The 57144-nt window shown below is 67.9% G+C and carries 48 protein-coding genes (2 of these 48 only partly in view); 28 read left to right on the top strand and 20 right to left on the bottom strand.

The window, feature by feature from the left end; translation table 11 throughout:
• The 4 genes from cydB to GNT67_RS00965 form a co-directional block, all read left to right on the top strand.
• Nucleotides 1–719: the 3' portion of a cytochrome d ubiquinol oxidase subunit II gene (cydB, locus tag GNT67_RS00980; protein ID WP_159627747.1), read on the top strand. It extends 439 nt beyond the left edge of the window; 719 of the gene's 1158 nt are visible here — the last part of the coding sequence; its start codon lies beyond the left edge, outside the window; its stop codon occupies nt 717–719.
• A 21-nt stretch (nt 720–740) separates the two neighbouring features.
• Nucleotides 741–911 (top strand): cytochrome bd-I oxidase subunit CydX, encoded by a 171-nt coding sequence (cydX, locus tag GNT67_RS00975; protein ID WP_159627745.1) that lies wholly within the window; start codon nt 741–743, stop codon nt 909–911.
• A 136-nt stretch (nt 912–1047) separates the two neighbouring features.
• Entirely contained in the window at nt 1048–1368 is a 321-nt protein-coding gene (locus tag GNT67_RS00970; RefSeq protein ID WP_159627743.1) for an ArsR/SmtB family transcription factor, read from the top strand.
• Nucleotides 1369–1415: 47 nt separating this feature from the next.
• Nucleotides 1416–1745, top strand: a complete 330-nt coding sequence (locus tag GNT67_RS00965) for a DUF4326 domain-containing protein (RefSeq protein ID WP_159627741.1) — start codon at nt 1416–1418, stop codon at nt 1743–1745.
• A gap of 83 nt (nt 1746–1828) precedes the next feature.
• On the opposite strand, the gene GNT67_RS00960 is transcribed toward GNT67_RS00965, so the two are convergent.
• Both GNT67_RS00960 and GNT67_RS00955 read right to left on the bottom strand, forming a co-directional pair.
• A complete protein-coding gene (locus GNT67_RS00960) occupies nt 1829–2458 on the bottom strand; it encodes a head GIN domain-containing protein (protein WP_159627739.1) in 630 nt (209 codons plus the stop codon).
• 119 nt (nt 2459–2577) lie between these two features.
• Nucleotides 2578–3165 (bottom strand): O-methyltransferase, encoded by a 588-nt coding sequence (locus GNT67_RS00955; protein ID WP_159627737.1) that lies wholly within the window; start codon nt 3163–3165, stop codon nt 2578–2580.
• A gap of 104 nt (nt 3166–3269) precedes the next feature.
• Between GNT67_RS00955 and GNT67_RS00950 the strand changes: the two genes are divergently transcribed.
• The 3 genes from GNT67_RS00950 (at nt 3270) to GNT67_RS00940 (ending at nt 6392) form a co-directional block, all read left to right on the top strand.
• Entirely contained in the window at nt 3270–3740 is a 471-nt protein-coding gene (locus GNT67_RS00950; protein WP_159627736.1) for a GyrI-like domain-containing protein, read from the top strand.
• 255 nt (nt 3741–3995) lie between these two features.
• Nucleotides 3996–5654, top strand: coding sequence for an acid phosphatase (locus GNT67_RS00945; protein ID WP_159627734.1), 1659 nt, complete (start codon nt 3996–3998; stop codon nt 5652–5654).
• 111 nt (nt 5655–5765) lie between these two features.
• Complete coding sequence (locus tag GNT67_RS00940) at nt 5766–6392, top strand: DUF4142 domain-containing protein (protein WP_159627732.1); 627 nt, start codon at nt 5766–5768, stop codon at nt 6390–6392.
• On the opposite strand, the gene GNT67_RS00935 is transcribed toward GNT67_RS00940, so the two are convergent.
• Together GNT67_RS00935 and GNT67_RS00930 are read right to left on the bottom strand one after the other, a co-directional pair.
• Nucleotides 6389–6943 carry an FMN-binding negative transcriptional regulator gene (locus GNT67_RS00935; RefSeq protein WP_159627730.1) on the bottom strand — a complete coding sequence of 185 codons (555 nt, stop codon included), beginning with the start codon at nt 6941–6943 and terminating at the stop codon, nt 6389–6391. The genes GNT67_RS00940 and GNT67_RS00935 overlap by 4 nt on opposite strands.
• Complete coding sequence (locus tag GNT67_RS00930; protein ID WP_159627728.1) at nt 6944–7408, bottom strand: OsmC family protein; 465 nt, start codon at nt 7406–7408, stop codon at nt 6944–6946. It lies immediately after the preceding gene.
• Nucleotides 7409–7518: 110 nt separating this feature from the next.
• Here GNT67_RS00930 and pdxR point away from each other — a divergent pair, with 110 nt between their 5' ends.
• Entirely contained in the window at nt 7519–9033 is a 1515-nt protein-coding gene (gene pdxR, locus GNT67_RS00925; protein ID WP_159627726.1) for a MocR-like pyridoxine biosynthesis transcription factor PdxR, read from the top strand.
• 4 nt (nt 9034–9037) lie between these two features.
• On the opposite strand, the gene GNT67_RS00920 is transcribed toward pdxR, so the two are convergent.
• Nucleotides 9038–9637, bottom strand: coding sequence for a response regulator transcription factor (locus GNT67_RS00920; RefSeq protein WP_159627724.1), 600 nt, complete (start codon nt 9635–9637; stop codon nt 9038–9040).
• Entirely contained in the window at nt 9634–11763 is a 2130-nt protein-coding gene (locus tag GNT67_RS00915; protein WP_159627722.1) for a sensor histidine kinase, read from the bottom strand. Before GNT67_RS00915 ends, GNT67_RS00920 begins: the two co-directional genes overlap by 4 nt.
• Before the next feature lie 151 nt (nt 11764–11914).
• Here GNT67_RS00915 and GNT67_RS00910 point away from each other — a divergent pair, with 151 nt between their 5' ends.
• The 9 genes from GNT67_RS00910 to GNT67_RS00870 all read left to right on the top strand — a co-directional run bounded on the left by GNT67_RS00910 (nt 11915) and on the right by GNT67_RS00870 (nt 22978).
• Nucleotides 11915–13255 carry an MFS transporter gene (locus GNT67_RS00910; protein WP_159627720.1) on the top strand — a complete coding sequence of 447 codons (1341 nt, stop codon included), beginning with the start codon at nt 11915–11917 and terminating at the stop codon, nt 13253–13255.
• 84 nt (nt 13256–13339) lie between these two features.
• Entirely contained in the window at nt 13340–13840 is a 501-nt protein-coding gene (gene soxR, locus GNT67_RS00905) for a redox-sensitive transcriptional activator SoxR (RefSeq protein WP_159627718.1), read from the top strand.
• Complete coding sequence (locus tag GNT67_RS00900; protein ID WP_159627716.1) at nt 13837–14100, top strand: antitoxin Xre/MbcA/ParS toxin-binding domain-containing protein; 264 nt, start codon at nt 13837–13839, stop codon at nt 14098–14100. The genes soxR and GNT67_RS00900 overlap by 4 nt, the downstream gene beginning before the upstream one ends.
• Complete coding sequence (locus tag GNT67_RS00895; RefSeq protein WP_159627714.1) at nt 14097–14660, top strand: DNA-3-methyladenine glycosylase I; 564 nt, start codon at nt 14097–14099, stop codon at nt 14658–14660. The genes GNT67_RS00900 and GNT67_RS00895 overlap by 4 nt, the downstream gene beginning before the upstream one ends.
• Nucleotides 14626–16341, top strand: a complete 1716-nt coding sequence (mnmC1, locus tag GNT67_RS00890) for an FAD-dependent 5-carboxymethylaminomethyl-2-thiouridine(34) oxidoreductase MnmC1 (protein ID WP_229407872.1) — start codon at nt 14626–14628, stop codon at nt 16339–16341. The genes GNT67_RS00895 and mnmC1 overlap by 35 nt, the downstream gene beginning before the upstream one ends.
• Nucleotides 16342–16464: 123 nt before the next feature.
• The gene (locus GNT67_RS00885; protein WP_159627712.1) at nt 16465–17166 is read left to right on the top strand and encodes a sensor histidine kinase; all 702 of its coding nucleotides are present in this window, start codon (nt 16465–16467) and stop codon (nt 17164–17166) included.
• Nucleotides 17163–18926 carry a response regulator gene (locus GNT67_RS00880; protein ID WP_159627710.1) on the top strand — a complete coding sequence of 588 codons (1764 nt, stop codon included), beginning with the start codon at nt 17163–17165 and terminating at the stop codon, nt 18924–18926. The genes GNT67_RS00885 and GNT67_RS00880 overlap by 4 nt, the downstream gene beginning before the upstream one ends.
• Nucleotides 18927–19131: 205 nt before the next feature.
• Nucleotides 19132–20373 carry a glycoside hydrolase family 88 protein gene (locus GNT67_RS00875; protein ID WP_159627708.1) on the top strand — a complete coding sequence of 414 codons (1242 nt, stop codon included), beginning with the start codon at nt 19132–19134 and terminating at the stop codon, nt 20371–20373.
• Between the two features lie 79 nt (nt 20374–20452).
• On the top strand, nt 20453–22978 hold the full coding sequence (locus tag GNT67_RS00870; protein ID WP_159627706.1) for a TonB-dependent receptor: 2526 nt from the start codon (nt 20453–20455) through the stop codon (nt 22976–22978).
• A gap of 96 nt (nt 22979–23074) precedes the next feature.
• Here the strand turns inward: GNT67_RS00870 and GNT67_RS00865 are convergent, their stop codons facing one another.
• Nucleotides 23075–23899 carry an NAD-dependent epimerase/dehydratase family protein gene (locus GNT67_RS00865; protein WP_159627704.1) on the bottom strand — a complete coding sequence of 275 codons (825 nt, stop codon included), beginning with the start codon at nt 23897–23899 and terminating at the stop codon, nt 23075–23077.
• Between the two features lie 148 nt (nt 23900–24047).
• Here GNT67_RS00865 and GNT67_RS00860 point away from each other — a divergent pair, with 148 nt between their 5' ends.
• Both GNT67_RS00860 and GNT67_RS00855 read left to right on the top strand, forming a co-directional pair.
• Nucleotides 24048–25037 carry a LacI family DNA-binding transcriptional regulator gene (locus tag GNT67_RS00860; protein WP_159627702.1) on the top strand — a complete coding sequence of 330 codons (990 nt, stop codon included), beginning with the start codon at nt 24048–24050 and terminating at the stop codon, nt 25035–25037.
• Between the two features lie 99 nt (nt 25038–25136).
• A complete protein-coding gene (locus GNT67_RS00855) occupies nt 25137–26981 on the top strand; it encodes a hypothetical protein (RefSeq protein ID WP_159627700.1) in 1845 nt (614 codons plus the stop codon).
• A 75-nt stretch (nt 26982–27056) separates the two neighbouring features.
• Here the strand turns inward: GNT67_RS00855 and GNT67_RS00850 are convergent, their stop codons facing one another.
• The 6 genes from GNT67_RS00850 to GNT67_RS00825 form a co-directional block, all read right to left on the bottom strand.
• Nucleotides 27057–28268, bottom strand: coding sequence for an EAL domain-containing protein (locus GNT67_RS00850; protein WP_159627698.1), 1212 nt, complete (start codon nt 28266–28268; stop codon nt 27057–27059).
• Between the two features lie 105 nt (nt 28269–28373).
• Nucleotides 28374–29630, bottom strand: coding sequence for a DUF2264 domain-containing protein (locus GNT67_RS00845; protein ID WP_159627696.1), 1257 nt, complete (start codon nt 29628–29630; stop codon nt 28374–28376).
• 19 nt (nt 29631–29649) lie between these two features.
• Complete coding sequence (locus GNT67_RS00840; protein ID WP_159627694.1) at nt 29650–32013, bottom strand: beta-galactosidase; 2364 nt, start codon at nt 32011–32013, stop codon at nt 29650–29652.
• Nucleotides 32010–33173, bottom strand: a complete 1164-nt coding sequence (locus GNT67_RS00835; RefSeq protein ID WP_159627692.1) for a glycoside hydrolase family 88/105 protein — start codon at nt 33171–33173, stop codon at nt 32010–32012. The genes GNT67_RS00840 and GNT67_RS00835 overlap by 4 nt, the downstream gene beginning before the upstream one ends.
• Before the next feature lie 25 nt (nt 33174–33198).
• The gene (locus GNT67_RS00830; protein ID WP_159627690.1) at nt 33199–34512 is read right to left on the bottom strand and encodes a BNR repeat-containing protein; all 1314 of its coding nucleotides are present in this window, start codon (nt 34510–34512) and stop codon (nt 33199–33201) included.
• A complete protein-coding gene (locus GNT67_RS00825; protein ID WP_159627688.1) occupies nt 34512–37385 on the bottom strand; it encodes a TonB-dependent receptor in 2874 nt (957 codons plus the stop codon). Before GNT67_RS00825 ends, GNT67_RS00830 begins: the two co-directional genes overlap by 1 nt.
• A gap of 310 nt (nt 37386–37695) precedes the next feature.
• Between GNT67_RS00825 and GNT67_RS00820 the strand changes: the two genes are divergently transcribed.
• Together GNT67_RS00820 and GNT67_RS00815 are read left to right on the top strand one after the other, a co-directional pair.
• Nucleotides 37696–38709, top strand: coding sequence for a LacI family DNA-binding transcriptional regulator (locus GNT67_RS00820; RefSeq protein WP_159627686.1), 1014 nt, complete (start codon nt 37696–37698; stop codon nt 38707–38709).
• 7 nt (nt 38710–38716) lie between these two features.
• Nucleotides 38717–40081, top strand: a complete 1365-nt coding sequence (locus GNT67_RS00815) for an MFS transporter (RefSeq protein WP_159627684.1) — start codon at nt 38717–38719, stop codon at nt 40079–40081.
• Here GNT67_RS00815 and GNT67_RS00810 read toward each other — a convergent pair.
• The 3 genes from GNT67_RS00810 to GNT67_RS00800 all read right to left on the bottom strand — a co-directional run bounded on the left by GNT67_RS00810 (nt 40072) and on the right by GNT67_RS00800 (nt 44792).
• On the bottom strand, nt 40072–43251 hold the full coding sequence (locus tag GNT67_RS00810) for a patatin-like phospholipase family protein (protein ID WP_159627682.1): 3180 nt from the start codon (nt 43249–43251) through the stop codon (nt 40072–40074). The two genes, GNT67_RS00815 and GNT67_RS00810, sit on opposite strands and share 10 nt — an antisense overlap.
• A 116-nt stretch (nt 43252–43367) precedes the next feature.
• Nucleotides 43368–44063, bottom strand: coding sequence for a PhaM family polyhydroxyalkanoate granule multifunctional regulatory protein (locus tag GNT67_RS00805; protein WP_159627680.1), 696 nt, complete (start codon nt 44061–44063; stop codon nt 43368–43370).
• A 72-nt stretch (nt 44064–44135) separates the two neighbouring features.
• Nucleotides 44136–44792 (bottom strand): TetR/AcrR family transcriptional regulator, encoded by a 657-nt coding sequence (locus GNT67_RS00800; protein ID WP_159627678.1) that lies wholly within the window; start codon nt 44790–44792, stop codon nt 44136–44138.
• Nucleotides 44793–44914: 122 nt separating this feature from the next.
• On the opposite strand from GNT67_RS00800, the gene GNT67_RS00795 reads away from it, so the two are divergent.
• Entirely contained in the window at nt 44915–45655 is a 741-nt protein-coding gene (locus GNT67_RS00795; RefSeq protein WP_159627676.1) for an SDR family NAD(P)-dependent oxidoreductase, read from the top strand.
• An 18-nt stretch (nt 45656–45673) separates the two neighbouring features.
• Here the strand turns inward: GNT67_RS00795 and GNT67_RS00790 are convergent, their stop codons facing one another.
• The 4 genes from GNT67_RS00790 to GNT67_RS00775 are packed head-to-tail and all read right to left on the bottom strand — an operon-like array spanning nt 45674 to nt 50416.
• A complete protein-coding gene (locus GNT67_RS00790) occupies nt 45674–46708 on the bottom strand; it encodes an HlyD family secretion protein (RefSeq protein WP_159627674.1) in 1035 nt (344 codons plus the stop codon).
• Between the two features lie 5 nt (nt 46709–46713).
• On the bottom strand, nt 46714–48213 hold the full coding sequence (locus tag GNT67_RS00785) for an MFS transporter (RefSeq protein WP_229407871.1): 1500 nt from the start codon (nt 48211–48213) through the stop codon (nt 46714–46716).
• Nucleotides 48210–49646: an efflux transporter outer membrane subunit gene (locus GNT67_RS00780; RefSeq protein WP_159627672.1), complete on the bottom strand. Its 1437-nt coding sequence runs from the start codon at nt 49644–49646 to the stop codon at nt 48210–48212. The genes GNT67_RS00785 and GNT67_RS00780 overlap by 4 nt, the downstream gene beginning before the upstream one ends.
• Nucleotides 49643–50416: an SDR family oxidoreductase gene (locus GNT67_RS00775; protein ID WP_159627670.1), complete on the bottom strand. Its 774-nt coding sequence runs from the start codon at nt 50414–50416 to the stop codon at nt 49643–49645. Before GNT67_RS00775 ends, GNT67_RS00780 begins: the two co-directional genes overlap by 4 nt.
• A 144-nt stretch (nt 50417–50560) precedes the next feature.
• Between GNT67_RS00775 and GNT67_RS00770 the strand changes: the two genes are divergently transcribed.
• From GNT67_RS00770 to GNT67_RS00745, 6 genes are all read left to right on the top strand, one after another.
• On the top strand, nt 50561–52105 hold the full coding sequence (locus GNT67_RS00770) for a winged helix-turn-helix domain-containing tetratricopeptide repeat protein (protein WP_159627668.1): 1545 nt from the start codon (nt 50561–50563) through the stop codon (nt 52103–52105).
• A 69-nt stretch (nt 52106–52174) separates the two neighbouring features.
• Entirely contained in the window at nt 52175–53299 is a 1125-nt protein-coding gene (locus GNT67_RS00765) for a DUF3108 domain-containing protein (protein WP_159627666.1), read from the top strand.
• A 1-nt stretch (nt 53300) separates the two neighbouring features.
• Nucleotides 53301–54062: a DUF3108 domain-containing protein gene (locus GNT67_RS00760; RefSeq protein ID WP_159627664.1), complete on the top strand. Its 762-nt coding sequence runs from the start codon at nt 53301–53303 to the stop codon at nt 54060–54062.
• A gap of 188 nt (nt 54063–54250) precedes the next feature.
• A complete protein-coding gene (locus GNT67_RS00755; RefSeq protein ID WP_159627662.1) occupies nt 54251–55630 on the top strand; it encodes a hypothetical protein in 1380 nt (459 codons plus the stop codon).
• The gene (locus GNT67_RS00750) at nt 55623–56345 is read left to right on the top strand and encodes a hypothetical protein (RefSeq protein ID WP_159627660.1); all 723 of its coding nucleotides are present in this window, start codon (nt 55623–55625) and stop codon (nt 56343–56345) included. Before GNT67_RS00755 ends, GNT67_RS00750 begins: the two co-directional genes overlap by 8 nt.
• An 8-nt stretch (nt 56346–56353) precedes the next feature.
• Nucleotides 56354–57144 carry the 5' end (the start) of an ATP-binding protein gene (locus GNT67_RS00745; RefSeq protein WP_159627658.1) on the top strand. Its footprint extends 2032 nt past the window's final position, so 791 of the gene's 2823 nt are visible here — the first part of the coding sequence; its start codon is at nt 56354–56356; the stop codon falls past the right edge of the window.

Genomic DNA, 57144 nt, shown 5'->3' with positions numbered 1-57144 from the left:
TGCAGGGCGTGCCGTTTCGCATCGCACCCGATATGCAGATCTTCTACGAGGGCGGCTTCTTCGGCTTGCTCAATCCGTTCGCGCTGCTGTGCGGCCTGGTGTCGGTGGCGATGCTGGTGATGCACGGCGCCGCCTGGCTGGTGCTCAAGACCGACGGCCTGGTAGCCAGCCGCGCGCGCGCCTGGGGACTGCGCGCGGCGCTGGCCACCGTGTTGCTGTATGCCGTGGCCGGCGTGCTGTTGTGGAATGTGGTCGACGGCTACCGCATCACGGGCGAACTGGTGACGGCCGGGCCGTCGAACCCGCTGTTCAAGACCGTGCAGGCGAATGTGGCCGGCACCTGGTTCGGCAACTACGCGGCCCATCCCTGGACCCAGCTGGCGCCGGGCGCCGGCATCGTCGGTGCGCTGTCGACCTGGCTGGCGCTGGCCAGGCGCAAGGAAGGGCTGGCCATGCTCACGTCGAGCCTGTCGATCGCCGGCATCGTGCTCAGCGTGGGCGCCTCGATGTTCCCCTTCATCCTGCCGTCGTCGATCCAGCCGCAGGCCAGCCTGACGGTGTGGGATTCGTCGTCCAGCCACCTGACGCTGTTCATCATGCTGGTCTGCACCTGCGTGTTCCTGCCGCTGATCGTGATGTACACCAGCTGGGTCTACAAGGTCTTGTGGGGCAAGGTGGATGCGGACGACATCAGCGGTGGCAAGGGCCACGCCTACTAATCAAAGAGAGAGGACAGCATCATGTGGTATTTCGCCTGGTTGTTGGGACTGCCGCTGGCGGCGGCTTTCGGCGTGTTGAACGCGATGTGGTACGAGTTGATGGAGGATGCGGCGGTCGCCACCGCAGCGGTCAAGCAAGAGGAAGCGTCGGTACTGCCGGCGCCGGAACGGCAGGAACGCCAGCGCGCCTGAGGCAGGCGACGACAAGACGCGGTGCCGGTCCAAGCGCGTCTTGTCATCACCCTGTCAAAGTAATTCGACAGTATTCGAACCGTGGCCCGGCGGCGTGACCGCCGTGGCCTTCGCGTCGAAACCACTTACTGTCAGCATGCAAACCAATATCGCCATCGCAGCGCTTGCCGCGCTCGCCCAGGAATCGCGCTTCGCCGCCTTCCGCCTGCTGGTGCAGGCCGGTCCCCAGGGCCAGTCCGCCAGCAATATCGCCGCCGCGCTCGACATGCCGGCCTCGTCGCTGTCTTTCCACTTGAAGGAGCTGACCCATGCCGGGCTGGTGTCGCCGCGCCAGCAGGGGCGCTACGTGATCTATGCGGCGCGCCTGGAGACACTGCAACGCCTGATGGAGTTCCTGTCCACGACTTGCGGCAGCGCTGGTGCGCAGTCGATGCAGGATCGGCTTGCTTCGGTATGATGGATGTGCGCCGGATGAGCCGGTGCACATCCATCACGAGGAAGGCGATGACACCGCAACGCGTGCAATTGAGTCGCAAGAAGGGATGGCGCATGCCGCCCAATACGATCTCCGTGGCCCGTCCCGGCCGTTGGGGCAACCCGTACTCGGTGTTGCCCGATGTGGCACCGGGCACGTTGGTCGGCCGTTATGTGGCGATGCCGACGGTGGAAGAAGCGGTGGCCGCCTACCGCCGCTGGCTGCGCGAGGATTCCACCGGACGCCAGCTGGCGCAAGAAGCGCAGAACATCCTGCGTGGTCACCACCTGGCCTGCTGGTGTCGGCTTGACAAGCCTTGCCATGCGCAGGTGCTGCTCGATCTTGTCAACGGTGATTGAACCCAGGCGCAACCTGGCATCGTGCCCCGAGAAGCTACCCTGGACAATCGGGTAGCCATGACCAGCCAGTCACCGCCCCGTCATTACTTGGCGGCGGTCACGTTGCCAATCCCGGTCACCGAGCGGCTGACCGACTGCGGCTTGCCGTAATACGTCAGGTTGCCCAGGCCCTGCACGCTGGCATTGAGCCGTTTCTTGGCGTGCACCGACACGTCGCCGATGCCCATGAAGCTCACGTCGGCATCCTGGGCCACCAGGTCCCTGGCCACGACTTCGCCCACGCCCTGGGCGTTCAGGCGCAGGTGGCCCACGCTGCCATTCATCTGCAGGCTGCCGGCGCCGCGGTAGTTGACGTCGAAGCGCTCGCCGCGAATATTATTCAGGATCATCTGGCCGGCGCCTTCACCGCGAAAGCTCGCCAGTTCGGGCATGGTGACGATGACCCGTTCGCCGTCCTTGATATTGACGTTGCTGCTGCGCTTGTCCTCGAAGCCCAGGCGCAGTTCGCCGTCCACGACCTCGGTCGTGACGCGCTCGATGAATTTCTCGCTGCCCTCGACCCGCACCGAATGCGCCTTGCCCACGTCGACCACCAGGTTGACCGGGCCGCGCGCATCGATGGTCTTGAATGGCGTCACGCCGCGCACCTGCTCGGCGGCCTGGGTCGAGAGCGAAGCGAGGGCGAGAAGGGCGGCGATGGCTACGCGTTTCATGATGGTCTCCAGTAAGTTGATGAGACCATTCTAGGGAGCGCGTCCTTGCGCCGCGCGCCCCGTGCGATGGACTGCATAAAACCGTGCCTGAACTGCGCGGATACCGGAATCAGTCGGCATCAATGCTTGGTCGCCAGGAACTCTCCCTTGCCGACTGGTACCAGGCTGGTACTCCAGCCGGAAGCGCAGCGCAGCGCCTGCATGAAGGGCGCCAGTTCCTGGGCATGCGAGGTGGCGTTGTCGACCACCACCAGCCCACCCGGACGCAGGATGCGCTCGAGCTGCGGCAGCCAGCCGAGGTAGGCGCCGCGCTCGGAATCGAGGAAGACCAGGTCGAAGGATTCGTCGGCGCTGCTGGCCAAAAAGTCGGCCGCCTGGCCCTCGACCTGCACGATGCGCTCCTGCAGGCAGGCGCGCGCAAAGTTCTCGCGCGCCATGGCGACCTTGGCCGCCGACAACTCGACCGTCGTGACCGTGCCGTTGATGCCTTTCGCGGCATCGGCCAGCCACAAGGTCGAATAACCGTTCGAGGTGCCGATCTCGAGGACGCGGCGGGCGCCCATTGCGCGTACCAGCACGGCCAGGAACTCGCCGGTGTCGTGGGTGATGTTGAGCAGGCGGCGCGCGCGGTTGTCGGGCGATGCATCATGCGTAAGGCCGAAGGTTTCGAGTTCCTTCAACAAGGCTTTGAGTGAAGTAGGCAACATTGTTCTCCTTTTGACACGAGAAATCGATCCGCACGATTGCGCCGGTGCTAATATTGTCGAAGAGATAAGGCTATAATCTTTTCGTCTATAAGCAAGCCACTATCATGCACATCTCAACCGTTACACTACCTGAAATGAAGCTCGCCGGGCTGCCTGTCGCAGGGCCCGCCTCGGTGCTGGAAACGGAGTTGCCAGAGATCTGGAGAAACTTCCTCGCCCGCGAGGCCGAACTCGGCGAGACCGATGGACTGCACTACGGCTTTCGCATGCCCCAATATGGCGGCGTCAAGCTCGAATGCATTGCGGTCCAGGTCTCCGACCTGAACAATCTTCCGCCAGGCATGATCGGCATCCGGATCCCTGAACGCCGCTACGCGCTGATGACCCACCGCGGTCCGATGGTGCACGCGCAGGCCAGCACCGTGACCGGTATCGCCACGATGGAACAGCTGGGCATGGAAGAAGACGAGGATGGCATCCGCCTGCAGCGCTACGATCGCCGTTATACGCCGACCAGGGATGACGATGCGCGGCCTGACAATGCCTACGACATCCTGATTCCCCTGTATCGCTGAGCCGCCAAAAAAAATGCAGGCCCATGCATGGCCCTGCATCAGGAATTGGTGCCGGTATGTTTCCCGACCGCCGGCGCCGGTAGGGCGGTTTGCACCGCCGAGTGCCCTTCCCTAGGAGCACTTGCATTGTGCCTCTACAATGTGACGTCTTTTTGACGAACCACACTTTATTTGTTTCTGATTGTTTCCATTTGTAAATCGCGTGGATAATACTTCTTTTGCGGTCGCCATGGCCGTCAGCAAAAGGAGCTTCACGTGCAAGAGCAAGACCACGGACCCGCATCGTCCACCCCACCCGACAGCCCCGCGCGCCGGCGCATCTTCCAGGCTGCCGCCGCGGTCGGCGCCGCGGCGACCCTGCCCGCAATGCGCGAGGCGGCAGCGGCCCCCAAGCCTGCCGCCAAAGGGTCGCTCGACGCCAAGCTGCGCACCCACGTCAAGAACGTGGTCGTGATCTACCTGGAAAACCGCAGCTTCAACAACCTGTTCGCCGACTTCCCCGGCCTGGCCGCGCCCTTGGCCAGCGTGCCGGCGGCCAGCTTCCAGCAACGCGACCGCGACGGCTCGATCCTGCCCACCTTGCCCAAGACCTGGGGCGGCGTGGTGCCGGGCCGCCAGAACATCGGCGGCAAGGACTACATCACTACCGAAGCCCAGTCGGCCAACCTGCCCAACGCGCCTTATGAACTGACCGACCCTGAAGGCAAGCCACTGCCCGAGGGAATTATCACGCGCGACCTGGTGCACCAGTTCTATCACAACCAGATGCAGATCAATGGTGGCAAGAACGATTGCTTCGCCGCCTGGTCGGATGCCGGCGGCATGGTGATGGGCCATTATGGCGAGACGGCCAAGAACCTGGGCCTGTACCAGATCGCGCGCGAGTTCACGCTGTGCGACAACTTCTTCATGGCGGCGTTCGGTGGCTCTTACCTGAACCACCAGTTCCTGGTCAGCGGCCGCGTGCCGGAATACTTCAACGCCGCCGCGACCGCCGCCAAGACCAAGATCGCGGTGCTCGACGACGGCCCGCAGGGCGTGCGCCTGACGCTGGCCCCCGATTCGCCCAAGTCCGCGCTGGAAGGCAAGCCGAAGTTCGTGCGCAACGGCGCGATGACGCCGGACGGCTATGCCGTCAACACGATGGCGCCGCCATACCAGCCGAGCTGGGTGCGTCCGGCCTTCGATGGCGACCCGCTGCACGCCGACCCGGCCGACGCTTCCGTGTTGCCAGCGCAGACCTACGACACGATCGGCGACCTGCTGTCGAGGAAGGGCGTGAGCTGGGCCTGGTATGGCGGCGGGATGCAGGCGGCGCTCGACGGCCGCGGCGCCGGCGACAAGCCGAACTTCCAGTACCACCACCAGCCCTTCAATTACTTCAAGCAGTTCGCGCCGGGCACCAGGGAGCGCGCGCAGCACTTGCGCGACGGCGGCCTGGGCGACAGCCCGATTTCCAACAAGTTCATCGCCGATGCGGTGGCGGGCAAGCTGCCGGCGGTGGCTTTCTACAAGCCGCAGGGCAACCTGAACCTGCATGCCGGGTATTCGGACATCGAGTCAGGCGACGCCCACGTGGCCAATATCGTCGAGCACCTGAAAAAATCGCCGCAGTGGAAAGACATGGTGGTGGTGATCACCTTCGACGAAAACGGCGGCTGGTGGGACCACGTGGCGCCGCCGCAGGGCGACCGCTGGGGCCCGGGTTCGCGCATCCCGGCGATCGTGGTGTCGCCGCATGCCAAGCGCGGCGCGGTCGACCACAATTTCTACGACACGACCTCGATCCTGCGCTTCATTACGCGCTTGCACGGCCTGCCGCTGCTCGAGGGTTTGGCGTCGCGCAACGCCGCCTTCGAGGCGCGCGGCGCGCGCCCGCCGGGCGACTTGACGGCGGCGCTGAGCTTCCGCTAACGCATGACCAGGCTGGCTTTTTTTGTAAACTTGCTTGTCGGCTAACGCGCGCTAGTCTTGAACACGCAGGACTACACTTGGCTCATCCAACTAACTCAACGGAGAGTCACCATGCAAAAGAATCACATCCTCAAGCGCCTGATGGCGGTATCGGTTGCGGCAGCCATGTTCGGTGCGGTCGGCGCGCAGGCGCAGACCAGCCAGCCAGCCGGCGCCAGCGGCACCGCAGCCAGCGCCGATAGCGCCGCCAAGCTGACCGCCGCCGACCGCAAGGCGATCATGGATATGGGCATGTCGAACATGGCCGAGGTCGAAATGGGCAAGCTGGCGCAAAGCAAGAGCCAGAACGCAGAAGTAAAAGCCTTCGCACAGAAAATGGTCGATGACCACGGCAAGGCGCTGACCGAGGTGCAAACCCTGGCCCAGTCCAAGGGCGTGACGCTGCCGACCGAGCTCGACGCCAAACACAAGGCGATGGCGGACCGGCTTGGGAAGCTGTCGGGCGATTCCTTCGACAAGACCTATGTCAAGCAGGGCGGTGTGGGTGCGCACAAGGAAACCCTGACCAAGCTGCAGGCGGCCTCGAAAGGCGCCAAGGATCCTGACGTGAAAGGCCAGGTCGACAAGATGCTGCCGGTTGTCCAGGAACACCTGAAACATGCCGAGCAACTGGCGCAGGGTAAATCGGGCAGCACCGGCAGTTCGGGCGCCGCCGGGCATACCGGTTCCAGCCACTAAGCCTTCACCGGGCCGGGCGCCGCCGTGCGCAGCGGCGGCTCGGTCTTCCACTTGCCTTCGATGCGGTCGATCGCGATCTCGATCCCGACGATGGCCCCCAACAGCGCGGCGGTATACGCGGGCGGGGCATCGTCCACCGACCACGGATCGGGCAACGCCGCTTCCTGGTGATCGGTCTGGCGCTCGACCAGCGCGCGCAGCCAGGCCGGATCGTCGATCGCGCGCAGCCGGCCGTGCACGTGCACCACCTCGTAGGTCCAGGTCGGGACCACGCGGCCATTCTTCTCGACCTTCTCGATCCGGTCCGGCGTGGCATAGCCGGACGGCCCGCGAAACACCACCAGCACCTCCTGGCCGGCGCGCCGCCATACCGGATTGCCGCGCGCCACGTGGGCGCGCAACACGCCTTGTTCCCGCAGCAGCGCGAACGGCAGGTGGTCGGCGTCCGGTGCGCCGTCGTCGTGCGTGACCAGCATGCCCAGCGGATGGTTGGCGATCAGGGCGTGCATCAGCCCGGTGTCGGTCTGTGTGAAGCGGGCCGGACAATACATTTAGTGGCGCTCCAGGATGACGATCTCGCTGTTGAGCGAATTGGCGATATAGCAGCGCTCGTGCGCCAGGTGGTGGATGGCGGCCAGCTCCCGGGCATCCGGCTGGCGCTCGCCGGCAAAGGCGATGGCGGGACGCAGTTCGATGCGGACCATGGCCATCCGGCCCCTGGCGTCGGCGCCAAGCAGGCCGCGCGCGGCGTCGTCATAGCGCTCGACCACGAATCCCTGCTGCGCCGCGATCGACAGGAAGAACAGCATATGGCAGCTCGCCGCCGCCGCCACCAGCGCTTCTTCCGGATCGACGGCGGCCGGGTCGGACATCGGCAACGGCACCGATAGCGGAGAGGAAGAGGCCGGGATACTCAGGCCGCCATCGAAATGCCAGGCGTGGGCGCGGCTGTAGCGGCCGCCCTGAACGTCCTGGCCGGCGCGCTGCCATACGATGCGGGCATCGAACTGTTGCATGCGGGACTCACGGGAATGGTTGATCGAGACCCATATTTTAGGCGCCCGTTTGGCTTGCCGAAATAGCCAATTCCATGGAAGATGGGCGTACCAATCTGTCTTCATCCGCCATGCATGTCCACGACCTGATCGGCGCCACGCCGCTCGCGCGCGGCGGCGCCACGCCGCTGTTCCGCCAGCTGTATACGCGCCTGAAGGACGCCATCCTGCAGGGCGCGCTCGCGCCCGGCGCGCGCCTGCCGGCCACGCGCGAACTGTGCCGGCTGCTCGGCGTATCGCGCCAGACCGTGCTGGCGGCCTATGACCAGTTGACGGCCGAAGGCTACCTGCGCGGCGGCGTGGGGCAGGGCACCTTCGTCGACGAAGCCTTGCCGCTGGCGCGCCAGGCGCCGGCGTCATCCGCGCCCGGGCTGCTGCGCGCGCTGCCGGAGCGCGGCGCGGCGCTGGCGACCGCCATGGCCCGCATCCGCCTCTACGATGGCCCGCTGCGCGCCTTCCGTCCCAGCATGCCGGGCCTGGACCTGTTCCCGTTCGACCTGTGGCGCAAGCTAGAAGCGCGCCACTTGCGCAAGTCAAGTTTCCACCTCGGCCCCTACCTCGGCTATGGCCCCGCCAACGGCTACGCGCCGCTGCGCGAACTGCTGTGCGCCTACCTGCGCGCCTCGCGCGGCGTGGCCTGCACGCCAGAGCAGATCGTGATCACTTCGGGTTCGCAGCAGGCGCTGTACCTGCTGGCCCAGCTGCTGCTGGCGCCGGGCGACGAAGTCTGGGTCGAGTCGCCCGGCTACCAGGGCGCCTGCGCGCCGATGCGGGTGGCCGGCGCCCGCATCCGCACCGTGCCGGTGACGCGCGAAGGCATGGACGTGGCCTATGGCGCCAGGCATTACCCGGATGCGCGCCTGGTGTTCGCCACGCCCTCGCACCAGCTGCCGCTGGGCGCGACGATGAGCCTGGCGCGCCGGCTGGAACTGCTGCGCTGGGCCGCCGCCAGGCGCGCCTGGGTGATCGAGGACGACTACGACAGCGAGTACCGCTACACCGGCCCGCCGCTGGCCTCGATGCAGAGCCTGGACCGCGCCGGCTGCGTGGTCTACGTCGGCACCCTGTCGAAGGTGCTGTTCCCGGCGCTGCGCCTGGGCTATGTGGTGGCGCCGCCGGCGCTGGCCGAGCCGCTGGCGCGCGCCAAGGCGGTCATCGACATGCACCATGCGATGCTGCCGCAGGCGGTGCTGGCCGACTTCATCGCCGAGGGCCATTTCATGCGCCATATCCGGCGCACGCGCGACGCGTATGCCGAACGGCGCGCCACGCTGATGGCGTCGCTCGGGGAGCGGCTGGGCGAGCGGCTGGCGTGCGGGCCGGCCGACGTCGGGCTCGACCTGTGCACGCATTTCAGGCCGGATCGGAAGGGACGCATTCCGAATGAGGCCGCAATCGCGCGGGCCGCCGGCGAGGCCGGCATCGAGCTGCGCCCGCTCGGGTACTACGCGAACGCGGCGGCCACGCCCGAGTGTGCGGTGGCGCCGGGGCTGTTGCTGGGATTTTCGGCGGTCAAGCCGGAAGCGATCCGCAAGGGTGTCGAGGCCCTGGCGCGGGTGATCGAGGGACAGTGGCCGCGCAGGTAGCGCTTCACCTGAGCCACGGGTAGGCCGCCAGCCAGCGTCCCAGCTCATTGTCATTGGCGCACCCGAGCTTGTGGAAGATATTGGCGCGGTGGGTCTCGACCGAGCGCGGCCCGCACGGCGGCACCAGCACCCGCGCGATCTCCTTGTTGGGCTGCCCCAGGCCGACCAGGCGCGCGACCTCGCGCTCGCGCGGCGTCAGGTCGTCCCACAGCCGGCTCGCCTGGCCGCGCGAACGGGCTTCGGCGATCGCGCCCGGCAGCTTGTCGAGCAACTGCTGGGTGTCCGGCTTGGCCACCCAGTCCCAGGCGCCGCGACGCACCGCCTCGAGGGCCATCGGAATGTCGCCATGCCCCGACAGGAACACCGTCACCAGTGGACTGTGCGCCGCCCGCAGCCGTTCGAACACGGCCAGCCCGCTCATGCCGCCCATGCGCAGGTCGAGGATCACGCATCCCGGCTGGTTCGGGTCGACCGCATCGAGGAAGGCTTCGCCGGAATCGAAAGGCTGCACCGCCAGTCCTTGCGAGAACAGCAGGAGCAGCAGCGAGCGGCGCAGGGCTTCGTCGTCGTCGACGACATACAGTGTGAGCGGAGTGTCTTTCATGGGACGATGGGCAGGATGAATGAGAAAGTGGCGCCGCCATCGGCGTCGTTCACGACCGTCATCGAGCCGCCATGGGCTTCGATGATGGTGCGGCAGATGTTCAGGCCCAGGCCCAGGCCGTCGGGCTTGGTGGTGAAGAAGGGGGCGAAGATCTGTTCGAGCTGGTCGTCGGCAATCCCCGGCCCCTGGTCGCTGACGCTGATGCGTATGCCCTGTGCGACGCGACGGGTGGCCAGCATGATGGCGCGGCGATGCCGTGGCTGGCCCTGCATCGCCTGCGCCGCGTTATGGATCAGGTTGGCCAGCACCTGCTCGAGCAGGACCGTATCGCCACGGACCTTGACGGTGGGGTCTTCCAGCATCAGGCGCAGCGCCACCCCCTCGCGTTGCAGTTCCGGCTTGAGCAGTGCTTCGGCATGGTCGATCACGGCGCCGATGGCGAGGGTTGCGTAGTCGGCGCGCTGTGGGTTGATCATGGCGCGCACCCGCTTGACGATCTCGCTGGCGCGCCGCGATTGGCCGACGATGTCGTCCAGCGCCCCGGCCAGCATGGCCGGATCGCCGCGGGCGGCGAGGGCGCGCGCGGCGATCGCGAAATTGGACAGCGCCATCAAGGGCTGGTTCAGTTCATGCGCCAGGGTCGACGCCATTTCGCCGGCGCTGGCCAGGCGCGCGCTGCGCTGCAGGCGCAGTTCCTGGTCGCGCTGGCGCGCCTCGGCCTGCTTTTGCGCGGTGATGTCGACGATCGAACTCATCCACCCGCGGTGCACGCCATCGCCATCGATCAGGGGCGCGGTGTACACCATGGTGAGCACGTCGTGCCCGTCCTTGTGCCGGATGCGCGACTCGAAGCCGCACGGCGCGGCCCGTCCCTGCAGGGCGTCGTCGCTTTCGCGCGCCTGCTTATCCAGGTCGTCGGGGTGCCAGTAGGGATAGGGCGGCCGGCAGCCGAGCAGTTCGTCCGACGAGTAGCCGACCATCGCGCAGAACGCCGGGTTGACGTAGATGATCTTGCCCTGCGGGTCGCGCGCGCGCATTCCCACCAGCAGCGAATCCTCCATCGCCTTCTGGAACGCGTGCGCCTGCTGCAGGTCGCGGGTGCGCTCCTGGACCCGGTGCTCGAGTTCGAGCCGCGCCGAGCGCTGTTCGGCATAGCGCCGCTCGCGCAGGCGCCAGTACAGCACCCCGAGCAGCAGCAGCGCCACCGCCAGCGTGCCCAGGGCCAGCGCCAGGCGCCGCGCCTCGCGCACCTCGCGCATGTCTTCGGTGACGGTCAGGGTCCAGCCCAGCCCGGGCAGCGGGGTATCGAGGGCGAGATAGTCGCGCGGCCGTCCGCCGCCGCTAGTCCGAATGACAAACCCGGGCACCTCGTCGCGCACCCGGATGGTCCAGGGCAGGACGCCGAACTGGCGGCGCGCGCCGTACTGGCCGTGGTCCGCGATCCAGGCCGCATCCGCCGCGGAGACCGGCTTGACGGCGCGGAACAGCCATTCGGGCACCCCGCTCAGGAACACGACGCCGCGGCTGTCCCGCAGGAGCACCGGATTGGCGCCATGACGCCAGGTCTGCTCGAGCGGATCGAGGCTGATCTTGACGACCATCACGCCGATCATCTCGTTCCCCGCACGCACCGGCTGCGCGATGAACAGGCCGGACTGGCCGGTGGTCAGGCCCAGGCCGAAGAACAGGCCGCGCCGTCCCGCCACCGCATCCTCGAAATAGGGGCGCTGGCGATACGATTCGCCGACAAAGCTCGATGGCAGGTTCCAGTTGCTGGCGGCGATGGTCACCCCCTCGCGATCGATCAGGAACAGGGCGGCCGCGCCCGTGGTCGTCTGCAAATCGGCGAAATAGGCATTCACGCGCGATTGCAGCGCCGCGTCATCCGGCGCCAGCAGCAGTTGCCGCACGTCGGGGTGGCGCGCCGCCGCGTGCGGCAAGAAGTCGTGTTTTTCCACCAGGCCGCGCAGGCCCAGCACGTGCGCCGCCGTCGCCTGCTGCAGCGCATCCATCTTGGCCTGCAGTTCGCGCTGCTCGGCCCAGTAGCCGGCGCCGAAGATCAGCGCCAGCGCCGTGGCGACGGCGAGCACGGTGCGCCAGGGATGTCGTTTGAACAAGGATGACATCGAAAAGCCCTTGGCCAAAAGCGCCAACGATAGCAGTTGTGCCGACCTAGCGCGGGGTTCTCCGTATTTTTACGGAGGCCGCCGCGCCAGCATTGCGGATGTGCCGGCCCCAATCGGTGCCGACAATGGGATCTCTAGAAGAGGAGACAGCATGACGACAACCATCAGCAATCCAATCGGCGGCGCACAGCCGCAGGCCGCCGAACCCATTTCTGGCTCGCGCCTGCGCGCCATCTTCGTCGGCTCGGCCGGCAACCTGGTCGAGTGGTTCGACTTCTACTGCTACGCGGCGTTCGCCCTGTACTTCGCCAGTTCCTTCTTCCCGGCCCAGGACCCGACCGCCCAGATGATGTCGACCGCGGGCATCTTCGCGCTGGGCTTCTTCGTGCGTCCGATCGGCGGCATCCTGTTCGGCCACCTGGGCGACCGCCATGGCCGCAAGGTCGCCCTGATGGCTTCGGTGCTGCTGATGTGCGGCGGCTCGCTCCTGATCGCCTGCGCCCCGACCTATGCCACCGCCGGCATCCTGTCGCCCTGCATCCTGCTGCTGGCGCGCCTGCTGCAAGGCCTGAGCCTGGGCGGCGAATACGGCGCCAGCGCCACCTACCTGTCCGAGATGGCGGACTCGAAACGGCGTGGCTTCTACGCCAGCTTCCAGTACGTGACGCTGATCGGCGGCCAGTTGCTGGCCCTGGTCGTGCTGCTGGTGCTGCAGCACTTCCTGCTCACCGACGAGCAACTGCGCGCCTGGGGCTGGCGCATTCCCTTCGTGATCGGCGCGCTGCTGGCGCTGATCGCCCTGATGATGCGCCACGATATGCCCGAAACCCAGTCGTTCGAGAGCGCGCGCAAGAAGGCCAGGCCGATGGGTGGTCTCAGACAGCTGGCCCAGCATCCGAAGGAAGTGCTGCTGGTGGTCGGCCTGACCATGGGCGGCACGCTGGCGTTCTACGTCTACACCGTGTACATGCAGAAGTTCCTGCGCCTGTCGGTGGGCTTGAGCGACTCGCAAACCACCGCCGTCTCGGCCGCATCCCTGCTGTTCGCCATGTGCCTGCAACCGCTGTACGGCGCGCTGTCGGACCGCATCGGCCGCCGTCCGCTGCTGGTGGGCTTCGCGCTGCTGGGGACGATTTTCACCGTGCCTTTGCTGACCGCCATCCGCAACGCCAGCGGTCCGTGGGAAGCGTTCGGACTGATCGCCTGCGCCTGGATCATCGTCTCGGGCTATACCTCGATCAATGCGCTGGTCAAGGCCGAGATGTTCCCGGCCTCGATCCGCGCCACCGGCGTCGGCGTGCCGTATGCGTTCGCGGTGTCGGTGTTCGGCGGCACGGCCGAGTACGTCGGCTTGTGGTTCAAGTCGGTCGACCTGGAGTCGGGCTTCTACTGGTATGTCACCGGCGTGATCGCCTGCACGCTGGTGGTGTGCTGGTTCATGCGCGATACGGCGGCGCATTCGAAGATCGATGCGGAGCTGCGTGGGCATTGATCCGATGCTTGCTCATACTTTTGCCTTCGTTGTGATGGCATCGAAAAGCGTTTAAAATCTCAACTTAACTTGAGGTCAAGCGCAATGACGACGATCGATCCCGACAAGAAGGCCCTCACCGTGGGCGAGGTGGCGCGCCGCAGCGGCGTGGCGGTGTCGACCATCCACTTCTATGAGTCGAAAGGCCTGATCAAGGGCTGGCGCACCGACGGCAACCAGCGCCGCTATGCGCGCGAAGTGCTGCGCCATATCGCCATCATCAAGGTGGCGCAGCGCACCGGGATCCCGCTCGAGACGATCCGCGAAAACCTGGCCGGGTTGCCGGAAGGCCGCACCATCAGCGCCAGGGAATGGCGCGTGCTCGGCGCGGGCTGGCGCGCCGAGCTCGATGAGCGCATCGCGCGTCTGCAGCGACTGCGCGACGAACTCGATACCTGTATCGGTTGCGGCTGCCTGTCGCTCACCGACTGCCCGCTGCGCAACCCGGCCGACACGCTCGGCGTGGACAGCGCCGGTGCGGTGTTCCTCGATCGCCCGGTCGGGGCGGGGTATGATGCGGTCTCCACCAAAGAGCCAACGCCATGACCGATCCCGACCGACTTTCGCCCGATTCCCTCTCCGCACTGCAGGCACGCTTCGACGGCCATTCGCGCAAGGCGCAGGCCTATTACGCCGTCATGCACGAGGCGCGCAAGGTACTCGGAAATGACGATGCCGCCGATGCCTGGATGAAGGCGCCCCAGCAGGCGCTGGACGGACGCACGCCGGCCGAGCTGGTGGCCCACGGTCGCACCGACGACGTCCTGGCCTGCCTGCGCGGCGCAATACCGGGCGCCGCGCGATGACGGTCAAGCGCTGCTCGTGGGCGAACATGGCCAACCCGCGCTATATCGACTACCACGACAAGGAGTGGGGCGTGCCCTGCCACGACGAGACCACCCTGTTCGAGATGCTCAACCTCGAGGGCGCCCAGGCCGGGCTGTCGTGGGAAACCATCCTCAACAAGCGCGACACTTACCGCGCCGCCTTCGACGGCTGGGACGCGCAAAAAATCGCCGCCTACGACGACGCCAAGAAGGCCGAACTGCTGCTCAACCCCGGCATCGTGCGCAACCGCCTGAAGGTGGCGGCCGCGATCACCAACGCCAGGGCCTACCTGGCGCTGCGATCGCAGGGCCTGACGCTCGACGCCTACCTGTGGGCCTTCGTCGACAACACGCCGATCGTCAACGACTGGCCCGATCACGCCCGCCCGGCGCGCACCGAGCTGTCCGACCGCATTTCGAAAGACCTGGGCAAGCGCGGCTTCAAGTTCGTCGGCTCGACCATCGTCTACGCCTATATGCAGGGCATCGGCATGGTGGACGACCATGACCGCGAATGCCATTGCCGCAGCCGGCGCTGAGTTGACCACGCCCATGCAGGACCACTGGCGCGGCCGCGCACGCTATACCGTGTTCGACAACGATCACGGCGACGGCAGCCGCTTTGCCGCCCTGGTCGAGGCCTGGCGCGCCGATCCGCAGCGGCCCGCGCGCCTGCACGTGGTGGCGCTCACCGACCGCCTGCAGGCGGGCTTTCACCGCATCCCGCAGCCCGATCCGAGACTGACGCTCGACCTGCTGGCCGCATCACAGGACACTGCGCAGGACACTGCGCAGGACACTGCGCTGGCCGAGCTGAACGCCCATCCCGACCTGATCTACCTGCACGGCGCGCGCGGCACGGCCTTCGTGCGGCCACTGGCGCGCCTGACGGCGCTGGGGGCGCGGCTGGAATCGCGCGGGCTCGACGCCGAACAGCGCGCGGCCCTCACGGCGCAAGGCTTTGCCTTCGATAGAGATAGCGCCCTGTTCTCGACCCGCAAGCCGCGCCTGGCGTCGGCGCCTGAACCTGACCGGCGCGCGCTGGTGCTGGGCGCCGGCCTGGCCGGATGCGCCGCCGCCGCCCGCCTGTGCGCGCGCGGCTGGCAGGTCACGCTGGTCGAGCGCCATCCGCAGGTGGCGCTGGAAGCCTCGGGCAACCTGGCCGGCATCTTCATGCCGCTGCTCTCGCGCGACGACAATATTCCGACCCGCCTGACGCGCGCCGCCTATCTGTACGCGCTGCGCCTGTGGGAACAACTGGGGGGCGTCGGCCGCGCTTTCGATGGCGCCCAATGCGGCGTGCTGCAACTGTCGCGCGACGCCCGGCACGCGGCCGCCTCGCGCGCGATCGCGCACGAGGGCAGGCTGTCGCCCGACTACGCGCGCTGGCTTGAACCGCCCGATGCCCAAGCCCTGCTCGGACTGCCGGCGCCGGAGGGTGGCTGGCTGTTCCCGCAAGGCGGCTGGGCGCGCCCGGGCGGCGTATGCGAGGCGCTGCTCGCTTCTTGCGGCGCGCGCCTGACGCGGCGCTTCGGCGCCGGCGACGTGCGCTTCGAGCGCAGCGGCGACGAATGGCTGGCGCGCGGCCCGGAGGGCGGCGTCCTGGGCCAGGCCCCGACCGCGATCCTGGCCAGCGGCGCCGGCGCGCGCCATATGGCGCACACCCGTGAGCTGCCGCTGCAGGCGCTGCGCGGCCAGGTGACGCACCTGGCGCCGGAACACGCCCCGCAACTGCCGCTGGTGCTGTGCCGCGAAGCCTACCTGACGCCCTCGGCGCATGGCGTCACCTGCGCCGGCGCGACCTATGACCTGGACGACGATCCCCGGCTGCGCAGCGCCAGCCAGGAAGAAAACCTGGCGCGCCTGCGCGGCCTGGTGTCCGATCCCATGGTCGCCGCGGGAGCGCCGCTGGCGGGCCGGGTGGGCTTTCGCTGCGTGGCGCCGGACCGCCTGCCGCTGGTGGGCGGCTTGCCGGACTTCGCCGCGGCCGGCGCCACCGAGCGCCTGCGCGACGTGGCGCGCCATCCCGGCCTGTATGGCTTGCTGGGCTATGCCTCGCGCGGCCTGATCTGGGCGCCGTTGGCGGCTGAATTGCTGGCCGCCCAGCTCGAAGGCGAGCCGCTGCCGCTCGAGATGGCCCTGGTCGATGCGCTCGATCCGGCCCGCTTCGTGCTGCGCGCACGCCGCAACAGCCGCCATCCGGCCGAACATCGGGGATAGCGGCCTCTAACCGTTGCGTTGCCGCAAATCTGTGCACGGAACAGGGCCGCGGCGCCGAACTGCGGCATGCCTGCGGGTATAATTTATTGGTAGCAACTTTTCTGGCCGAAGGGGCCTTTCCGGATGGAAGACTCACCACACTCGCCTGAATTGTTCCTGTTCCTGGCCTCGACCGCGCACGACATGAAGAATTCGATCAGCGTCTTGTCCGGCACGCTCGAGCGCCTGCTCGACGGCGCCTCGCCCGAGACCGAGAAGGCCTACGGGCAGATGGCGCAGATGCTGTACCAGACACGGCGCCTGAACGACAACCTGATGCAGCTGCTGGCGCTGTACAAGCAGGTCGGCAAGCCGGGCTACCCGTTCGATGTCCAGCCGCTCGAGGTCGGCCAGCTGATCGAACAGGTGGTGGCCCTCGAGCGGGTGCTGATCGAGTCGCGCGGCGTGGTCCTGGAACTCGATATCGACCCGGAGCTGATCGCCCATGTCGACGAAGACCTGATCGTGGGCGTGGTGTCGCACGCCGTCAACAACGCGCTGCACTACACGCGCGACCGCATCCGGCTGGCGGCGCGCTCGCGCGATGGCGAACTCGAGATCCGGGTCGAGGACAATGGCGCGGGCTTTCCGCCCGCGCTGCTGGCGGCCGGCACGCCAGCGAGCGATGCCAGCGGCGTCAACTTCCTCACCAATAGCGCTGGCCTCGGCCTGTACTTCTCGGGCGAGGTGGCGCGCATGCACCGCCACCGCGACCGCTGCGGCGCGGTGCGGCTCGAGAACGGCGGCGCGCTCGGTGGTGGCTGCTTCATCCTGACCCTGCCATGAACACGCCTGCCGCCCAACCCAGGCCGGATGCCACGCCGGATGCCATGGCCGCGCCGCTGGTGGCCAGGCCCAAGGTGCTCGAAGAGATCGACTGGGCCGGCAAGCAGTACCTGATCGTCGACGACTTCGTGGGGATCCGCCAGTTGCTGCGCGAAAGCCTGCGCAGCCTGGGGGCGCGCAATATCGACCAGGCGTCCAGCGGCGGCGAGGCCATGGGCCTGTTGGCCAAGCTGCGCTACGACGTGGTGCTGTGCGACTACAACCTGGGCGAGGGCAAGAATGGCCAGCAGGTGCTCGAAGAAGCGCGCATACGCCAGCTCCTGACGCCGTCGTCGGTGTTCGTGATGGTGTCGGCCGAGAAGAGCGTGGAGTCGGTGATGGGCGCGGCCGAGCACCAGCCGGACGCCTACCTGGTCAAGCCGATCACCGAGGGCGTGCTGCTCACGCGCCTGAACCGCGTGTGGCGCCGCAAGCAGATCTTCCGCCTGATCGACCAGGCCTTCATCGAGAAGGATTACCTGCGCGCGGCGCGCCTGTGCGACGACCAGATCGCCGCCAACCGGGTGCACGAGATCGAACTGCTGCGGATGAAGGCGCGCATGCTCGAGCGCAGCGGCCAGCCGGCGCGGGCGCGCGAAGTGTACGAAAGAGTGCTGGCCCAGCGCGAATACCACTGGGCGCGCGCGGGCCTGGGCAAGATCCGCATGGCCGACGGCGACTTCGAGCAGGCGCGCCAGATGTTCCAGACCGTGATCGCCGAGAACCGCCACTACATCGACGCCTACGACCAGCTGGCGCGCGCCTACCAGGGCATGGGCCAGCACGAGGAGGCGGCCGCGGTGCTCGAACGCGCGGCCAGGATGTCGCCCAATTCGGTGCCGCGCCAGCGCCACCTGGGCCAGGCCGCTCTGCGCCTGGGCAACGTGCCGATGGCCGAAAAGGCCTTCCGCAAATGCCTGGTGATCGGCGAGTACTCGATCCGCAAGGGGCCGGAGGACTATCTCGGCCTGGCGCGGGTGTGCGGCCTGAAGGGCAATACCAAGGATGCGCTGCAACTGCTGCTGCTGGCCCAGCGCGAGTTCGGCAGCGAGCACGAACACATGGTGCTGCGTGCGAAGATCACCGAGGGCCATGTCTACCACGAGAGCGGCGACTACCTGAACGCGCGCCGGGCCGGCGATGAACTCGACGCGATGCTGCAGGCCGACCCCGGGCGGCCCGGCACCGCGATCTGCATCGAGATGGCGACCCTGCTGTTCGCGGTGGGCGTCAAGGGCACGCCGGGCGAGGTGCTGGCCTACGTGATCCGCAATAACCACGACAACACCCTGCTGCAGGACGAGGTGCAGAAGATCTTCGACCGCGCGCGCCTGGCGGACGAAGGCGCGCTCATCATCCGCACCGCGCGCAAGGAAGCGGTGGACCTGATGAACCAGGGCGTGGTGCTGTGGAAGACCGGCAAGCTGCCCGACGCCGTCAAATGGATGCGCAAGGCGCGCGAGCGCCTGCCGGACAACGTCCGGGTGCTGTTCAACGCAGTGCAGATCCTGATCTCGCACATGCAGCAGCGCGGCCATGAGCTCGAACTCGAACTCGAAGCGCGCGCGGTGCTCGAGCACGTCGACCGCCTGCAGCCGGGCCAGCAGCGCTTCGCCCAGCTGATGGAGCAACTGGGCGCCTTGCAGCCCCCACCGGAACCGGAAGCGGCGCCGGCCGAGCCGGTGGGCGAGAAGGACCAGGCCGCGCCAGCGCGCAATTGACTGCCCGCGCCGCAAAACTCAGCAAAAACGTTTTCTCTCAGCCCGCGAAATCCTCTCCCGGCAGCAAGATAAACGGTTGCCTGCAAGGGCGGTCACGCAAAACGACAGGTAAAACCGGCTAGTTAATCGTTTTCCTAAATCTGTTGACTTTGTTTTCGCTTGTGACTAGGATTTACTCAAGCAAAAAAATAACAGGAGACAGAGAATGACAGGCTACCCATCCCTGGGGACGGCCGCCGCGCGCCTGGTTGCCGCGCTGGCGCTGGCCGCCACTGCCAGCACCGCCGCCACTGGCGCCATGGCCCAGGAAACCGTTTCACAACTGGTCCAGCGCAGCTTCGATACCGCCGCCGCGCAATACGGCGGCCTGCTGGACAAGGTGCAGCGCAAACCGGGCTTTCCGCGCACGACCGACAAGGGCGAGGTGGTCATGGTCGGCCCGGGCGACTGGACCGCCGGCTTCTTTCCCGGCTCGCTATGGTACCTGTACGAGCACACCGGCGAGGCCAGGTGGCGCCTCGCCGCCGCCGACTACACGACGCGCACCGCGCCGGCCAAGTTCGACAAGAGCCAGCACGACCTCGGCTTCATGCTGGGCGCCGGCTACGGCAACGGCTACCGCCTGACGGGCGATCCGGCCTACCGCGACGCGCTGCTGGCCGGCGCCACCACCCTGGTCACCCGCTTCAATCCGAAAGTCGGCAGCATCCAGTCCTGGGACCTGTGGAAGAACAGCAGCTGGGCCTTCCCCGTCATCGTCGACAACCTGATGAACCTGGAGCTGCTGACCTGGGCCGCGCGCAGCGCCGTCGAGCCGCGCTACCGCGACATTGCGGTCACGCATGCCGACACCACGCTGCGCAACCACTTCCGCCCGGACGGCTCGAGCTACCACCTGGTCGACTACGATCCGCACACGGGCCACATCAGGAGCCGGGTGACGGTGCAGGGCAATGCCGACGCCTCGTCGTGGGCGCGCGGCCAGGCCTGGGCGCTGTACGGCTACACCATGATGTACCGCGAAACCAGGAAACAGGATTACCTGCAGCAGGCGCACAAGATCGCCGCCTTCTTCATGCGCCATCCGCGCCTGCCGGCCGACAAGGTGCCGTACTGGGACTTCGACGATCCGGCCATCCCGAACGCGCCGCGCGACAGCTCGGCGGCGGCCATCGTCGCTTCGAGCCTGCTGGAACTGGCATCGTTGTCGACCGCCGAGCAGGGGCGCGCGTATCGCGCCTTCGCCGAAGCGCAGCTGCGCAGCCTGGCTTCACCGGCCTACCTGGCAAGCGGTGGCGAAGGTGGTAACGACAACGGCGGCTTCCTGCTCAAGCACGCGACCGGCCACAAGCCGGCCGGGAAGGAAATCGACGTGCCGCTCAACTACGCGGACTACTACTTTCTCGAAGCATTGCTGCGCTTGAAGCGCACGCAGGCGGGAAGCTGAGGCATCCGGCCCGAGCACGGGATCGACGGCACGTCGCTACCCGGCCTGGCCACTTTTTTGCACATCGGAGGAGACCAAGTTGGACAAGAACACAATCGAAGGTTTCAACATCGTGGCCAAGCCGCTGGCCGCCGTGGTGGCGCTCGCCGTCGCGCAATGGGCCTTGCCCGTGCACGCCCAGGAGCTCGACGCAGGGCAGCAGAATGCGAACCAACTGCAGTCGGTGGTCGTCACCGCCAACAAGCGGGTCGAAAAACTCGAGAGCGTGCCGATGGCGATCTCGGTCATCTCGGAGGCCGAACTGCAGCGCAACAACGTGCGCGAAATCGAGGACATCGTGGCGCTGACGCCCTCGCTGACCCAGGCTTCGGGCACCACCGCCGCCAACAATGCGCTGTTCATGCGCGGCATCGGCACCGTCTCGGTGGGCATCGGCGTGGAGTCGGACGTCTCGTTGATCCTCGACGACATCCCGATCGCGGTCCAGTTCCAGGCTTTCCGCGACCTGGCCGACGTGGCGCGGGTCGAAGTGCTCAAGGGCCCGCAAAGCACCCTGTTCGGCAAGTCGGCGGTGGCCGGCGCGATCAATATCGTGACCAAGCCGATCTCGGGGCCGGTCACCTACCGCGGCAGCGCCTACTACACCGACGACAAGGAATGGCGCCTGGCCGCCTCGGTGGGCGGCCGCATGACCGATACCTTCGGCATGCGCATCGCGGTCAACAAGAGCGATATGCCGGGTAACTTCACCAACCTGACCAACGGCGAGAAGGTCAACGGTTCGTCGGGCAAGACCATGATGGCCAAGTTCTCCTGGACCCCGGTCAGGAATCTCGACATCGACTTCATGCCGCAGTATAACGAGCAGGAAAACACGCGCGGCGTGACGGCGGTGAACGGCTTCTATCGCACCACCGGTTCGGCCGCCGCCGGCAACCTGGAACGGATCCCGGTCGACATCTCGACCGCCTACATGAACGGCAACCCGCAATTGCCGGCGTCGCTGGTCCTGGCCGGCATCGATCCGACCAATCCCAACAACCGCTACGTGCGGCGCGACGCCCCGACCGGGATCGCGTCGCGCACCCATGGCGCCGGCCTGAAGCTGTCGTACACGCTGCCCAACGATGCGACCCTGATGTCGATCTCGTCCTACCAGCGCTACAAGGCCAACGACTCGCGCGACCAGGACTTCACCGACGTGCCGACCATCGCGCGTCCTGGTCAGACCCAGTTCTCGGTCGGGAACCTGCAGTTCGGCAGCTACGACATCACGTCCAGGACCCAGGAACTGCGCCTGGTCTCGCCCGACGCCGGCAACCTGCGCTACGTGGCCGGCCTGTGGTGGGCGCGTAACGAGATCGAGCGCCATTTCATTCGCGGCTTCTGCGTGGCGCCGGCGGTGTGCGCCGCCAACTCGCCATCGAGCCCGACCAACTACTACACCGACATCTACAATGTGAACAAGGCGGTGTTCGGCCAGGCGAGCTGGGATTTCGCCCCGACCTGGACCCTGGTGGCGGGGGTGCGCCGCAACCTGGAAGAATCGGGCTTCAATTACCAGCGCAACTTCTATACCGACCAGCTGGACCGCTCGACCTTCGTGCCCGGCCCGGTGGGCAAGGACGTGTTCTCGAGCAGCGGCAACCAGGATTGGGCCACCACCGGCAAGCTCAGTATCCAGAAGCAGCTCACGCGCGAGTGGATGGTGTACGCCATGACCGCCACCGGCCACAAGGGCAAGGCGTATGACATGACCAGCGGCCTGCAGGCCTCGGCCGCGTTCCCGGTCGACCCCGAGACCAGCCGCACCTATGAACTGGGCGCCAAGGCCAACCTGCTCAACAACCGGCTGTCGATCGCGGCCACGGTGTATCACACCGACTTCAAGCACTACCAGCAGAACACCTCGTTCGTGCTGCCGGACGATCCGACCATCTATACCCAGCTCAATTCGATTCCGAAGATCCGCACCCGCGGCTTCGAGCTCGACGCCAATATGCTGCTGGCGTCGAACTGGTCGGTGAATGCCTCGCTGGCCTATACCCGGCCGACCATCGAGGACTGGAAGAACGGTCCCTGCTACACGGACAACACCAATCCCGTGATCCCGGGCACCGGCGCGGGCGAGGGCGGTTCGCTCGGCGGCTGGAACCGCGACTGCTTCGCGATCCGTCCCGGCGCCACCACCGGCGTGCAGGATCTGTCGGGCGGCATCTTCCCGGGCACGCCCAAGGTCAAGGTCAATATCGGCAGCAACTACGACATCCGCTTCCCGTCGCTGCCGTTCGGCGCCTTCATCAACGGCAATGTGCGCTACCAGAGCGACTACCAGACCAATATCAACAACGATCCACGTTCGGTCAACGACAGCTACACGATCGCCGACCTGGGCTTCGGCATCCGCGACAACCAGGACCGTTACCGCCTGAGCTTCCAGATCAAGAACCTGTTCGACCGCTTCTACATCCCGAACGCGAATGCCAGCGGTCCGAGCTTCCGCGCCGGCCCGACCTCGACGTCGCCGGCGATCACGGTCAACAGCTGGGTGCCGCCGCGCGACGTGTTCCGTTACTTCAGCGTGAAGCTCGACGTCAAGTTCTGATCGCGGCAGCAGAAAAGAATGCGGCGCCTTCCGGTTGGAAGGCGCCGCATTCTTTTTGACCGCCGCGCGCCGCGCGACGGCCATGACGATGGATGGTCAGTCCTTGTAGATCGGGCCGGCCAGAACGAACGGGCCGCCCTGGTAGGTGGCGCCGATCTCGTCGGCCGGCGGCCAGTTGCCGTCCTGCGGGAAGCGATCGGCGAAGCTGCTCGAGCTGTGCCGCGGCTGGTAGCCCAGGTGGGCGGCGTGGCGGTTGTCCCACCAGCTGACCTTGTTGTCCGAGACGCCGAAGGTGATCGTGTGGCCGACGCGCGGCGTGAACAGCGCGCAGCGCACCAGTTCGACCAGGTCGTCATGGGCCAGGAAGGTCGTCATCATGCGCGCATTGCGCGGCTCGGGGAAGGACGAGCCGATGCGCAGGCACACGGTCTCGATGCCGAAGCGGTCGTAGTAGTAGCGCGACAGCGCTTCGCCGAAGCACTTGGAGACGCCGTAGATGCAGTCCGGGCGCAGCGGCATGCTTGCATCCACGCGTTCGGTGGTGGGGTAGAAGCCGACCACGTGGCTGGAACTGGCGTAGATCACGCGCCTGATGCCTTGCTTGTGCACCGCCTCGTACAGGTGGTGCAGGCCGACGATATTGGCCTGCACGATCCGGTCGACTTCTTCTTCGACCGACACGCCGCCGAAGTGCAGCACCGCGTCCACGCCCTCGAGCAGCCGCAGCACGGCGTCGCGGTCGGCCAGGTCGCAGCGCACCACTTCCTCGCCGGCGCCGGCGGCGGGGATGTCGCGCACGTCGGACAGGCGCACCACCTCGGCCCAGGGCTGGATGCGTTCGCGCAGCATCGTGCCGAGACCGCCTCCGGCGCCGGTCAGCAACAGGCGTTTGAAGGGCTTGCGCGGGGTGGCTTGGTTCATGAATGGACTCCAGGGTATGTTAAACGTTTAACTAGGTTACCTCCGATAGCACGGAGCGTCAATGCCGTCATGGAGGGGTAATGAGAAGCGGTCCAGGCCCCGCCTGGGCGCATGCTAAGATGACCGGTCAAATAACGATTACCCGATCATGAAGAGCACCGCACCGACCATCCGCGACGTCGCCGCCGCCGCCAAGGTATCCACCGCCACGGTTTCCAAGTACATCAACGGTGCGCAGCGCTTTTCGCCCAAGGTCGAGGCAGCCCTCGACGAGGCCATCGAAGCCCTCGGTTACCGGTCCAACCCGCTGGCCAAGTCGATGATCACCGGGCGCACCAACACCATCGGACTGTCGGTGCTGGACATTAACAACCCCCATTTCAGCAGCATCCTCAAGGGCGCCAACCGGGTCGCGCACGAGCACGAGTATTCGGTACTGCTGGTCGATACCGAGGAAACCCCGAGCCGCGAGCGGCGCACGCTGGAAGACCTGAGCCGGCGCGTGGACGGCATGATCGTGTTCTCGCGCATGCGCGAGCACGAGATGGGCTGGATGGCCGGCATCGACAAGCCGCTGGTGTTCTTCGGTTCCTTGAACGAGTTGCCGATTCCGACGGTGGCCAGCGACGACCACGGCGGCGCCTTCATGCTGGCCCAGCACCTGCGCATGCTGGGCCACCAGCGCGTGGCCTACCTCGGCTTTTCGCGCTCGCGCCGCGACGAGGAACGCCTGGGCGGCATCCGCGAATGCCTGGATGCGGCCGGCATCGAACTGACCGTGCACGATGGCGAGAATCCATCGATGGTGGAGGGTGAGCGCCTGTGTTCGAGCGTGGTGCTCGGTCCCCGGCGGCCCGACGCGGTGATCTGCTACAACGACCTGATGGCGCTGGGCTTCATGAAGGAATGCGAGAATCTCGGCCTGTCGATCCCGCGCGACCTGTCGGTGGTCGGCTTCGACAATATCGCCTATGGCAAGTACGTGTCGCCGGCGCTGACCACGGTCGACCTGCAGAGCGAACGCATGGGCGCGACCGCGATGACCAAGCTGCTGGCCGTGATCCGCGGCGAGCAGGTCGAAAAACTGACCAAGGTCGCGCCGCAACTGGTGCTGCGCGCCTCGACCCAGGCGCGCTGAGCCCAGCCGCGACCCGCATTTCCGCTTTACTTTCCGGTAGCCTTGCCATATTCTTTGGAAAACGTTTAACTATATCGTTAATCCTATCGGAGACTTCGCATGCGTCACGCATTTTCCCTGCTGGCGGCGGCATCCCTGCTGGCCATTCCCGTTCACGCCGCGACGGCGGCGGCGGCCACGCCACCGCTGCAGCGCAGCGTCGAGCAAGCCTACCCGCAGCTCGAATACCTGATCCAGAAACTGGTGAAGGAGCGCGAAAACATCGTGATGGACGGCGAGAAGGCCCTCAACAGCAAGGACAAGTTCTTGCCCGGGAAGATCGCCACCGGCCTGGCCGACCTGCTGGTGCACCTGCCAGCCAACGATCCGCGCCTGCCCGGCATGCTGCGTGACTACGCCGACCTGGCCGACCTGACGATCGGCATGAACAACGAGTCCTGGGGCATCTACTACTACATCGGCGCCCTGCATCGCCTCAAGAAGGCCGGCCTGCTCGAGCGCGCGGTGCGGCCCGCCACCCTCGAGCGCCTGCGCAAGCAGCTGGACTGGCGCAGCTTCGTGCGCGTGCCGGGCTACGAACTGATCGACCTGCCGACCAATTACTACGGCGTCGCCTTCAGCATCGCCCGCCTGCGCATGCTGATGGGATGGGAAGACGCCGCCGGCAGCGAAGTGCTGCTCGAGCGCATGCTCGAGCACTATGCCAGGTACTCCGGAGAATACGGTTTCAGCGACGAGACCGACGGCCAGGGCCGCTTCGACCGCTACAGCATCCTGCTCAGCGCCGAGATCTGCGAGCGCTTCATCGAGACCGGACTGGAAGTCACGCCCGAGCTGAAGGCGCTGCTGCGCAAGTCGGCCGCCGTGGCCCTCGACAGCGCGCGCGCCGACGGCACCGGTTTCACCATGGGCCGCAGCCTGGGGCCGTATGGCGAAACCGCGATGCTGGAAATCCTGTCGACCGCCGCCTATCTCGAGGTGCTCACGCCGCAAGAGAAGGAATATGCCTATGCCTACTCGGCGCGCATCGCCGAACGCTACATGAATTTCTGGTACCGGGACGAGATGCGCTCGGTCGATATGTGGAACGACGGCCGGCGCACCGATGCCTACCGCGGCAAGCACCGCATCCTGGGCGAGAATTTCTCGCTGCTGCACCAGCTGATCGCCACCAACGAGATGTGGAACCGGGCCGGCATGAAGGACGTGGCGCCGCGCCAGGACCTGGCCGCGTGGCTCGAGCGCAGCCGGCCCAAATTCAGCCTGACGCGCTTCGCGCGCGGCGAACATGACCGCGCACTGGCGATCTGGCGCGACCAGGGGCATGTGTTCAGCCTGTCGTTGATCAATGGCGGCCAGGGCCAGCACGCGAACAGTCCCTACTATCCGCTACCGTTCGCGCATGGCGTCGTCTCGGGCGTGGCCGACAGCGGCCCGGCCCACGCGCAGCTCATGCCCAGGTTTACCCTGGCCGACGGCAGCGAATTGATCGCCACCGCCTTTTTAAAGGATATCCAGGCCCGGGAGCAGGGCGGCGGGCACGTGGTCAGCTATCGCCAGGATGCCTTGACCCGGCTCGGCAAGAACCTCCCGGTCGCCGATCCGCGCATCCGGGTCGAGACGGCCTACACGCTGCAGCCGGGCGCCATCACGCGCACCGACCGCTATATCCCGGCCGCGCCGCTCGATGTGAGCGGGTTGACCCTGGAGTTCGGCGCGTTCTCGAGCGGCGCCACGGTCGACGGTAGCAAGGTGCGCTTCAGCGACGGCGCGGTACGGGCTTTCGAGGTCGGCGGGCTGGCGGCGTGCACGGCCAGGCCGGCCGGCGGCGACCAGGCCTGGCAGGCGCCCTATGGCCAGATGAACACGGTGGTCAGCTGCACCAGTGGCGCGTTCAGCCTGCGCGAACCGCTGGTCGTGAGCTGGACCATCCGCTACCGGTAATCGAGCTCATCTCCTTGCGCCCGCACCGGCAACTGCCTGCCGGTCCGGGCGTTTTTTTTTGGCGTTGCCAGGCCACTAGCTCGCGGCTGCGGCGCGCGACCTGCTGGCAGGCGTCGCGGGTGGTGCGAACAGCGTCTCGAAACCCGCGTCCTCGATATCCTCGAGCAGCCCGATCAGGATCAGCGATACACCCTTGAGTTCGCGCATCAAGGCCGCGATCTCGGCCTGGCCGGCGCCGGCGCGGACCCGTTCGACGATGCGGGCGCCGATCTCGTGCAGCTTGCGGTGCGGCGCATCGAGTGCCTGGTACATCGTGGTGCCGGCGAAATACCGGCCTTCGCCCAGATACCAGCGGCCCAGCGCGCACTTGGTCACGCACAGGGTCGGATGGCCGCCCGACTGGCGCAGCGGGGCATCCGGCGCCAGGGCGGCGCGCCGGATCGCGTAGCTGGCCATCTGGCGCCGCCATTGCACATGGTCGACGATCGCCATGTGCACCAGGCCGACCGGCAGGCCGCGGCACTTGCTGGTGGCGGCGCAAAAAGCCTTGAACGCGTCGAGCGGCAGGGCGCGGCTGATCAGGAAGCCCTGGGCCACGCCGCAGCCGGCCTCCACCAGGAAATCGTGCTGCGCCACCGTCTCGACACCCTCGGCCACCACCTCCATGCCCAGTTCGTGCCCGAGCCGGATCGACGAGCGCACGATGGTCGCGTTCTTGGGCGAATCGAGCATGCGCTCGACGATGCCCTGGTCCAGCTTGATGGTCGTGAATGGCCACTGGCTGAGCGTGTCGATGCTGGAGTAGCCGATGCCGTAGTCGTCCATCGCCAGCCCGATGCCGGCCTCGGTCAGCGCCTGCACGTTGTAGAGCACGCAGGGCGCGGCCTGCATGGCCTGGGTCTCGGTGATCTCCAGCTCGAGCGCGCCCGGCGGCAGGCGAGCGCTGGCCACCGCGTCGAGGATCAGGGTGGTCAGGGTGCGGTCTTCCAGGTCGCACGAACACACATTGAACGAGACCCTGAACCGGTGTTCCAGGCCGCTTCCGGCCAGGTCGCCCACCAGTTGCGGGAACAGCTGCTGGGTCAAGGGGCGCAGCAGGCCCGCCTGCTCGGCCACGGGGATGAACATCGATGCCGGCAATACCTCGCCGTCGCGGCGGCGCCAGCGCACCAGCGCCTCGGCGCCGGTGATGCGGTTACTGATCAGGGACACCTTGGGCTGGTAGTACAGGACGAATTCCCTGTTGTTGAGCCCACAGGCGATGTCGTCCGCGGTGACGATGGTCATGGCAGGTCCAGGTGACGTGGATAATGACGTTATCCCCCGAGCTTGACAGGCTGTCAAGCAGGACGCCATCGGCCGTTGGAACGATGGACCCGCGCGCCGCCGTTCTCAATAATTGACCGGATAGTCCTTCGGGAACTTGTGGCCCGCGAACGCCTTTTTCTGGGTCCAGTCCTGGGCCGGACTGGTCCAATAGGCGTCGTCGGCTGGCAGCCCCAGGGCCAGGAAGCTGGCCGAGGCGATGTACATGCTGCCGTTGTTCGAATACCAGTCGCCCAGTTCCGGCTGGTGGCCGGCGAAGCCGATGGTGAGGTAGCCGTCCCTGGTGAAGTTGCCGGGATCGGTCCACAGCGCCTTGTGCACCGCCTGCAGCGCGGCGCGCACCTGGCCTTCGGGCAGGCTCTTGGGCAGCTGCTTGCGCCAGGCCAGCAATGCCAGTGGCTGGAAGGCCGCGCTGCGATAGGTCAGCGAGCGGCCGATCGGCGGGAACGTCCCCTGCGGCGAGATGAAGCGCTCCAGGTGCTCGCAATAGCGCTGCGTGCGCTGAAGCGCCTGGGCGCGCAGCTCGGCCGGCTTGCCGTTCCAGAATGGCGCATCGTGGCGTTCGAGCACGTCGAGGATCTCGAGCAGCATGGGATACATCACGAAGGAGCTGTAGTAGTCGAAGTGGAACGATTCGCCATCCTTGATCCAGCCGTCGCCCACATACCATTCATTGACCTTGCGGATCGCGATATTGGTGCGCAGCGGGTCCGACTCTTCGCCGATCGACAGCAGCCAGGCTTCGTTCATGGCCGCGAACAGCAGCCAGTTGATGTACGGCGGCTCGATCCGCCGCAAGCCCTTGATCTCGGCCACGATGCGTTTCTTGGTGGTGGCGTCGAGCGGCTCCCACAAGGCCTTTGGCGCGCGCATCAGCGCATTGGTGAAGTAGGCCGAATCGACCAGCGCCTGGCCATGCCCGCGCCAGGCCAGGTAGTCGGGGCTGTCCGGATCGACCGCATGCACGTAGCTTTGCAAGGCCTGCTGGCGCAGGCGCGCGCGGACCTTGCCTTCGCTCGTCGCGTCGTCGGGCAAGGCCAGCCAGGGCGCCATGCCGGCGATCAGGCGCCCGAAGCATTCCAGGTAGGCGACCCGGGTGTCGCGCTTGTCCCAGGTCGGGCTGACCTCGAGCGCGAAATTCTTGCGCAGCTCGCCGCGCGCCATGTTCGACAGCACCGGGTCGGCCATTTTCTGCAGCAGGCCGGCCATCCAGGCGCGGTCGTTGCCGGCCGCCGCCGACGGCGCCGCCGCCGCGCTGGAAGTGGACCAGCCGGCGACCGAAGCGCCCGCCACCAGACTACCGATGAAATCCCGTCGTTGCATTGCGTCTCCTTGTGGTTGTTTATGGTTCGCCCGCCAGGCGCGCGCCCGCATACGCGCGGTAGCGGCGGATGCGGCCGGTCACGTCGTCCTTGCCCTGGCGCGGCACGTAGCGCAGGCCGGCCACCTCGACTTCGTGGCCCAGATCGAGCACCAGGCGGTGTGGATGCGGGCTGCCGGCGCCCGGGCCGCTGTAGGCCGTATGCCAGTAGTCGCTGTTCTGGCCATTGATCGCATTGAGGGCGCCGCCGTCTTCGCGCTGCGCCTCTTCGCTGTCGACCCAGGCGATGGTCCAGTTGGACTGGTCGAGCGTCTTGCCGTCGCGGTCCAGCAGCGCCAGCTCGGCCAGCGCCGCATACGGCTTGCCGTCGAAGGCGTCCAGGGTCTCCAGGCAGAACTGGCGCGCCCGCAGCGGCGCCGCGAAGCGCACGTCCTGGGTGCCCGAGCCGGGCGCGAACGCGCCTTCGTGGACCGGCGCGACGCCGCCCAGTTGCGGCCTGACCCGGCTCGGCGCGCGCGCCAGGTCGCGCTCGCGGCGCAGCTGGTCCAGGATCGGCGTGGCCAGGCCGGCGATGCGCGCCTCGCGCGGGCCGGTCAGGTCGAGCACCACCACCTGGTTGCGGCCGCGCCGGATCCATGGCCCCGGCAGGTACATGGTCTGGGTCGGCCCGATGCTCCAGTAGCGGCCCAGGCAGCGGCCATTGATCCAGACGATGCCCTGGCCCCAGCCGGACATGTCGAGGAAGGTGTCGGCGCTGCGCGCGGCGTCGAAGCCGCCGCGCCAGAACGCGGCCTGTTTGCTGCGGCCGCGCCGGAACGCTAGAGCCGGCAGCGCGGCGTCGGCATCGAAATCGATGGCGCGGATTTCCCACTGCTCGACCGCCTGCGGCTGGCCGCCGGCCGGGGTGAAGGTGACCGGGCCATGCACGCCCTTGCGGTCATGGATCTCGACCCCGAAGTTTACGCGCGCGATCGTGTACAGCACGATCTCGATGATGGCGGGCTTCCTGCGCGCGGGCAGGTCGACCTGGTAGCGGCGGTGGCGGGTGTCCATCGTGCCCACCGGCTTGCCGTCGAGCCGCACCCAGGCCAGGTCGCGCACCCTGGCCGCCGCCAGGCTGCCGGCCGGCCCGGCGGGCAGGGTGGCGCGGTAGACCACGATGCCGCGGCTGATGTCGTATTCTTCGATCGGGCGCGGCGACAGGTCCCTGATCACGCGCGCCGGCAGGCTGGCCGCCAGCGGCGCGCTCTGGTTCAGGGCGAAGGCGGGGATGGTCATCACCGGCATCGGCGGCGGCGGCTCCGGCAAGGTTTCGCCGGGCGCCAGGAATGGCGTCATGGCCTTGCGGTAGGCCTTGAACTTGGCGCCGATCCAGCCCGCCTCGCTGATCGGGGCGTCGTAGTCGTAGCTGGTGGTGTCGGGCCGGAACGGGCGATCGCAGCCGCCCCACAGGCCGAAGGTGGTGCCGCCGTGCGCCATGTACAGGCTGAACGAGCCGTTGGCCGCCAGCATGGCGCCGATGTCGGCCACCGCGTTGTCGACCGGGCCGCGGCGGTGCGGTGCGCCCCAGGTGTCGAACCAGCCTGAGTAGTATTCGCCGCACATCAGCGGTCCCTGCTGCACCTCGGCCAGCGCCTTGAAGCCGGCCTCGGGGTTGCTGCCGAAATTGGCCACCGAATACAGTTCCGGGATATGGGTCCGGGCCACCGCATTGGTCGGGTTGCACTGGAATAGCGGCACCGCGAAGCCGGCGTCGAGCAAGGCCTGGCGCATGGCGCGCATGTAGTCGCGGTCGTCGCCATAGAAGCCGTACTCGTTCTCGACCTGCACCATCAGGATCGGACCGCCCTGGGTCACCTGCAGCGGGCCGAGCACGCGCCCGACCTCGCGCAGCCAGCGCCGCGCCGGCGCCACGAAGGCGCTGCCGGCGGTGCGCAGGAAGGCGTTACCCGGCTGCTTGAGCAGCCACCACGGCAAGCCGCCCATTTCCCATTCGGCGCAGGCATACGGACCGGGGCGCAGGATCACCCACAGTCCCTCCTGCTGCGCCAGGCGGCAGAATGCGGCGGCGTCGCGCTGGCCGTCCCAGTCGAAGCGTCCTTCGCGCCATTCGTGGTAGTTCCAGAACAGGTAGGCGCACACCGTGTTCAGGCCCATTGCCTTGATGGTCCGCAGGCGATGAACCCAGTACTCGCGCGGCACGCGCGAGAAATGCATCTCGCCGCAGCGGATCTGGAACGGTTCGCCGTCGAGCAGGAAGTCATCGCGTCCGATCGCAAACCGGGCCTCGGCCTGCTCCTGGGCCTGGGCCGGCGCCAGCAGCGCCAGCGTCGAGGCGGCCGCCGCCCCTTGCAGCAGGCGCCGCCGTGGCAGTGGGGCGCTCATGGCGCCGCGCGCGGGCTGTCCACCAGGCGCGCGACCTCGGTCGCCGCCAGCAGGAAGGCGCCGACGCCGAATGGCGCGGTCGACTCCTGGTCGACCACCTGGCCCGGTATCGCGCGCTCGCCGATCGGCTGCACGTAGCCGAAGCGGCCGTCGCGCTGCAGCGCGACCCGGCTCAGGAAATGCCAGCCGCGCAGCGCGGTCGGCCCGTAGTCGGCGCGCGCCAGGACGCCATTGTTGATGCCCCAGGCGTAGGCATAGGTGAAGAAGGCGGTGCCGCTGCTTTCGGGGCCCGGCGCATGGCCCGGGTCGAGCAGGCTGCGGGTCCAGTAGCCGCCGTCCTGCTGTACCGGCCTCAATGCCGCCGCCATGCGCTGGAAGCGGTCGACCAGCAGCGGGCGGCCCGGGTCGTCGTGCGGCAGTTCGGCCAGGGTCGTGGCCAGGGCCGCGAACACCCAGCCGTCGCCGCGCGCCCAGAAGTCCTTGCCGCCGTTGGCCGACTTGTGCTTCGGGTAGATGTACTTGGCGTCGCGGTAGTACAGGCCCGCGTCCGGGTCGAACATCAGCCGGTCGGCGTAGGTGAAATACTCGTTGAGCTTGGCCAGGTAGCGCGCGTCGCCGGTGGCCTTGTACAGCTTGGTCATCACCGGCATCACCATATAGATGCCGTCGGCCCACCACCAGTAATCGCTGTTCGGGGTGCCCATCTGGTATTCCATGACTTCGCGCGCGCGCGCGATGCGGCGCGGATCCTTGGCGCCGTCGAGCTGGTACAGGTCGGCGTACACCTGGAAGCAGGTCTGCCAGTCGCCGAACAGCACATGCTCGGGCGTTTCGCCATAGGTGTATTTCCACTCGGCGCGGTTGTCGGACCCGGCGCCGCGCCAGCGGTTATGTTCGGCCCAGGCGGTCGAGTAAGCCTGGTAGGCCGGGTTGCCGGTCAGTGCATGGGCGGCCAGATTGCCGGTATGGTAGGCCGCCACGTCCCAGAACGCCCACTGCTGCGGGGCGTGCGTGCGCTGCCAGTAGTCGTTGGCGCGCACCAGGTCGGCCACCACCTCGGCGCGGCCGGGAGTACGGACATCGGCGCCGGTATTGGCGCAGCCGGCGGCAACGCTGACCGTCGCGGCCAGGATCAGTTTCAGGCAAAGTCGTCTCGTCATCGTGTGATCCACTTGATTGAAATTGTCATTTGCGCGGCTGCCATTGGAGCACCTGCACGGTCGATGGCGGCGCGTCCGCCAGTCCTTCGCCATCGACTTGCCGCACCGCCTGCAGGTACAGGTGCAGCAGGCCCTGGCGGCGCCATAATTCGGTATCGTAGCTCGGCTCCCAGGCGCCGACCGCGGCCTGGCCCAGGTCAGCTACCCACCAGCGGCCGGCATCGACATCGGCGATGCGCACCACCGAGACCCGGTCGCCGCGCTCGCTGTCACGGAACACCAGAATGCCGGACGCGGTCGCGCCGTGGCGCTCGAGCAGCAGTTGCGGACGCGCGATCGGGATCGCCTTGGTGCCCATGCCGCTCAGCGAGAACGCGGTCTTGCGAAAATCCAGGTCGAGCCGGCGCCAGCCGTCGGCGCGCCGGTACAGCACCCGGTACTGGGGCACGGCGCTGCCGGCCATGCGCCAGTAGCTGGCGATATACGGCCGGTCCTGGGCGTCGAAGTCCATCGAGGTCTGGTTGATCAACTCGCTGCCGGGCGGGATGCGCGCCGCGTATTCGGCGCTGGCGGCGCTGATCGGCAGGACGTACGGCCGGCCATTGCTGTCTTCCCAGCTGGCGCCGCCATCGGGCGAGCGCGCATAGGCCATGTCGTGGTTGCTGGCGACATCGGGCGATGCGCGCCAGACCCAGGACAGGTGGACCACGCCGCGCGCGTCCACCCCGGCCTGCCAGTAGGCGTTGCGCTGGCCTTCGCCGCTGATCAACTGGTCCGCCACCCGGCGCCAGCCGCTGTCCGGATGGTAGCGGTTGGCGACCAGGTTGCCGCGCCCCGAGCCGCCGTCGCGGTACAGGAACAGGAGGCCACCGTCGGACATGCGGAAGAATTCCGGATACGACACCGCGTCTTCGTCGCGCCCGAGCATGGCCGCCGCCTCCAGTTCGAGACTGCCCGGCGCATTGCCGCGCGCGTAGTGCAGCGCGTTGTCGTGGTGGTTCCAGGCCATGTGCAGCACGCCGGCGCCATCGAGCATGATGCTGATCGCGTTGTGGGCGTCGCGCACATTGCCGCGCCATGCGCTGCGCTGCAGGACCCAGGCGTGGCCGCCCAGGCGGCGCTTGCCGAGCACGACGTGGCCGCTGGCATCGTAGTAGGCGATGTACTGCCAGTGGCCGTCGCTGACCAGCGCGTTCTTGCGAAACACCACGGCATTGACCGAGTTGCCGGCCCAGCCGGGGCCGACCCGGCTCAGGCTGACGTCGCCCGCGCAGCCGTGCAGCAGGGCCGCGCCCAGGACCAGGCCGGCGCCGCGGATGAATGGATCGCTGGCGCGCATCACAGCTTGCCGCGAATGCCGATCTTGATCGTGCGCCCGTCGTACTTGGCGTAATCCATCCGTGTATGCTTGCCGCTGCCGAAACGTCCGCTCGCATCCTCGAAGTAATCGTAGGCCAGGGTGTCGGTCAGGTTCAGCGCATCCAGGCGCAGCTCGAGGTTCTCGGACAGCTTGTAGCTGATGGTGCCGTCCAGGTAGCCGCGCGCGGCGCGCCAGCGTATCAGGTCGTCGCCGTTATTCCTCGGATTGTCGCCGTGCAGCGAGCGGTCCTTGTAGTTGTACGACAGGCGCATCGCCAGCGGTCCGCGTTCGTAATAGGTGGTCACGCTGTAGGCGTATTTCGGTACCGAGTTGACCTCGATCTCGCGCCCGGCGTTGGTGATCCAGCGCATGCTGTTGAAGGGATCGATGCGGGTATAGCTGGCCAGCGCGCCGAAACCCTTGAACGGATCGGGCAGGAAGCTGAAGTCCTGCTGGTACGCCACCTCATAACCCTTCAGGGTCTGCTCGCCGGCGTTCGAGAACGTGCGCAGCACCATCGGCAGGTTCGGATCGACCCGGCCGCTGCTGTCCTGGAACAGCGCGCCGAGCGCGCTGTCGGGCAGGCCCAGTGCGCCGAAGGTGGTATTGGTGGTGGCCGATACCGTGGCGTCGCTCAGCTTTTTCTTGAAGTAGGCGGCCGACAGCAGGCTGCCCGGCCTGAAATACCATTCCAGGCTGGTGTCGAAGTTCTTCGATTCTTGCGGCTTGAGGTTCGGGTTGCCGGCGGTGGCGGTATTGTCGAACGGGTTCGGGATCACGGTCTGGGCCGCGATGATCGACAGCGAAGCGCGGCTGATGGTCTTGCCCCACGAGGTGCGGAAAATCAGCTCGTCGTTCAGGTCATAGGCGGCGCTGACCGCGGGCAGCAGGTTCTTGTACTTGCCCTGCTCGGTATTGGGCAGGTAGGCGTTGCCGGCCCCGCTGCGCTTGAAGTTGTCGATATCGAGTTCGGTGCGCGACCAGCGCACGCCCGCGTTCAGGCGCAGTTCGCGGCCCAGCACCTGGCCCTTGAGGTCGGACTGGACGAAACCGGTGCTCACCTTTTCGCTGGCGCCGAAGCTTTGCGCCGGGGTGAACGCGGCGCCGTCATTGTAGGCCAGGGGATCGAAGGTGCCGAGCACATAGTCGCGGCCGAAGGTGCCGAAGCGGTTCGGCCAGCCGGGGCCCATGTCCAGGTCCGGGATCGGCAGCACCGAGACCATGCTGCCGCGGATGCTGGCGTCGCCCAGCGCCACCATTTTCGCTTTCATCGCGGCGCTGGCATTGCGCTTCTCGATGCTCTTGCTGGTGTCCACGTACACGAGGCCGGTCTTGAGGCGTCCGCTCCAGCCGCCGAACAGGTCGTAGTCGTAGTCCAGCACCAGGCGCGCCTGGCGGCCCTTGTCGGTTTCGCGGGTCCAGCCGGTGGTGATGTCAAAGCCGCTGAAATTGGCGGGATTGGTGTAGTCGATGGTCGACGACATCGACGGGTAGACGTGGTCGTCACCGTAATCGATGGTCGAGTCGACACCGAAGATCTGGCCCGACATGGTGTCGGAATAGCTGGTCGCCTTGCTGTTGTTGGCGCTCAGCTGGCCAGTGACGACCAGGCCCGGGCGCGCGCTCCAGCGCCCGTTGAGCGCCAGGTAGCCGAACCGGGTCTTGTCGTCGCCATAGGTCACGCCGCTGCTGTACGAGGTGTTGCCGAAGGTGCCGGTGAGCAGGTTCGACGCCGGATCGATGTGCACGTCGAGCGGCACCAGGCCGTTATGGCCGGCCGTGCCGGGCGGCGCATTGCGGTTGGTGGTGCGCGTGTTGCGGATCAGGAGGCCGTAGTACAGCTCGTCGCGGCTGTTTTCCAGCTGCGAATACAGGCCATCCAGGCTCAGGTCGAGGTTGCCCTGCTTGAATTGCAGGGAACTCACCAGGCCGTCGCGGCTGCGCCGGTTCTGCGATCCGTAGTAGCGGTAGATGCGCGGCAGCAGGGCGTTGTCGATTTGTTCGCGGCTGTAGCCCGACAGGTTGGCGCGCGGGTGGTCGTAGTCGAGCGCGAGGGCGAAGTTGCCCAGCACCGGATTGCGGCTGCCGTTGGCCGAGCTGTTGTAGCCGCCCGTGGCTTCGAATCCGGAACGGTTGTTGACCGCCTTCGAATGCGCCACGCCGGCCAGGAAGCCCCATGGACCCCAGGTGTTCGAATACAGCGCGAAGCCGGTCGGGTCGGCTTCCCGGGCGCTGGTGTTGTAGGCGCCGGAGAGCGCGTAGCGGATGGTGCGCCTGGGGCTGTCGAACGGGCGTGGGGTCTGCAGGTCGACCACGCCGCCCATGCCGCCTTCGGTCAGTTCGGCCAGCGGCGACTTGTAGAAGTCGACGCGGCCGAACAGCTCGGAGGCGAACACGTCGTAGTTGAAGCCGCGCGCGGCGCTGCCGATGGTGCTGGTGGAGGTGGTGTTGACCGGCGCGCCATTGAGGGTGGTGATCGAGTATTCGGTCGGCAGGCCGCGAATCGAGATGCGCTGGCCTTCGCCGGAGCTGTCGTCGCGGTTCAGGATCACGCCGGGCACCCGTTGCAGCGACTCGGCCACGTTCGCCTCGGGGAATTTACCGATGTCCTCGGCCACGATCGAGTCGCGCACGCCGATCGCCTGCTGCTTGAGGTTCAGCGCCTTTTGCAGGCTGGAGCGAAAGCCGGTGACCACCACCGTGGTTGGGGCGGCCAGGCTGTCCGGCGCGATTGGCGGCGCCTCGGGCGCCTCGGGCGCGGCGGGCGGCGTCGCGGGAAGCTGTTGCGCCAGTGCTGGATATGCGGCAGCCAAAGCCAGCGGCAGCGCCGCGGCGAGAATTTTCTTCTGCATTGTGTCGTCTCCTGACCGCGGACTTCGGGGTCCGCTTGTAATGTCGGGCCGCCGCGCTACGCGGTCGGCTGAAGATGAAGCCATGGCTGCCCAGCACCGGCGCTACCACCACCGGAATGACGACCATGTGGTTACGTTACCATGTGCGTCGTAAATACTCAAACGATTTCAAAAACAGCCTGAATATGGTGTAAGTGCCTGATTTGGATCAGGTATTGATGGATTTGAAAGAGCTCGTGTGGTATCGTGACCACATGCCAGAATATGGTTGGGCCAACTGCTCACCCACTTGATCGATTGAAGGAAACCGATGGCCAAAGCCAGCAAACTGAGTGAAGTCGCGCGCCTGGCCGGGGTCGCGCCGATCACCGCCTCGCGCGCGATCCGCGGCACCGGCTATGTGTCCGAGGCGGCGCGCGAGCGGATCATGGCGGCGGCGGCCCAGCTGAACTACACGCCGGACATGCTGGCGCGCCGCATGCGCGGCGACAAGAGCAAGCTGATCGGCGTATTCATGAACAACTATGGCCCGGTGGTGCTGCACGAACTGGTGCGCGCCATCGGCGAGCAGGCCCGCAAGCGCGATTACGACCTGCTGATGTTCAATGCCGACCGCTTCGACAGTCCTGACCGCATGACCACCTGCGCCACGCTCAGCAAGCTGTGCGACGGCCTGTTGCTGCTGCTGCCGACCGCCGATGACCGCTTCCTGGACGTGCTCGAACGCCAGCAGCTCAATTGCGCGCTGGTGTTCTTCGATGCGCGCCAGCTGGCGCTACCGACCATCGTGCTGGAAAACCGCGCCGGCGCGCGCACCGCGGTCGAGCACCTGCTCGGCCTCGGCCATCGCCGCATCGCCTTCATCGCCGGCACCAAGCGCACCGGCCAGAGCGCCGAGCGCGAACGCGGCTACGCCGAAGCGCTGGCGGCGGCCGGGATCGCGGTCGATCCGGCGCTGGTGGTCGACGGCGCGTTCAACCAGCCGGGTGGCTTCGCCGCCGCCCTGCGCCTGCTCGCGCTGCCCACGCCGCCGAGCGCCATCTTCGCCGCCAACGACGAGATGGCCTTTGGCGCGATCGACGCCATCGCAAGCCGCGGCCTGAAAGTGCCGGCCGATATCTCGGTGGTCGGCTTCGACGATATCTCGACCGCCAGCCATGTGTTCCCGCGCCTGACCACGATGCACCAGCCCTACCAGGCGCTGGCCGAACGCGCGGTGCAGGAGGTGGTCGAGATGATCGAGGGCCGCCCGCCGGCCGCGGCGCGCATCGCCTTCGCCACCGAGCTGGTGGTGCGCGACTCGACCGGCCCCGCGCCAGGCTAGCCTCGCCGTGCCGCGCGCCTCCACTATCGCGCTGTGGCAGGCCGGCACCCTGCGCTATGGCAGGTGGAGCTTGTGCGCGCTGGTGGGCTGGCTGCTGGTCGGCGCGCTCGGGATCGCGGTGCGCGAGCGCTGGGCCGGTCCGATCGGCCTGGTCGTGTTGCGCGACCACGGCGCCTCGGACACCGCGGTGGCGATGCTGCTGTCGACCGTGCCAGCCCTGATCAGCCTGCTCGTGGTGCCGGTCATCGGCATGCATTCGGACCGCAGCCGCAGTCGCTGGGGACGGCGCCGGCCCTACCTGATGGTGAGCGCGCCGCTGGCCGCGATCGCGATGCTGTGCGTGGCCCTGGCGCCGCAGCTGGCCGGCGCCACCCACGGCATGCTGGGCGGCTTCTCGCCCGGCCTGCGCCGGCTCGACCTGGCCTACTTCTGCCTGTTCTGGACCTTGTTCGACGCCGCCGCCATGACCACCATCGCGCTGTTCGCCGGACTGGTGGCCGACGTCGTGCCGTTCGGCCTGGCCGGACGCTTCTATGCCTCGGTGCGGGTGGTCGGCCTGGGCGTGGCGATCGGCTTCAACCTGACCCTGTTTACCCTGAGCCAGGCCTGGATGGCCGAGATCCTGGTCGCCATCGCGTTCATCTTCGGGCTGACCATACCCCTGATGTGCCTGATGGTGCGCGAGGGCGTTTATCCGCCTCCGCCGCCGGCCGCGCATGCCCGGATGGCGCAAGGGGGGCTGGCGCTGGCGCGCACCCAGCTGCGCCATTGCTGCGCCCAGCGCCGCTACCTGTGGGCGTTCGGCGCCTTCATGCTGGCCGCGGTCACCTTCATCCCGTTCAACACCTTTTCGCTGCACTATGCGCTCGACCTGGGGCTGTCGAAGGCGCAGCTCGGAGAGCTGACCGCGACCGCCTACGCGGTATCGATCGCCAGCGCCTTCGTCATCGGCCACCTGGTCGACCGGCGCGGCGCGGTGCGCGTGGCCACGGCCATGATGACGCTGTACTTCGCGATCGCGCTGGCCGGCTGGCTGCTGGTCGACGGCGCCGCCAGCTTCCGCTGGTTCTATGTCGCCCACGTGATCTGCTCGGGCGCCTACTTCACCGCGGCGGCGGCGATGCCGCTGGCGCTGTTCCCGCGCGACGAATTCGTGCGCTACAACGCCAGCAAGGACATCCTGGTCGCCTTCGCCAACATCCTGGTCGGCAGCTGCATCGGCCCCTTGCTCGACCATTCGGGCCACGACTACCGCCTGACGCTGGGCAGCGCGGCGCTGTTTTCGCTGCTGGCGCTGGCCTGCCTCGGCAAGCTGCTGGCGCTGCATCCGGCGCCGGCGCCGCTGGCGCACGCCGCGCGGCATCACGCCTGAGCGGCAGGTCGACGAGGAGGCGGTCGATGCTGGTCCAGCAAGCGCGCGCACAGCGCGGCGATGTCCTGTTCCCCGCTGGCGCGCACGGTGGCGCGGGTCGCTTCGCGTAGCGCGCAGTCGACGATATGGTCGCCCAGTGCGCGATAGCTTTCGAACTGGGCTTCGTCGAACCACTGGTCGGCGATGCTCTCGTGCGGATAGTCGGGATGCAGCTTGCGGTAGTTGAGCAGATCGGCGTTTTCGCTGCCGACGATTGCCGGCTTGATGTAGAGCAGCACGCCATCGGGCGCGCCGCGGTCGGCCTGGCTGTAGCGGATCTGGCCAGCCGCGCAGCTGGCGCCGCATATGCCGCTATCGGCGTCAGGCGCCAGACGCGAGACGTCGAGCTCGATCCGCACATGCAGGTCGGTGGCGCAGCGCCGGATCGCATTGCCCAGGTCTTCGAAGGCGAGATGACGGTCGCTGCCGACATCGACCGCGATCACCAGCCGGCAGCGGCGCCGCACCAGTTCATAGATGCCGAGATTGTCGAAGTGGCCGCCATCGGTCAGGTGCACATAGGCGGCGTCGCTGTCGAGCTGGCCGAACAGCTCGGATAAAAGGCTGAACAGCCCGATCGGCGGCGAGGCGCTGGTCCAGGCGCGGCGCGCCGGATTGGGGCACCAGCGCCCCAGGCGCACATTGAACATCGTCATCAGGAAGTTCAGCGGCGGCGACGAGTGGGCGCCCATATTGGGGCTGGCCGCCGCGCCGGACAGGGCCACCGCCATGCCGAGCCGCACCCCGGCATCGTCGTCCAGGCCGACGCCGGAACGCGCGGCATAGTGCTCGGTCGGCCGGTAGCAGCCAAAGGCCGATGCCGAGGGCTGCTCGTAGCCGCACCAGCGCGGCGTGAACGCGAACGAGGCGGTGCGCCGGGTCTGCCATGCCAGCTCGTGGCCGCCGACCAGGTTCAGCGCGGTGTTGACGATCGGGTAGGGGCGTGCGTAGCGCAGTTCGGCCAGCAGCATGTCGTCGTTCGGATCGAAGCCGGTGAATGGATGCGGCCGGCGCGCGCGGTTGCCGGCGCCGAACCAGGCGCGCACCACCCGGTTGCGGTACAGCATATAGAGCGAGAACTTGTTGATGTCGACCCGCCAGCCGAGCAGCAGGGCGGCGCCCAGGAAGCCGCCGAAGGCCAGCAGCAGGGTGGCGCCGTCGGTGGCCAGGGTGGCGTCGGCGTGGGCCCGGAACACGCAGGCCAGCTGGCGCCCGGGACAGGCGCCGCGCGGCAGCGCGACCGTGGCCTGCACCAGGCTGCTGAGCAGGGCGAAGATCCCGACCGTGAACACATACGGCGCCAGGCGCGCCACCAGTTCGAGCCTGGGGTCGGGGGCGCTGCGCGCGCCGGTGGCCATGCCGCTGCCGGCCTTGAGCCCGAAGGCGGTCATCGCCAGCCAGCCAAGCACGGTGCCCAGGTTGGACCACGGCTCGTAGGTCAGCCAGGCCCAGTGCAGCAGTGGGGCGAAGAAGAAGCAGACGCCATACACGGCCAGCCAGGCCAGCGCGAAGATCGCGGTCCAGGCGCCCTGGCGGCTCCACCATTCGCGGCTGGCGTCGCTGTACAGGCGGCCGACCAGGCCGATCATCAGGTTCATGGTGACGGCGAACAGCGCCATCATCAGCGGCATGCCGAAGGTGGCCAGGGCGATCGCATTGTTCAGCACCGGGTGCGCCACCGGATCGGGCAACACGGCGATCCCGACCAGCAGCAGCACGGTGCCGAGCGTGAGCGCGCCCATCGCGCACAGGAAATGCGACAGGCCTTCGCCCAGTTCGGCGCGCGAGAGGTCGCGCAGCGGCGGGTCGGCGTGCAGCCGGGTGTAAAGGGCCAGCCAGCCGGCCAGCGCCAGCAGCAGGCCGATCGCCGCGCACAGCAGCAGCGACAGCTTGCCCGCGGCGGCCGGCAGCAGCGCCACGATCTCGGGCGCGAACGCGCGGCCGGCTTCGAGCAGCACCAGCAGCACGGTGGCAAGGCCGGCCGCGCATACGGTGTAGCCGGTGCGCCGGTAGGGACTGGAGCGGTCGTGGGCCAGGTACCAGCCGCTGGCCCAGACGATGAAATACACCAGGCCCGGTGCCAGCAGCCAGTACGGGCGGCCTTCGAGCTGGCTGGGGAACAGGGTGGCCGGCGGCGCGCCGCCGTGGCGCCACAGCCCGAGGCTGCCGAGCAGGCCCGCCAGCAGCAGGGGCAGGTTGATGCACCACAGGACCGCGGCCTGGGACAGCGGAAAGCGGCGCAGGCCGCGCGAGCTTTCGGGCTTGCTCGAGATCGACAGGGCGATGCAGAACACGGCGCACAGGAACAGCAGCACGCCCAGGATCCAGGCGATGTCGGCCAGGTGCGACCATGGCCCGCCTGGCGTGACCACCCGGTGCACGGCCCACACCGAAAAGCGTGGCAGCAGCAGCAGGGCGCACATCCAGGCCACCAGCATGGCCAGGTTCAGGCCCGTGTTGCGCACATAGGTGCCGAGCAGGGTCCAGGTGTCGGCGCTGAACATGCCGCCCTGGGGCGAGAGGTAGTTGCTGTACTGGCGCAAGAAGCGCAGCTCGGGCGCCTCGCCGCTGCCGGCCTGCGGCGCCAGCATGCTTTCCACCTTGCCGATGTCGCCGCCGCTGGCGTGCAGGCACTTGGACAGCCAGCCGCCGACGAAGCCGCCGCCGGAGACGGTCGACAGGTAGTCGATGTGGCGCAGCAGGCCGCAGCGCGCCAGCGCCTGCAGGGCGCCCAGGCTGAACGTGGCGCTGCGCACGCCGCCCCCGGACAGGGCCAGCCCGGTCAGCATGCCGTGGTGGGCACGCCCCAGCAGGCGCTCGCGGTCGGGCGGCAGGGCGCCATCGAGCGCGCTGGCGCGCTGCGCGTCCGGCTCGGGGCGCAGCATATCGAGTTCGTCGCGCAGCACTTGGCCGAACAGGTGGCCGGCGCCGGCGTCCAGGCAGCTTAGCAGCGCAGCGTCGATTTGGTCCGACGCCGGCAAGGCATGGCGCTTGCGCAGCAGGGCGAAGGCATCGTGCAGCTCGGCGACCGAGCGCGCACCGGGCGGCGGATCGCAGCCGGCGGCGGCGAGCTTGCGCCGCAGGTCGTCGACCTGCGAGGGCGTCAGGTGGGTCAGGTCGCTCGGCAACATGGCGCTCGCTCCGGCTGGACGGGGGAGCGGCCCGACAGGCCGGGCCGCCGGGTCAGTTCAGCACGGTTTGGAGCGGTGCGCCAGCGGATACATCAAGGGCGCGGCGCGCGGCGTCCTTAGGCCTTGTCGGCCTTGCCGCGCGCGCTGCGCCGGGCGGGGGCCGGATTGCCGTTGCCCTGATCGTGGCCAGCGTCGGGATGCTCGGCGGCGGCTGGCTTGCCGGCGGCATCATCGGCCGGGGCGCTGGGCTTGTCCGGGGCGGCGCCCTCGGGCGGCATGGCGCTGGCCACCGCCTGGCGGAACTGGTCTTGCAGCAGGTTCCACCATGCGACGGCGGCCGGCATGGCCGCTGCCATCGCGTCTTGCCCTTCGGCGCCGGCCGGCGCCGGCGCCGGCGCCGCGGGCGGCGCCGATGGGGCCTCCGGCGTATCGGCCGCTCTGGGCGGGGTGCTTGCCTGCGCCGCCTGGGCGAAGAATTGCGCGAACGGCGCCATGGCGGCGTCGCTGGCGGCGCCGGTCTGGCTCATGGCCTGGGCCATGCTGTCGCCCATCGCCTTGAGCGTGGCCAGGGTGCCGCGCTGGATCTCGAGCGCCTGGATCGAGCCGCGCAGCATGCTCAGGTTGAGGTTGAGCCAGGACTCGACCGCCTTCAGGTCGGCGATCTTCTTGTCCAGGTCTTCGACCGACAGGCCGGCGCCCGGCATCGGCATCGCGCCCATGCCGGGCATGGCGCCGGGGATGTTCATGCCGCCCCACAGGTTCTTGACGAATTCGAGCGTATCGGTCATTCCGGGCATCGGCTGATTCAGCATGGGGGTCTCCGTTGGTTGTATGGCAAGCGTAGCAGATTACGCAGCGCCGGACCACGAAATGGCGCAGTCGCCCTAGGCGCCGCCGGCCAGTGCGTCCCACCCCAGCATGGCGATGCGCGCCACCGCTTCGAGCTCGGCGCGGCCGACGCCGTCGCGCGCCTGGATTGACATGCCATTCTGGACCAGGTGGGCGAAGCGGGCCAGCGCAGCCAGATCGACCCCAGGGGAGAGATCGCCGTCCGCAACGCCCTGTTCGAGGCGCGCCTGGACGCGCGCAAGCCCGGCGGCGCGTCCGGCGCGCACCAGCTCACCGAGTTCCGGATTGCCTTCGCTGCCGACCGCCGACAGCGTCACCATGCAGCCGAGCGGCACGTCGCCCGCGCCGCCGGTGAGCAGCCTGGCCGAGTCGAGCAGCCAACCCTCGATCGCCGCGCGCGCGGTCTTGCCCTCGAAAAATTTCTGCCAGCCGATCGGGCCGTAGCAGTCGGCATAGTGGTGCAGGGTTTCGACATACAGCGCTTCCTTGGACCCGAAGGCGGCGTACAGGCTGGGCGAGGCGATGCCCATCGCCTGCGTGAGGTCGGCGATCGAGGTCGCGGCATACCCTTTTTGCCAGAACAGGCGCATCGCCTGCGCCAGGGCGGCGTCGCGGTCGAAGGCGCGCGGCCGCCCGCGGGCGCGGGTGGCGCCCGGTGTATCGGCCTGGTCGGATCGGTCTGGAGTCTGCATCGCCGACAGTATACGTCGACGGCGCCGCGAAATAAATATATATCGATCGTTATAAAAATACGTTGACAGCGCCCGGGGCCGCTTCTACTATTTATGTATCGATCACTAAACAAAGGAATGTCATGACCGATTTACAAGGCAAGCGCGCCATCGTGACCGGCGCCTCGCGCGGCATCGGCGCCGCGATCGCGCTGGTGCTGGCCGAGCAGGGCGCCGACGTGGCGATCACCTACGAGCGCTCGGCAGAGCGGGCGCGGGAAGTCGTGCAGGCCATCGAAGCGCTGGGCCGCAAGGCGGTCGCGATCCAGGCCGACAGCGCCGACCCGGCGGCGATCCGGCGCGCGGTCGACGAGGCGGCGCGGGCGCTGGGCGGCCTGGACATCCTGGTCAACAATGCCGCCATCGCGCGCTACGCGCCGATCGCGGACATCGCGGTGGACGATATCGACGCCCTGCTGGGCGTAAACATTCGCGGTCCGATCCTGGCGGCGCAGGCGGCCATCCCGCACCTGGGCCAGGGCGGGCGCATCGTCAATATCGGCTCGGCCGGCGCCGACCGCATCGTGGGCGATGGCGCGACCGTGTATTTCCTGACCAAGGCCGCGCTCAAGACCTTCACCAGCGGCCTGGCGCGCGAACTGGGCGCGCGCGACATCACGGTCAACCTGGTGCAGCCCGGTTCGACCAACACCGACATGAACCCGGCCAACGGCGAGTTCGCCGACTTCCAGAAATCGCTCACGCCGCTGGGACGCTTTGGCGAGCCGCGCGACGTGGCCGCCGCGGTGGCTTTCCTGGCCAGCCCGGCGGCGCGCCAGATCACCGGCGCCACCCTCAACGTCGACGGCGGCGCGACCACCTGAGTTGCCGTCGGCGCCGGGTCAGGACTGGACGCGGATGGTCGGCGTCACCGACATGCCGGCGCGCAGCCTGGATGCCGCGGCCTGGCCGGGCACGAGGGCAATGCGTACCGGCAGGCGCTGCACGATCTTGGTGAAGTTACCGGTGGCGTTGTACGGGGCCACGGCCGAGTAGCTGGCGCCGCTGGCCGGCCCCAGGCTGTCCACGCTGCCTTTCAACACCACCCCGGGCAGGGCGTCGACCTCGATTTCCACCGGCTGGCCGGGCGCGACCCGCGCCAACTGGGTCTCGCGGAAATTGGCGGTGATGTAGACCGCCTCGAGCGGGACGATGGCCAGCAGCGGCTTGCCGGGATTGACATAGGCCCCGACCCGCACCGCCTTCTGGCCGACCGTGCCGCCGACCGGCGCCGTGATGCGGGTGTACGACAGCTTCAGTTCGGCCGCCGCCTGCGCCGACCTGGCCTGGAGCAGCGCGGCGCGCGCCTTCTCCAGGTCGGCGCCCAGGATGGCGACCACCTGGCGCGCCGCCTGCAGCGCGGCGCGGCTCTTGTCGCGGGTGGCCGACTGGACGCTGAACTGGGCCTCGGCCTGTTGCAGCGCCTGCACCGACCCCGAGCCGTCGCTGGCCAGGTTGCGGTAGCGCGCCTGGTTGATGCTGGCCAGCTTGAGCGAGGCCTCGTCCGCCGCCAGCACCGCCTGCGCCTGGCGGATCGCGTTCTGCTGCTGCGCCAGGTGGGCTTCCAGGCTGGCGATGCCGGCTTGCGCGCTGGCCACCTGCGCCTTGGCGGCGTCGAGCGCGACCACGAAGTCGCGGTCGTCGATGGTGGCCAGCAGCGCGCCGCGCTCGACCACCTGGTTGTCGCGCACGTGGACCGCCGCGATCGTGCCGGCCACCTCGGGCGCCACCGTGGTGAAGTCGACCTGTACATAGGCATTGTCGGTGGACTGGGTCGCGCCGCCCGATTCGGGCGCGTTGAGGTAGTACAGGCCGCCGGCCGCCGCTGCGAGCAGCAGCACGGCGCTGGCGATGCGGGCTTTTTTCGGTAGTGCCATGATGGTCATCCGTGGTTATTGGTTGGAATGGTCGGCGCCGGGATGTGCGTCAGGCGCAGCACCAGCGGAATCATGAGAAGGGCCAGCACGCCCAGTACGCGGTAGGCGTCGGCGACCGACAGCACCAGCGCCTGCTGGCCGATGGCGCCGGCCAGCGCCGCCGCGTCCGGCAGGCCCGGGTCGTTCGCCAGCGCGGCATGGTCGATCAGCAGGTCGGCATGGAAGCGCCCGCGCACCGTCATCAGCTGGCCCACCACCGCCGCCCCGACCAGCGAGCCGAAGGCGCGCAGGGTATTGACCGCGCCCGAGACATACGGCCCTTCGGGCGGCTGGACCACGCTGGTGATCAGGAACAGCATCGCCACCACCGCCATCGGCTGGCCCAGCGCCTGCAGGGTCTGGGCCAGCACGAACTGTTCGCGGTTCCAGTCCGGCGTGAGGCCGGCGCCGACTTGACAGGCCAGCGCGATCAGGCCCAGGCCGGTCGCGAACACGACGCGCGCATCGACCCAGCGCTGGTACAGCAGCATGGCCACCGCCGGCCCGAGTATCAGCTGCGGCAGCGCCACCACCAGGCCGGTCGAGGCCAGCTGGAACGGCCGGTAGTCGTGCAGCCGCCCCAGGTGGGTGGCGGGCAGCAGCGCGGCCGACATCAGCACCACCAGCAGCAGCAGGAAGGCGGTAAAGCCCAGCGCCAGGTTGCGCCGCCCCAGGATCTGCAGCTTGATGAAGGGCGACGGATGATGCCATTCGCTGAGCAGGTAGACCGCCAGCAGCGCGCAGCCGGCGATGGCCGCGGCATTGATCAGCGGCGAGTAAAACCAGTCGAGGCGCACGCCCTGGTCGAGCACCAGCGCCAGCAGGCCGAGGGCCGGCACGCCGCACGCCATCCCGAGCCAGTTGGCCTGGCCGAAGCGCTCGGACTGGACCGGCTCGCGCGGCAGGCCCCAGCCAATCAACAGGCCGGCCAGCGCCGCCAGCGGCACGCTCTGCCAGTAGATCCAGCGCCAGTCGGCCACGCCGTCGGTCCAGCTCCCGGCCAGCCAGGTCGAGAGATTGGGGGCGAAGGTGGCGGTCATGGCGTACAGCGCCAGTCCGTACAGGCGCACCGGGGGCGGCAGGAATTTCAGGGCCGCCATCATCAGGATCGGGATCATGGTGCCGCTCGCCACGCCTTGTGCGAAGCGCAAGACCAGCAGCAGGTCGAGGTCGCGCACGAACGGCAGCAGCGCCGCCAGCAGCGCGCAGGTGCTCAGCATCCACAGCTCGAAGCGCCGCACCGACAGGGTGATCGCGAACCAGGCGGCGAACGGCATGGCGATCAGTTCCCCCGCGTTGTACACGGTCGACAGCCAGGACGCCTCGTCCAGGCCGAAGCCGCCGGCCCCGCGCAGGTCGGCCAGCGCCAGCGCGCCGACCCGGTTGTTCATCCCCGCCATCATGGCCGCGATGAAGATGCCGAGCAGGCCCGCCATCGGCCGCTTCGATGCGGCGGCGCCGCTCATGGCCGGCTTTCCGCATCAGGCGTCCAGCCGCCGCCGAGCGCCTTGTACAGGTTGACCAGGGTGAGGGTGGCATTGGTGGCGCTGGCGGCCAGGCTGTTCTGGCTGGCCAGCAGCTGGCGCTGGGCGGTGAGCACGCCGATATAGTCGGCGGCGCCTTCCTGGTAGGCGCGTTCGGCCGCGTGCAGCGCCTGCCGGTTCTGCTCGAAGGCCACGGTCAGCTCGGCATGCCGGCCGCGCTGGGCGGCGAGGGCGTCGAGCGCGTCGTCGACCTCGTGCCAGGCGCGCAAGACGGTTTGGCGGTAGGCCAGGGCGGCGGCTTTCTGGCCGGTCTCGCTCAAGGCCAGGCGCTGGGTCAGGCGTCCGCCCTCGAACAGCGGCAGGTAGACCGTCGGGCCCACCGAGAAAAAGCGCGAGTCCCAGCCGGCCAGGTCGCCGCTCTCGAACGCCTCGAAGCCGAAGCGTCCGCGTAAACCAATGCGCGGATAGAAATCGGCCTTGGCCACGCCGATCGCCGCCGTCGCCGCATGCAGCTGGGCTTCGGCGCGCTGGATGTCGGGACGGCGCCGCGCCAGTTCCGACGGCAGCCCGACCGGCAGGCTGGCCGGCAGCGAGGGCAGGGGCATGGCCGCGCGCAGCTCGGCGTCGAGCGTGCGCGGCGGTTCGCCCAGCAGCAGGGCCAGCGCATTGAGCAGGGCGTTGCGGCGCTGGACCAGGTCGGGGATGGTGCTGTTGACCGTCGCCAGCTGGGCGCGCGCGGCGGCGCTGTCGAAGCGGGTCGCCACGCCGTGGCGCTCGCGGTTGTCGGCCAGGCGCAGCAGGCGTTCGGCGACCGCCTGGTTCTCGCGCGCGATGTCCAGCTGGGCCTGGGTGCCGCGCAGTTGCAGGTAGGTGCGCGCGATGTCGGCCGCCAGCGCCACGCGCACCGCCTCGCGGTCGTGGACCGAGGCGTCCAGCAGCGCGGCCGCGCCTTCGCGCGCGCGCCGGGCGCGGCCCCACAAGTCGATCTCCCAGCTGGCGTCGAAAGCCAGTTGCCAGAAGTCGCTGGGGCCGGAGGGCGCGCCGAGGGCGGCGAACTTGCCGTGCTCACTCAGTCTTTCGCGGGCATAGCTGGCGCCGGCGCCGATGGTGGGCAGCAACTGGGAGGCGGCGATCCCCAGTTGCGCGCGGCTTTGCTCGATGCGCAGCAGCGCGGCTTGCAGCTCGAGGTTGCCGTCCTGGGCCCGTTCCTGCAGGCTGGCCAGGAGCGGATCGTCGAGCAGGCGCCACCACTGGGCGGGCACCGGCTGCGGCGACACCGGCGCGCCATCCGCATGATCGGCCCGGGATTGCAGCGCCGCTGCCTGCAAGGCGTCGGCGGGCCGCACGAAGTCGGGGCCGACGCTGCAGCCGGCCAGCAGCAGGCCTGTTGCGATGGGGACGAGCCACGGTTTCATGATGGCGTGGCCTGGCGCGCGATCATGGAACCGCGGCTGAGCCAATTGAAGAATCGGGTGGGCGCGGTGAGCGCGCCGGAGCCGGTCACCAGCGAGCGGTCATCGAGCTCGCTGCCGAAGTAGCGCGCATGGACGTCGGCCCGGACCGGGCGCGCGTCGCCGCGTGCGGCGAGCAGCTTGCGTCCCAGTTCGTCGAGCGGGAAGCGGTCGGGTCCGCCCACTTCGACGACCCGGTTCAGCGGCGCCCCGACCGCCAGGTCGGCCAGCACCGCGCTCACGTCGTCGGCAGCGATCGGCTGGATCAGGGCCGGCGACAGGCGGATGGCGCCATCGGCCTCGCCGGCGTCGACGATGCCGCCGATGAATTCGAAGAATTGCGTGGCGCGCAGGATGGTGTAGGGCAGGCGCGAGGCCCGCACCAGGTCTTCCTGGGCCAGCTTGGCGCGAAAATAGCCGTTGTCCGGCAGGCGGTCGACGCCGACGATCGAGAGCACGACATGGTGCTCGACGCCGGCGGCGCTGGCGGCGGCCAGCACGTTGCGGGTCGAGGCCTGGAAGAAGTCGAGCACCGCCTCCGGGGCGAACGAGGGCGAGTTGGCGACGTCGATGACGACCTGGGCGCCGGCCAGGGCAGCGGCGAGTCCTTCGCCGGTGACGGTATTTACCCCTTTCGAGGGAGATGCCACCACCAGTTCATGACCATTCAGGCTGAGCCGATCTACAATATTTGCTCCGATCAGGCCGGTGCCGCCGATAACCACTATTTTCATGTCTCGCTCCTCGAATCAGTGTCGATCATGGCGATCGATCCACGCACTATCTTTGCCGGCCACGCGTCGCAAGTCCTTGGCGCGGCCTTGGATTTGCATTGGTTTTCGCTTGGGGTTTCATCCACATCGATGGGGGAGGCGCGCATGCTGATCGCCTTCGAGGATTGCGTGCTCGACCTGGACCGGCGCGAACTGCTGCGCGCGTCCACCGTCGTGCCCACCGCGCCGCAGGTGTTCGACCTGCTGGCCTACCTGGCGCGCTGCCATGAACGGGTGGTCAGCCGCGACGAGCTGGTGGGCACCATCTGGGCCGGCCGCATCGTGTCGGAATCGACCCTGGCCAGCCACGTCAACGCGGTACGCAAGGCGGTCGGCGACTGCGGCAAGGAGCAGCGCGTGATCCGCACCGTGGCGCGCAAGGGTTTCCGTTTCGTCGCCGGGGTGCGCGAAGTCGGCGCTCCGGAGCTGGCCGCGACGGTGCCGGCCGCACCGCCCCTGCCGGCCAAGCCCTCGATCGCGGTCCTGCCGTTCGTGAACCTGAGCGGCGATCCGCAGCAGGATTACCTGGCCGACGGCGTGGTCGAGGACATCATCGCCGCGCTGTCGCGCCACCGCTGGCTGTTCGTGGTGGCCCGCAATTCGAGTTTTACCTACAAGGGACGCATCCTCGACATCAAGCAGGTGGGACGCGAGCTGGGCGTGCGCTACGTGCTCGAGGGCAGCTGGCGCAAGTCGAACGACCGGGTGCGCATCACCGGCCAGCTGATCGACGCCACCACCGGCGCCCACCACTGGGCCGGCCGCGCCGAGGGCGTGCTGGGGGATATCTTCGAGCTGCAGGACCGGATCACCGAGAGCGTGATCGGGGCGGTGGCGCCGGAACTCGAGCGCGCCGAGATCGAACGCGCGCGCCACAAGCCGACCGGCAGTCTCGACGCCTATGACTATTACCTGCGCGGCGTGGCCGAGCTGCACGAGGCCAGCCGCGAAACCAGCGAGCGTGGCCTGGCGTTCTTCCAGCAGGCGATCGACGCCGACCCCGAATTCGCATCGGCCTATGCGATGGCCGCCTGGTGCCACGCCTGGCGCCGGGCCAATGGCTGGATGAGCGACGGCGCCGATGCGCAGGAAGCGGTGCGCCTGGCGCGGCGCGCGGTGGAGCTGGACAAGGGCGACGCGGTCGCCCTGACCCGCAGCGGCCACGTGCTGGGCTACCTGGCCGGCGACATCCATGCCGGCATCGGCCTGCTGGACCGGGCCCTGGTGCTCAATCCGAACCTGGCGGCAGCGCGCTACCTGGGCGGCTACCTGCGCCTGTGGCAGGGCGACACCGCGGCCGCCATCGCCCACCTGGGGCGCGCCATGCGTTTGAGCCCGCTCGATCCGGAGCTGTACCGGATGCAGGCCGGGATGGCGGTGGCGCACCTGTTCGACCGGCGCTTCGACGCCGCGTCGATCTGGGCCGAGGCGGCGCGCCGCGATTTCCCCGGCTTCCTGCTGGCCGCGGTGATCCTGGCGGCCAGCCACGCGCTGGCGGGCCGCACGCCCGAGGCGCGGCGCGCGCTCGACCATGTGCGCGAGCTCGATCCGGGCCTCTACCTGTCGGAAATCGGCGCCTGGCTGCCGATCCGCCGTTCGGAACACCTGTCCATCCTGCTGGAGGGGCTGGAGCGGGCCGGGTTGCCGTAATCATTGGGTGTCGGGGGCTGGTGCCGGCCGGCCAAGCAGACATTGTCGTCCCCGCGCTACACTAGCGGTATGCAATCCGCACCGATTCTCCTTCCGCATCGCCGCCGGCTGCTGCCGGTCGCACTGGTGGTATTGCTGCACTGGATCGTCCTGAGCGTGCTGCTGGACGTCGACCTGGAACTGCCGCGCCACGGCGCCGGCGAGGGCGGGGCGGCGACCATCCTGGCGCAAGTCTTGCCGGCCCCCGCGCCGCCGCCACCGCCGCCGCCCGCGCCCTTGCCGTTGCCGCAGGCCGAGCCGCCGCCGCTGCCCGTGATTCCGCCCTTGCCGGCCGAACTGGGCTCGCCGGCGGAAAACAGCGGTGTTACGCCGGACAACGCGCCGGACAACGCGCCGGCCGCGGCCGATGGCGTTCCCGGGGGCGCCGGCACGCCGGCGCTGGAAGCGCCGCCGCCAGCACCGGAAACGCCGCCGGCACCGGCCGCGCCGGCCGCGCCGGCGGTCTCGGAAATCCGCCGCTACAAGGTCGACATGCCGCCTCCGGCCACGATCACGCTCGACGTCGCCCGCACCGACAAGGACGGCGCCGAGTGGTCGGGCGAGGCGGTACTGGCCTGGCAAGCCAATGACGACAGCTACCAGATCAAGGTCGAGGCCGGCATCCGGGTCGTGTTTACGCGGGTTAACCTGGTGGTGCTGACCAGCGAGGGCGCCGTGGGCGTGGCCGGCTTCGCGCCGATCAAGATGACGGAAAAGCGGCGCGGCCGCTCGCTGACGGCGACCCATTTCAACTGGGGCGACAACCGGGTGACGTTCTCGAGCTCGCAAGCGGCCTATCCACTGGTGGCCGGTGCCCAGGACAAGGCCAGTGTGCCGTTGCAGCTGTCGGCGATCGCGCGCGGTGACGTCAAGCAATTAAGCGGCGATATCGATATCTTTGTCGGCGAAGAGCGCGACGCCGCCGTTTACCGCTTCAATGTGGTGGGGCAGGAAGTCATCGACACCAGGCTCGGCAAGTTGCAAACCTGGCATCTGACCCGGCCGCCGGTGCCCGGCTCTTACAGGTCGACACTCGACATCTGGCTGGCCCCGCAACACGGCTGGTACCCAGTGCGGATTCGCAATACGGAAGCGAATGGAGCAGTAACCACGCAAACAGTGAATAATATCGTCTTGGACCATTCAGGATCTTGATATGCTTCTAGACAACATTCGAAAAGCCGGCGTGGCGTTCACGCTGGCACTTGCCCTCGGCGCTAGCACCGCCCAGGCCGCCAACCCGGCGCATCCAGCGATCAAGCGCGCCTTCGAACTGCCGCCCTCGGCCGACCTGCACTATGACCTGGCCGCGCGCCAGCGCGGCCTGTCGCTCAAGGGCGACGCCACCGTCACCTGGCGCGCCGGCGACGGCAAGTACGATGTGCGGGTCGAGTCGCGCGTGGCCATCCTCGGCACCCTGCTCGATAACCGCAGCCAGGGCGCGATCGACGACTTCGGCCTGGCGCCGGCGGAATTTTCCGAAAAGCGCATGCGCAAGGACCCGACCTCGATCGCCTTCGACCGTGGCGAAAAGCGCATGAGTTTCTCCGAGGGCGAAAAAACCTATCCGCTCAAGGGCGGCGAGCAGGACCGGGTGTCGATCACCTGGCAACTAGCCGCCGTGGCGCGCGCCGCCGGCGACAAGTTCAAGCCGGGCTCGGAATGGCCGTTCTTCGTGGCCGGCCGCAGCAGCGCCGAAGCCTGGACCTTCAAGGTGGTCAAGCGCGAGAAGGTAACCACCGGCCTGGGCCAGGTCGACGCCGTGCTGGTGAGCCGCGAAGCCCTGCCGGGCAGCCGCGACCAGAGTATCGAGGTGTGGCTGGCGCCCGAACATGAGTGGTATCCGGTCAAGATCCGCTTCACGGAAGGCGACAAGGAAACGATCGAACAAACGCTCAAGAGCATCGCCAAACCGTAAATCCAGTCTGTGTCTTTCCCGCAATTGTCGGCTGCCAGTCGGGGCCGACAATCGCTGATCGGCCTGCCCACCCTGTTATACTGACGCCCCCGCGAAGCCGGCCGGGCCTGTCAACCATCCATGTCAATATTGTTAATATTGAACATGCCAGGCCCGTCTCGACCGCGCACGAGAGACTGGTAACAACGATGATCGATCCACAAGCCGGCGCGACCCTCGCTGCCGACTCCCCGGCGCTGGCGCCGGAACTTGATCCGCTGCAGGCGCACTTCCAGGAAGGCATCGCTCCCGATGAAATCGAGCAAGTCTTCCACCTCAAGCGTGCCCAGCCGATGCTGTCGGCCTTCACGGCCCTGTTCCACGGTACCCAGGATGGCGTGCTGGTGCGCCTGCTCGTCCTGCGCGAACTGGCCGGCGATACCGCCACCTCGGCATTCTCGCGCGCCGACATCAACCAGAAGCTGGCCTACCTGATCCCCGAGAGCCTGGAGACGGTGCTGAACCGCCTGCGCAGCCATGGCCTGCTGGCCTGGGATGCGCCGGCCGCCGTGTACCGCATCACGCCGCTGGCCAGGAATGTCCTGTCCGCGCTCGAGACCCTGCTGGCGCTGGGCAAGCCGGAAGACGACGACGCCGAGATGGGCTTCCTGCTGTCGCAGGTGGCCGGCGCCCAGGCGGTCGGCGGCGTCACCGTCGACCAGCTGAAACACCTGCTGGGCCGCCTGATCGAACTGACCGAGGAATTCCGCGACGCGATCGCTTCCGGCTCCGAATTCCGCCTGCGCACCTCGCAGGCCAAATGGCATATGGCCTGCGACTGGGTCGAGAAGGGTTCGGTCATCCTGCGCGCCATCACCTCGGACGAGCGGGCCGACAGCGCGACCCACCGCGCGGCCCAGGCCATCGGGCGCGCCCAGAGCGCGCTGTTGAACATGCAGGGCATGTTCTCGCGCGCGCTGAACCAGATCGAGCGCCAGCGCGTGCACCTGGGCCAGTCCGGCCTGTCGACGACGGACGTCAAGCGCTGGCTGCTGGCCCACGACGACCTGGCCAGCCTGGCGGCCGATGCGATCGACCGCCCGGTGACGCCGCTGTTCGGCACCCCGGCCGAGATGATCGACGTGGCCGAGACCGAGCTCCTGGCCGAGCGCGTGATCTCGACCGGCCCCAAGGGTCTGCCGAGCGGCCAGGATGCGCCCCTGACGATCAACGACAACCCGGCCATGATGGTCGAGCTCAACGACTGGATCAACAAGCTGGCCGACTTCGCCAACCTGGGCAACTTCCCCGAGTTTTCGGATGTCGGCCCGCGCAAGGTGCAGTTGCATGAGTCCTTGCTGCCGGCCAGCTTCGCCCTTGCGTCCTACCGGGCCTCGCTGCTGCCGCTGCTGGGCGACGCGTCCGAGGCCAGCCTGCAGGGCGCGACCGCCGACCTGGCGCGCCTGCCGCTGACCTTCGAGGCGCGCGACGAGATGATCGCCCTCGACGACCCGGAAGTGGCGGCCATGTCGATCGCGACCCTCTCCATCAATCTAGATCTCCCTTCGGACGGCACGCCCAATGAATGACGATGCACAAATCCTGATCGCGCGCCTGCTGACGCACCAGACCCTGCGCCGCGACGACAAGATGGTCAAGCGCGCGCTGTCGGACGACCAGTTCCGCGCCGAAGTCGACAAGCGCCTGCTCGAATCGGGCCTGAAATTGCTCGACAACGTATATGCCGACCACGTGACCGTGGCCCTGCACCGCAACGTCGAGCCGAAGATCTTCGGCGCCAAGGACATCTGGCAGAACAATAACTTCGGCCTGACCCGCGACGGCGTGGCCCTGCTGGTGGTGCTGTGGGCCCAGATCATCCTGCCCAAGCGCGAGCGCCAGGAAACCCACACCACGATCGACGACGAACAAAGCGATATGTTCGACAAGGAGGCGTCGATCCCGCGCGCCGAAGACACCTCGATCGGCATTTCGTACACCGCGCTGCTGTCGGACTTCGGCGACAAGCTCGGCAAGAAGACCCGGATGGACATGAACCTGGGCGTGCTGTCCAAGCTGGGCTTCATCGAACGGCGCGGCGACGTGATCCTGGAAGGCCCGCTGCTGGACCTGATGATGGACACCGACGTGCTCAAGGAGCGCATCATCAATGGCGCGCTGTCCGAAGTCTTCAAGCGCGCACCACTGGCCGCTGCACCGCGCAAGGTCGCCATCGATACCGAAGCGGCCAACGACGCGGTCGTGGTCGAGCCGTCCGACGATGCCCCCGATACCCCGAATTGAGATAGCCGATGTTCCACATTAAATCACTCGAACTGGTCCACTGGGATTACTGGCAGCGGATCAAGAACATTCCGCTGGACGCCAAGATCATCACGATCGCCGGCCAGAACGGCTCGGGCAAGACCACGCTGCTCGACGCGATGCGCACCCTGTTCGGCCTGGATTGCTCGATGGGGCGCACGTATAAACACTATGCGCGCCACTCGGGCCAGCAAAGCGCCTGGCTGCGCGCCGTGGTCGACAACAAGCCGGTCGGACGCCAGCTGTCGAACCGCCCGTTCCGCCATTCGGGCTTTTTCGCGGACGACGAAGTGACGCTGTTCTGCCAGGTGCAAAAGAATGGCGGCGACTGGAAGCGCCAGTACCTGATGCGCCCGGGGAATGTCGAGATCGAGGAAGTGACCGAAGCGACCGACTGGCTGGGCGTCGAGAACTATCGCAAGCGCCTGGCCTCGGCCGGCCTGTCGCCGGCGATGTCGAAGGTGCTGGCGCTGGAGCAGGGCGAGACCGATAAATTGTGCGAATACGCGCCGCGCCAGTTGCTGGACCTGGTGTTCCAGGTCTTTGGCGACAAGGAAGTGCTGGATGCGTATGACGAAGCCAAGCGCCACCAGCGCGACACCGAGGTCGAGCTGAAACGCTTCGAGACCGAACTGGAGACCTCGCGCACCAACCTGGAAGGGCTGCGCCTGCGCGTGGCCAACCACCACCAGTGGTCCGACCTGCACAAGGAAAAGCGTACGCTCCAGGAAGAAGTGCTGCCGGCGCTGCAATACCATGAAGCGCGCGAAAAGGCGGC

It is taken from the genome of Massilia puerhi, assembly GCF_009861485.1.
This window is presented reverse-complemented; position numbering and strand designations above follow the sequence as displayed.

Bases quoted from the DNA above. Each gene is read 5' to 3' on its own strand.
- GNT67_RS00800 (WP_159627678.1), bottom strand. From the start codon at position 44,792: ATGCAGACTCCAGACCGATCCGACCAGGCCGATACACCGGGCGCCACC.
- GNT67_RS00895 (WP_159627714.1), top strand. From the start codon at position 14,097: ATGACGGTCAAGCGCTGCTCGTGGGCGAACATGGCCAACCCGCGCTAT.
- soxR (WP_159627718.1), top strand. From the start codon at position 13,340: ATGACGACGATCGATCCCGACAAGAAGGCCCTCACCGTGGGCGAGGTG.
- GNT67_RS00965 (WP_159627741.1), top strand. From the start codon at position 1,416: ATGACACCGCAACGCGTGCAATTGAGTCGCAAGAAGGGATGGCGCATG.
- GNT67_RS00765 (WP_159627666.1), top strand. From the start codon at position 52,175: ATGCAATCCGCACCGATTCTCCTTCCGCATCGCCGCCGGCTGCTGCCG.
- GNT67_RS00915 (WP_159627722.1), bottom strand. From the start codon at position 11,763: ATGTCATCCTTGTTCAAACGACATCCCTGGCGCACCGTGCTCGCCGTC.
- GNT67_RS00785 (WP_229407871.1), bottom strand. From the start codon at position 48,213: ATGAGCGGCGCCGCCGCATCGAAGCGGCCGATGGCGGGCCTGCTCGGC.
- GNT67_RS00820 (WP_159627686.1), top strand. From the start codon at position 37,696: ATGGCCAAAGCCAGCAAACTGAGTGAAGTCGCGCGCCTGGCCGGGGTC.
- GNT67_RS00885 (WP_159627712.1), top strand. From the start codon at position 16,465: ATGGAAGACTCACCACACTCGCCTGAATTGTTCCTGTTCCTGGCCTCG.
- GNT67_RS00940 (WP_159627732.1), top strand. From the start codon at position 5,766: ATGCAAAAGAATCACATCCTCAAGCGCCTGATGGCGGTATCGGTTGCG.
- GNT67_RS00835 (WP_159627692.1), bottom strand. From the start codon at position 33,173: ATGACGAGACGACTTTGCCTGAAACTGATCCTGGCCGCGACGGTCAGC.
- GNT67_RS00755 (WP_159627662.1), top strand. From the start codon at position 54,251: ATGATCGATCCACAAGCCGGCGCGACCCTCGCTGCCGACTCCCCGGCG.
- GNT67_RS00970 (WP_159627743.1), top strand. From the start codon at position 1,048: ATGCAAACCAATATCGCCATCGCAGCGCTTGCCGCGCTCGCCCAGGAA.
- GNT67_RS00845 (WP_159627696.1), bottom strand. From the start codon at position 29,630: ATGCAACGACGGGATTTCATCGGTAGTCTGGTGGCGGGCGCTTCGGTC.
- GNT67_RS00805 (WP_159627680.1), bottom strand. From the start codon at position 44,063: ATGCTGAATCAGCCGATGCCCGGAATGACCGATACGCTCGAATTCGTC.
- cydX (WP_159627745.1), top strand. From the start codon at position 741: ATGTGGTATTTCGCCTGGTTGTTGGGACTGCCGCTGGCGGCGGCTTTC.
- mnmC1 (WP_229407872.1), top strand. From the start codon at position 14,626: ATGACCGCGAATGCCATTGCCGCAGCCGGCGCTGAGTTGACCACGCCC.
- GNT67_RS00920 (WP_159627724.1), bottom strand. From the start codon at position 9,637: ATGAAAGACACTCCGCTCACACTGTATGTCGTCGACGACGACGAAGCC.
- GNT67_RS00775 (WP_159627670.1), bottom strand. From the start codon at position 50,416: ATGAAAATAGTGGTTATCGGCGGCACCGGCCTGATCGGAGCAAATATT.
- GNT67_RS00850 (WP_159627698.1), bottom strand. From the start codon at position 28,268: ATGACCATCGTCACCGCGGACGACATCGCCTGTGGGCTCAACAACAGG.
- GNT67_RS00750 (WP_159627660.1), top strand. From the start codon at position 55,623: ATGAATGACGATGCACAAATCCTGATCGCGCGCCTGCTGACGCACCAG.
- GNT67_RS00960 (WP_159627739.1), bottom strand. From the start codon at position 2,458: ATGAAACGCGTAGCCATCGCCGCCCTTCTCGCCCTCGCTTCGCTCTCG.
- GNT67_RS00910 (WP_159627720.1), top strand. From the start codon at position 11,915: ATGACGACAACCATCAGCAATCCAATCGGCGGCGCACAGCCGCAGGCC.
- GNT67_RS00900 (WP_159627716.1), top strand. From the start codon at position 13,837: ATGACCGATCCCGACCGACTTTCGCCCGATTCCCTCTCCGCACTGCAG.
- GNT67_RS00790 (WP_159627674.1), bottom strand. From the start codon at position 46,708: ATGGCACTACCGAAAAAAGCCCGCATCGCCAGCGCCGTGCTGCTGCTC.
- GNT67_RS00760 (WP_159627664.1), top strand. From the start codon at position 53,301: ATGCTTCTAGACAACATTCGAAAAGCCGGCGTGGCGTTCACGCTGGCA.
- GNT67_RS00825 (WP_159627688.1), bottom strand. From the start codon at position 37,385: ATGCAGAAGAAAATTCTCGCCGCGGCGCTGCCGCTGGCTTTGGCTGCC.
- GNT67_RS00795 (WP_159627676.1), top strand. From the start codon at position 44,915: ATGACCGATTTACAAGGCAAGCGCGCCATCGTGACCGGCGCCTCGCGC.
- GNT67_RS00810 (WP_159627682.1), bottom strand. From the start codon at position 43,251: ATGTTGCCGAGCGACCTGACCCACCTGACGCCCTCGCAGGTCGACGAC.
- GNT67_RS00955 (WP_159627737.1), bottom strand. From the start codon at position 3,165: ATGTTGCCTACTTCACTCAAAGCCTTGTTGAAGGAACTCGAAACCTTC.
- GNT67_RS00770 (WP_159627668.1), top strand. From the start codon at position 50,561: ATGCTGATCGCCTTCGAGGATTGCGTGCTCGACCTGGACCGGCGCGAA.
- GNT67_RS00865 (WP_159627704.1), bottom strand. From the start codon at position 23,899: ATGAACCAAGCCACCCCGCGCAAGCCCTTCAAACGCCTGTTGCTGACC.
- GNT67_RS00875 (WP_159627708.1), top strand. From the start codon at position 19,132: ATGACAGGCTACCCATCCCTGGGGACGGCCGCCGCGCGCCTGGTTGCC.
- GNT67_RS00935 (WP_159627730.1), bottom strand. From the start codon at position 6,943: ATGTATTGTCCGGCCCGCTTCACACAGACCGACACCGGGCTGATGCAC.
- GNT67_RS00780 (WP_159627672.1), bottom strand. From the start codon at position 49,646: ATGAAACCGTGGCTCGTCCCCATCGCAACAGGCCTGCTGCTGGCCGGC.
- pdxR (WP_159627726.1), top strand. From the start codon at position 7,519: ATGCATGTCCACGACCTGATCGGCGCCACGCCGCTCGCGCGCGGCGGC.
- GNT67_RS00880 (WP_159627710.1), top strand. From the start codon at position 17,163: ATGAACACGCCTGCCGCCCAACCCAGGCCGGATGCCACGCCGGATGCC.
- GNT67_RS00840 (WP_159627694.1), bottom strand. From the start codon at position 32,013: ATGAGCGCCCCACTGCCACGGCGGCGCCTGCTGCAAGGGGCGGCGGCC.
- GNT67_RS00860 (WP_159627702.1), top strand. From the start codon at position 24,048: ATGAAGAGCACCGCACCGACCATCCGCGACGTCGCCGCCGCCGCCAAG.
- GNT67_RS00855 (WP_159627700.1), top strand. From the start codon at position 25,137: ATGCGTCACGCATTTTCCCTGCTGGCGGCGGCATCCCTGCTGGCCATT.
- GNT67_RS00830 (WP_159627690.1), bottom strand. From the start codon at position 34,512: ATGCGCGCCAGCGATCCATTCATCCGCGGCGCCGGCCTGGTCCTGGGC.
- GNT67_RS00950 (WP_159627736.1), top strand. From the start codon at position 3,270: ATGCACATCTCAACCGTTACACTACCTGAAATGAAGCTCGCCGGGCTG.
- GNT67_RS00930 (WP_159627728.1), bottom strand. From the start codon at position 7,408: ATGCAACAGTTCGATGCCCGCATCGTATGGCAGCGCGCCGGCCAGGAC.